Origin of the sequence: Sphaerisporangium dianthi, assembly GCF_042654065.1 — a bacterium.
GTDB lineage: Bacteria > Actinomycetota > Actinomycetes > Streptosporangiales > Streptosporangiaceae > Sphaerisporangium > Sphaerisporangium dianthi.
This window is the reverse complement of record NZ_JBHSFP010000023.1, coordinates 1-57,671: the sequence shown is the minus strand read 5'-3', so window position 1 is coordinate 57,671 and position 57,671 is coordinate 1. Positions and strand designations below refer to the sequence as shown.

The window sequence follows — 57,671 nt, the reverse complement described above, 5'->3', positions numbered from 1 at the left end:
CCGTTCAGCATGCGCGAGCTGGTGGCCAGGATCCACGCCCTGTTGCGCAGGGTGGAGCGGGCCGCCCAGCTCGCCCACGAGGACACGGTGATCCGCGCCGGCGACGTGGAGATCAACACCGCCGAGCGCAGGGTCTTCGTGCGCGGTGTGGAGGCGCAGCTGACGCGTACGGAGTTCGACCTGCTGAGGCGGCTCGCCGAGCGTCCCGGCCACGTCTTCGAGCGGGAACGGCTGCTGTCGGACATCTGGGGCTTCTCCGAGGCCGCGGCCACCCGCACGGTGGACAGCCATGTGCGCGCGCTGCGCCGCAAGCTCGGCGCCGGCATCGTCCGCACCGTCCACGGCGTCGGCTACGCGCTGGTCAAGCCATGAGGCCGCTCGATTTCCTCGGCCGGATCAAGGTCAAGCTCGGCCTGGTCATCCTGCTCGCGGTCGCCACGGCCTTCGCGCTCAACGAGTACGGCCGCTTCCTCGGGGTCGTCCCGTGGGTTCGCATGGGGCTCGCGGCCGTCCTCAGCCTCGGCACGGTGCAGCTCGTCGGCAGGGGGATGACCCGGCCGCTGCGCGAGATGGCCGCCGCCGCCCAGACGATCGCCAAGGGGCGGTACGGCATGCGCGTCCGGGCCACCTCCCGCGACGAGGTGGGCGAGCTGGCGCGGGCCTTCAACGCCATGGCGGCCGATCTGGCCGAGGTGGACCGTCAGCGCCGCCGGCTGGTGGCCAACGTCAGCCACGAGCTGCGCACGCCCATCGCCGGCCTGCAGGCCGTGCTGGAGAACCTCGTCGACGGCGTCTCCTCGCCCGACCGCGCCACTTTGAGCACGGCGCTCACCCAGACCGAGCGCCTGGGGCGGCTGGTGGCCCAGCTGCTGGACCTGTCGCGGCTGGACTCCGGGGCGCGGCACATCGAGCCCGAACCCGTCGAGCTGGGTCCGCTGTGCGCCCAGGCCGTGCGGGAGGCCGGGCTCGCGCGCGAGGAGGTGTCGCTGTCCAGCCGGGTGCCCGCCGGGCTGGGCGTCCACGCCGACCCGGCGCTGCTCGGCCAGGTGCTGGCCAACCTGCTGGACAACGCCGTCCGGCACAGCCCCGTCGCTGGCCTGGTCCGCCTCGAAGCCCGCGCGGAGGGAGCCGGGGTGCGGTTCAGCGTCACCGACGAGGGGCCGGGGATCCCCGCGCCGGAGCGACCCCGGGTGTTCGAGCGGTTCTCCCGCCTGGACACCGCCCGGGCGGCCGACGCGGGCGGCACGGGCCTCGGCCTGGCCATCGTCAAGGAGATCGTCGAACTGCACGGCGGCTCGGTGCGGGTCGCCGACACCCCCTTCGGCTGCCGCATGGTGGTCGACCTCCCCGGAAGGACCACGGTCATGAACGAGGACCCGCCCGACCTCCCCGAAAGCACCGCCGTGACGAGCGGTGACACGCGCGACGGCCCCGCGAAGACCGCGGGAGCCGTCCCTGGGAAGGCAGGCACTCCCGCAGCCGCGGGAGCCGGCCTGGAGGAGGCCGGCGCCTTGACGGCCGCGGGCGCCGGATCCGCGGGGCCCGCCGCCCCTGAGATCGCGGAAGCCGCGGCGGCGCCCATAGACGGACGGGAGGTCGCCGGTGCGGCCGACCGATCCGATGTGTCCGGCATTCCCGACGCTCCAGCCGTGCTCGTCGTGCCGCGCAGGCCGAAGCCGCCCGGCGAGCCGTGGCCGGCGCCGGTGGCGATCCAGGAAGGATCCGCGGCCATCGCTCCGGACGCCCGCGCCACAGGGCCCGGCGCCGCCGAGGAATTCTCCGCCACCGTGGGCTCGCGCGCCTTCGCGGAGCAGGATGCCGCCAAGGAGCCCCTTGCCGCCAGGGAGCCCAGCTCCGCCAGGGAGATGGGGGCCGTGGACGAGCCCGATGCCGAGGAGGCGGGTGCCGTCGTGGGGGCCGGCACCCTCGCGGGGGGACAAGGGACGCCGATGGACGCGGCGCTTGTGGACGCGGCGCCCGTGGCGGACGCGCGGGCGCCCGGACACGTCCCGCCCGGGACGTACCAGCAGCCGTCAGGGGGGCACCCGCAGGCGCCGGGAGCGTACCGGCAGCCGCCCGGGGCGCACCAGTGGCCGCCCGGCGGCGTACCGCCGGACTATGTGCCGCCGCCTCTGCTGCCCCGGCCGGACCTGCCTCCGACACCCCGGTGGCTGCTGCCGGTGGCGGCGGCGGTCGGGCTGCTCGCGGCGGGCGCGCTGCCGTTCGCCCGGGCCGGGTTCGGCATCGTGCTCGTGGCCGTCGTCGCCGGTGCCGCCGTGCTCCCGGTGGCGCGGCACCGCGTCACCCCTTGGACGGGCGCTTTCTGCCTGCTGGCGTACGCGCTGGTGTCGGTCGCCCTGTTCCGGGACGCGGAGTGGCTGGTCGGCCCCCTGCTGCTCGCGGCCTTCGGCCTGGCCGCCCTGGCGGTGTCGGGCGCGGGCCGGAGCTGGGCGGGCGTGATCCGGGGAGGGATGTCGATGGTCCTCGCCGTCTTCCCGCTGCCGTGGTTCCTCATCGCGCCGCTCAAGGCCGTCGACCGGCGGCGCACCATGGCGCCGCTGCTCGCGGGCCTGGGCATCGCCGCGGTGCTGCTCATGGTGTTCGGCGTGCTGTTCGCCTCGGCCGACGCCGTTTTCGCCTCCTTCGTCTCGCATGTGTTCACCGCTCCGGCGTGGGCCTCCTCCGTGCCGGTTCGCCTGGTGCTCTTCGCGGTGTTCTCCGCGATGGTCGGGGCCGCGACCCTCGTGGCGCTGCGCCCGGCGGTCGAGCCGGCCGGCCGGCGGACCCACCGGCGGGTGAGCCGCACCCTGTGGACCATCCCGCTGGCGGCGGTGGACCTGTTGTTCGCCGCCTTCGTGGCCGTGCAGATCAGCACGCTGTTCGGGGGCAACCGCAGGGTGATGGAGACCGCCGGGCTGACCTACGCGGAGTACGCCAGGTCGGGGTTCTTCGAGCTGGTGACGGTCAGCGTCTTCGTGCTCGGCCTGGTGGCGGCGGCGACGGCCGTGGTGGCCGCGCAGGGCCGCGAGCGCCTTGTGCTGGCCGGTCTGCTCGGCCTCCTGTGCGGCCTGACGCTGGTGATCCTCGCCTCGGCGCTGCACCGGCTCGGGCTCTACATCGACGCCTACGGCCTGTCCACGCTGCGCGCGTCGGTCGGCGCGACGATCTGGTGGCTGGCGGCGGTGTTCGCGCTGGTGCTGGTGGCGGGGGCCCTACGGCTGGCCCGCCGCGACGCGAGCTGGCTGCCGCGCACGACGGTGCTGGTGACGGGCCTGTCGCTGCTGGTTTTCTCGATCTGGAACCCCGACCTGAGGGTCGCCGAGTCGCAGCTCCGCGTCCGCGACTTCTCGGAGCTCGACTTCCGCTACATCACCGACCTCAGCGCGGACGCGGTGCCCGCCATCGACGGGCTGCCCTCGCCGGCCCGTGACTGCCTGCTGGCGCAGATGTCGTCGGTGTCGCGGCTGAGCATTCCCGACGACTGGGCCGGATGGAACCTGGCGCGCGAGCACGCGCGTGATCTGCTCGGTGACCGGCCGCCGAGGGAGCCGTCCCCGTCCTGCGGCAAGGATATAAAGTCGCGTGGGACATAGGTCATTCACGGCGGGCTCGTCGAAAGGCACGGCGCGGTGCACGGTTCGGTTTACGTCTACGTCGAGGACGTGCGCGACGAGGGCGCCGAGCAGGTCCTCGACCGCATCGCCGGGTACGGCGTGCGCGAGGTGACGGTCGCCGCGGCCTACCACGGGGCCCGCGACGTCACCCCGCACGGCGCCTCACGGGTGACCGTCCGCTCCGACGGCGTGCACTTCCCGCCGCACGCCGACCTGTTCACCGGCCTGCGGCTCGCGCCGCCCGTGCAGCCGGGGGCCGAGAGCGAGCCGGTAGCGGCGCTGCGCGCGGCCACGGCCGAGCGGGGCATGGCCCTGCACGGCTGGGCCGTGTTCCTGCACGACCTCACCCTCGGCCTGGCCAACCCCGACGTCACCGTGCACGACTGCTTCGGCGGGCGGGGCTTCCCCGCGGCGCTGTGCCCGGCCCACCCGGACGTGCGGCTGTACGCCGTCGCGCTGGCCCGGTCGGTGGCGCGGCAGGGCGTGGACAGCGTGGTCGCCGAGTCGCTGCACTTCGGGGGGTTCGCGCAGGGGCATCAGCAAGAGAGGTGTTTCGTCCCGCTCGGTCCGATGGACGAGTTCCTGTTCTCCTTGTGCTTCTGCCCGTGGTGCATGCGCCGGGCGACCGACCTCGGCGTCAAGGCGGAGGTCGCGCGCGAAGAGTGCGCCCGCATCGTCGGCGGGGTGCTCGACGGCGACCCGCCCGCGCAGGGCGAGGTGACGCGGGCCGCGCTCACGGCGTACGCGGGCCCGGACGTGGTCGCGTACGCTCGCGCCCGGTCAGAGACGGTGACCTCGCTGGTCAGCGAGGTGTCCTCGGCGGTGGCCGCCGAAGGGTCCAGGCTGACCTTCCTGGACGGCACCGGCCATCGCAAGGGGTACGCCGACGGGCTGCCGCCCGCCGGGCTCGCGGCGCACGACGCCTGGCAGCTCGGGGTCGACCTGGTGGCCCTCGGAGACCTGGTCCCCTCCTTCGGGGTCCTCGCCTACGCGCGGGACGCCGCGCGGGTGGCCGACGACGTCGGGGCCTACCGCCGCTCGGTCGGCAACGACAGGGAGCTGCGCGTCGTGCTGCGCCCGGGCAGGCCGGACACCGACTCGGAGGAGCGGCTGGCCGCGAAGGTCCGCGCGGTGCGCGCCGCGGGCGGCGACGCGGTCGACTTCTACGCTTACGGGCTCGTGCCGTACAGCGTCCTCGACCGCATCCCCGGATCCCTCGGCCGAGAGAGCTGACCGTACGCCTTGCCGGCCCGGCCCTGTATTCGGGCGACGTTTCAAATGATCGTAATTGATCGTAATGAGAGCGCTCTCTGACGATATCGCTCGGGAGGCGCGTCCACGGCGCGACACTTTCAGAACGGCCGGTCGTCTCCATCGTCCTTCGTCCGCCCATGGAGAGGGCTGTGCGTTCGCCGCCGGTGGCCCGTCGTTCCTGGTCATGGGGTCTCCGGCGCCGCGCATTCGCGAAGATGGGCAGAGGGTCCGACAGAGAGCGCTCTCACAATCTTCGAGAAACATTTTCTCGCTGTTGACACCCATTGTGAGGGCGATCTAGCGTCAGCGGCGCGTCACCCCCCAACGACGAAAGTCTCTCCGCATGATCTGCGACCTGCCCTCGAAGCACGCGAATCATCCGACCCCCCGGAACCGCCGCTCGAGGCGGTGGTCCGCCGGAACGGCCGCCGCCGTCCTCCTCGCCGGACTGCTCGTCACCCTGCCCGCCACCCCCGCCGGCGCCGCCACCGTCTCCGTGGGAGCCGGTGGCTACACGACCGATCTCCCCGCCGGGGCCTCCGGGCCGGCCGACAGCACCGGCGCGCCGGTGAGTCCCAAGATCACCTCCGCGGTCACCGCGAAGGTCCCCACCAACGACTGGTGGTCATCCCTGGCGTTCCAGCGCTACGCCGGCAACCCGTACTCCGAGAACATGTACGCCCACCCGCTGGCCTTCCACGCCGTCGCCGGCGGGCTGGAGGTCAGCCATCCCACCTCGCCAGGCGTCGGAGCTACGCAGTACGACTACTCGCACGCCCGCGATCTCACCGTCGGCGTGACCGGGCTCAACGCGCCGAAGACCCAGGTCGACGGCTGGTCCGACTGGACGGTCACCCCCTACTGGTCCGACGGAGCCCGCACGCTGCGCGCCACCATCGGCCACGGGCTGCCGTTCGTCTACGCCACCCCGAGCGGCGGCGATGGGCGGGTCGACTTCGTCGCCGCTCCGGCCATCTGGGCCGATCGCGGCAACGTGCTGGGCGCCACGGTGAACGGCCACGACTACGCCCTGTTCGCGCCCACCGGCACCGACTGGACCATCTCCGGGACGGCCGCCACCGTCGCCCTCGGCGGCAGGAACTACCTCAGCGTCGCCGCCCTGCCCGCCCGGGGAGCCCTCGACCTGTTCGCCAAGTACGCCTACTCGTTCGTCACCGGAACCACGGTGAGCTGGTCGTACGACGAGGCCGCCGCCCGGCTCACGACCACCTACACCGCCGCCACCAGCGCCAAGGAGGGCACGCAGACCGGCACGCTCATGGCGCTCTACCGGCACCAGTGGCAGGCCACCTCCGACTCGCTCACCGCCTACACCTACGTCTCGTCGCGCGGCACGATGAAACTGCGCGAAGGAGCGTCCTTCACCACCCGGCAGACCTTCCACGGCGTCCTGCCGTCACTGCCCGACCTCGGCGCCTACGACCGGGCCCGGCTCGGCGCCTACGTCCGGCAGGAGGCCGACGCCGCCGACCCGTACAAGGGCGCCGGGGACACCTACTGGACCGGCAAGGCCCTCGGACGGCTCGCGCAGATCGTGCCCATCGCCGACCAGCTCGGCGACACCGCCTCGCGAGACAAGCTGCTGGGGCTGCTCAAGACGAAGCTGCAGAGCTGGTTCACCGTGGGCGGCGAGCAGTTCCGCTACGACGCGGCCTGGGGCATCCTCACCGGATACCCGGCCTCCTACGGCAGCGACACCGAGGTCAACGACCACCACTTCCACTACGGCTACTACCTGATGGCCGCCGCCACCGTGGCGCGCTACGACCGGGCGTGGGCCGCCGACGGGCAGTGGGGCGGCATGGCCAAGCTGCTGGCCAAGGACGCCGACAACTGGGACCGCGCCGACACGCGCTTCCCGTTCCTGCGCAACTTCGACCCCTACGCGGGCAACGGCTGGGCCTCCGGCCACCAGGGCTTCGCGGCCGGGAACAACGAGGAGTCCTCCTCGGAGGCCATGAACTTCGCCGCGGGGGCGTTGCTGCTGGGCGCCGCCACCGGTGACACCGCCCTTCGTGACCTCGGCGTCTACCTGTACACCACGCAGGCCGCCACCATCGCGCAGTACTGGTTCGATGTGGACGACGCGGTGTTCCCCTCCGGATTCGCCCCGGGCACGGCCGGGATGATCTGGGGCGACGGCGCCGCCCACGCCACCTGGTGGACGGGCAACCCCGAGGAGATCCACGGGATCAACTACCTGCCGATCACCGGAGGCTCCCTCTACCACGGGCTCTACCCGGCCGAAGTGAAGGCCGGACTGGCCGAGATGCAGGCCGAGAACGGCGGGCCCGCCGTCGAGTGGCGCGACATCATCTGGCAGTACCGCGCGCTCGGCGACCCCGCCGCGGCCAAGGCCGACTGGGACGCGGGCGGCAACTCCTACGAGCCGGAGTCCGGCGACTCCAAGGCGCACGCCTACCACTGGATCTACAACCTGGCCAGGCTCGGCACGGTCGACGCGGCGGTCACCGCCGACACCCCGACGGCCGCCGTCTTCAGCCTCAACGGCACGCGCACCTACGTCGCCCACAACTTCGGAACCTCCGTGCGGACGGTGGTCTTCTCCGACGGCAGGCGGCTGGACGTGCCGGCCGGTTCCACCGCCACCAGCGCGGGCGGCGGCCCCACTCCCACCCCGACCCCCACGCCCAGCGCCACCCCCACGCGCACGCCCAGCCCCACGCCGACGCCGACGCCGGGGACCCCGACGCGGTACCTGCTCGCCGGAGGCGGCCTCGGCGCGACCGCCGGGACGGCCGGGTCCGACGTCGTCGCCTCCGCGGGCGGCGCCAACCACGACGGCACCCCGCACAACCCGCTCGTCTACACCGCCGGCGGCCTCACCATGGCCCACACCGGCGCGGCCACCGCGTTCGACCTGTTCCTCGACGCCGCGGCGGTTGGCAACGGCGTCCAGGCAAGGGTCTCGTACGACCTCACCGGCGACGGCGCCTACGACCGCGTCGAGACCTACCGCTACTTCGCCACCGACCCCGTCTCCGGCTGGGAGCACTACACCCAGGCGGCCGGGCTCGCCTCCTCCACCGGCACGCTCGGCAACCTCGTCAACGGACGGGTGAAGGTCGAGGTGTGGAGCGCCATCGGCGCCTACCCCAGCTCACTCGGGGTCGGCGACCGCTCCGTCCTCACCCTCCCGTTCCGCTGACTCCAACAGTCGCACGTGCGGTCCGCTGACTCCAACGGTCGCACGTGCGGTCCGCCGACTCCAACGGTCGCACGTGCGGTCCGCCGACTCCAACGGTCGCACGTGCGGTCCGCCGACTCCAGCGGTCGCACGTGCGGTCCGCCCGCTCACCCGGCCGGTCAGCGTGGACGGCCGCCGCTTCCCGCGAGCGCGGTCGCGACGCCGAGACCGAGGTAGACCAGGCCGCTGACGTACCTCAAGGCCCGGTGCCTGCGGCGCAGCAACCCGCTCAGCGTGCCGGCGCCGACGGCGTACACCATGTCGGCGGTGATGCCGAACAGCAGCAAGGTCAGCCCGAGCACCACGATCTGCAGAGCGGGAGACCCGGCCGCGGGATCGACGAACTGGGGGAGGAAGGCCAGGAAGAACAGGATGACCTTCGGGTTCAGCACGTTCACGATCATGCCCTCGAGGAACACCTTGCGCAGCGGCTGGGCGCTCGCCGCGCGCGCCGTGGCGCCGTCCCGGCCGGCCAGTGTGCGGATGCCGAGGTAGACCAGATACAGGGCGCCCGCCCACTTGACGGCCGTGAACGCCGCCGCGGACCGCGCGATGAGGTACGAGAGCCCGGCCGCCGCCGCGGCGATGTGCACCAGCGTCCCGGTCTCCACGCCCATGGCCGACGCCACGGCCGCCGCACGACCTTGGGCGATGCCGCGCGCGGTGATGTACAGGTTGTTCGGACCGGGAACGATCACCAGCACCATCGCGGCCAGCGAGAAGACCAGCAAGGTCGAGGGAGGAACCATGCCTGCGACCCTAAGCCCCACCGGACCGGTGAAAGAGGGCCATAGCGCCCCCCTCTCACCGGTCCAAACCCGCATGACCTGAGCTCTGCTGGACATGTCCGACGCGCATGCGATACTCCCGAACGTGGTGTGGCGGGAGAGGGGCAGCGCTCTGGTCGGGCGATCGAGTGAGCTCGGCAGCCTGATCGAAGTGCTCGACGCCGCCGCCGAGGGACAGGCGGGGGTGGCGGTCGTCAGCGGCGACGCCGGCATCGGCAAGACGCGCCTGGTGACCGAGCTCGTCGGCCTGGCACGCGCCCGCGGCTTCGCCGTGCTGGCCGGCCAGTGCGCCGAGCTGGGTGACGCCCTGCCTTACCTGCCGCTCGCCGACGCCCTTCGCGGCGCGGCCGCCGAGCCCGATCTGGCGCAGGCGATCGAGGCCCGCCCGACGCTCCGCAGGCTGGTCCCCGGCGCCTCGTTCGACTCTCCGCCAGAGGCGGGTTCGGGGCTCACCCAGCAGCAGTTGTTCGGTTCGATGCTCGGCTTCCTCGCCGAGGCGTCGGCGGCCAGGCCGATCGCCTTCGTGCTCGAAGACCTCCACTGGGCCGACCGGTCCACCCGTGACCTGCTGGTCTTCCTCAGCCGCATGCTGCAGGGCGAGAGGGTGTGCCTCGTCGGCACCTACCGCACCGACGACCTGCACCGGCGTCACCCGCTCCGGCCCCTGCTCGCCGAGCTCCAGCGGCTCCCGACGGTGACCGCCGTGCGACTGGGCCCGCTCGACGCCGGCGACCTGTCCGACCACCTCGTGACCCTCGGCGGCGCCGATGCCAAGGCGATGCGCGACATCATCGCCCGCGCCGAGGGCAACCCCTTCTACGCCGAAGAGCTGCTGGCCGCCGAAGGCCTGCCGTACAACGTGGCCAACCTGCTGCTCGCCCGCGTCGAACGGCTGTCGGAACCCGCGCAGCGCGTGTTGCGCGCCGCCGCGGTCGCCGGCCGGCGCGTCGACCACGACCTGCTCCAGAAGGTCTCCGCCCTCGCGGACATCGAGCTGGAGGAGGCCATGCGCGAGATCGTCTCGCGCGGGCTGCTACTGCCCGACGGCGACTACGGCTACGCGTTCCGGCACGCCTTGCTGCAGGAGGCCGTCTACACCGACCTGCTGCCCGGCGAACGGGCGCGGCTGCACGGCCGCTTCACCCACCTGCTCGAATCGCCCGCCGAACTCGCCTACCACTACCTCGCCGGTCACGACCTGCCCGGCGCTCTGGCGGCGTCCGTGGAGGCCGGTCGGCGGGCAGACCGTCTGGGCGCGCCCGTCGAGGCCCACAGTCACTACGACCGGGCCTTGTCCCTGTGGCACCGCGTCCCCGACGCGGAGCGGGTGGCGGGCATCGACCGCGTCCGGCTGGCACTGCTGTCCGCCGCGGCGGCCGAAGAGAGCGGGGACACCCACCGGGCGGTCGCCCAGATGCGCGAGCTTCTCACGACCGAGCGTCCGACGGCGGAGATCTGGGAGCGGCTCGCGTACTACCTGATCGACGCCGGGGACGACCCCGGGGCCATCGAGGCCGCAAAGACGGCCGTGCGCCTGGCCACCGACGCCCTCGCCCACCCGCAGGCTCCCGCCGACGATCCGGCTATAACGCGGGCTCCGGCCGACTATCCTGCCCTCACGCAGACGCTCGCCGCCGATCCGGCCATCACGCGGGCTCCCGCTGATCCGGCGCTCCCGCAGGCTTCCGACGACGATCCGGCACTCACGCGAGCCCCCGCCGACGTCGGCGCGCTCGCCGTCATGGCCAGAGCGCTGGCCACCTACGCGCGAGCCCTGGTCTGGTCTCCCCAGCACGGCGAGGTCGAGCATTTCGCCGGCCGGGCGCTCGACGCCGCGCGCGCGTCGGGTGTGCGCGACGCCGAGTCCAGCGCGTTGATCACCCTCGCCGTGGTCGCCGACATCGGCGGCGACCGGCACCGGGCCGAAGACCTGCTGACCGTCGCCGCGGGCATCCGCTCCGGAGATCTCTCCATCGACCTCCGTGCCGTCTTCAGCCTGGCACGGGTGCAGTTCGACCGCGGTCACCTCGCCGACGCCGCCGCCACCGCCGACCGCGGTGTCGGCCTGGCGCGCGAGACGGGCCTGTCATGGAGCGTGTACGGCACCGACCTGCGCTTCCTGCGGCTGCTCATCCATTACACGACCGGCGATTGGCAGCAGGCCGGCGAGCTGGCCGCCGGGTTCGCGGTGCGGGTCGGCAGGCTTCCCGAGGCGCGGCTGTCGGGGTACGCGCTGTTCGTCGAGGTCGGGCGGGGCGACGCGGTCGTCGATGAACGCCTGGTCTGGTTGAGACCCTTCTGGGACGACTATCTCATCACCTACATCGTGCGCGGGCTCGCCGCCGAGCACGCGCTGTGGAACGGCGATCCGCGGTCCGCCATGCGGCACATCGACGCGGTGGTCGCGATCCTCGAACCCTTCGACCCAGGCATGATCCGCATTTGCGCCACCGGCCTGTGGGCGCTCGCCGAGCTCGCCCAGGACGATTCGCACGCCGACGACCTCGCGAAAGCCGATCGCCTGGCGAAAGCCGACGACCTGCTCGCACGGGCCCATGCCGCGGCCACCCTCGGGCCGGGCTCGGGCACCCGGGGCGTGATGGGCATCGAAGGGCGAGCATGGCTGGCCAGGACGGAGGCCGAACGCCGGCGTGCCGGCGGCATCGCCGATCCCGCCGCGTGGCGGGCGGCCGTGGACGCCTTCGACTTCGGCTCGGTCTACGAGGTCGCGCGGTCGCGTTGGCGCCTCGCCGAGGCCCTGCTCGCCTCAGGCGACCGCGACCAGGCCTTCGACGAGTGGCGGCAGGCCATCGACACGGCCGAGGCCCTCGGCGCCATGCCTCTTCACCGCGCCCTCACCGACCTCGGCCGCAGAGCCCGCTTCGCCGTCCAGTCCAAGCAGGGCCCGGCCCCGGACGACGCGCTCTCGTCGTCCGGCCTGGCTCCGGCCATGTCGTCTTCGCCGCCGGGCGGCCATGACACCCCTGCGATCACGCTGACGGTTCGCGAGCAGGAGGTCCTCGCCCTGGTCGCCACGGGCCTGTCCAACCGCGAGATCGCCGAACGGCTCTTCATCGCCAACAAGACCGTGAGCGTGCACGTCTCGAACATCCTCGCCAAGCTGGGCGTCTCGTCCCGCACCCAGGCCGCCGCCTACGCGCACCAGCAAGGCCTCCTGACCTAGCCGCACACCCGCCGGCGCTCGCCATCTGCCGCCAACACGCGGCCACTGTTCACCCGCCCGTCGCTTGTGTCCAAGGCAGGGGGCGCGTTCGGATCTCGGTCGCTCAGCGATCGACTGCGGCGCTTCCCGGACCCTTGCCCGGCGTGGAGGCGGTGCCGTCGGCGGGAGCGAGTACGAGGTCGCGCACCATTTGAATCAGCTCGGCCGGATCGAACGGCTTGGTGAGATAGGCGTCGACCCCGATGCCGAGCCCGCGCTTCTTGTCCTCTTCCTGGGCCCTGGCCGTGATCATCATGATCTTGATGTGGTTCAGGCTCTCGTCGGCACGGAGCTTCGTGGCGGTCATCCAGCCGTCCAGGCGCGGCATCATCACGTCCAATGTGATCACGTTAGGTCGCACCGACGCCACTCGGTCAAGGCAGTCTTGCCCGTCCGTCGCCGTCTCCACCTGGAAACCCTCCAGGCTGAGATTCACGGCGATGAGCTGCCGGATAACCTCGTCGTCGTCCACGACCAGCACGCGTCCCAGAACCTCGTCCACGGCCGCGAGGCTAACTCTTAAAAGCGCTTTCTGCGAGGTTTTCCCCGAACTCCGCCGCTACCGAGCACACTCCCTCGCCCATGCCCCATCGTGTCCTACCGTGCCTGGGCCTTCATGGCGCTGTGGACCGCGGCAAGGAGGGCGGCGGCTCTCGGATCCGGCACCCCTTCCTGGATGTGATTCATGACGTAGCCGAACGCCAGGCCGGTCGCCGGGTCGGCGAAGCCGAGCGATCCGCCGTAGCCGGGAAACCCGAAGGCGGTCGGGCTGTACCAGAACGAGCCGGGTGTCGGCAGGCCGAAGCCGGTGCCGATCCGGACGGGTACGCGCAGGATGCGGTCGATGCCATTGGCCTGTTCGGCGGTCGCGGCGGCCAAGGTGCCGGCTGAGAGGATGCGATGCCCGTCGACCTCGCCGATGAGCGCGGCGTAGAAGCGCGCCAGGGAGCGGGCGGTGCAGATGCCGTTGGTCGAGGGCATCTCGGCGGACCGCTCGTCCGGATCGTTGTGGTCAAGCGGCGGCGTGACGACGGTCACCGACCGCCTGGTCAGCGACGTGGGGTCGGCATAGGCCTTCATGACCTCGCGCGCGGGTTCGGGAAGGGCGTCCAGGTCGATGCGGGCCAGCGCGTCAAGGTCCACCGGGGCGGCGACGATCCGGCTGACCCGGTGCTGCTCGGTATCCGGCAGCCCTATCCACAGGTCCAGGCCGAGCGGTGCGGCGATCTCCTCGGCGAGGAACGCGCCGAGGCTGCGGCCGGTCACCCGGCGGACGACCTCGCCGACCAGCCAGCCGTAGGTGAGCCCGTGGTAGCCATGCTCGCTGCCCGGTTCCCAATAGGGCCGCTGGGCGGCCAGGGCGGTCACCATCGGGTCCCAGGCGATCGCCTCCGCCGGGGTGATGGGACGGTCGATCGTGGGCAGTCCGGCCTGGTGGGTGAGCAGCCAGCGGACCGGGATGCGGTCCTTTCCGTTCGCCGCGAACTCCGGCCAGTACTCGGCGACGGGGGCGTCCAGGTCCAGTTCGCCCCGCTGGGCCAGCAGGTGCGCGCAGGCGGCGGTGACGCCCTTGGTGGTGGAGAACACGACCTGCAGGGTGTCGCGCTCCCAAGGGCGGCCGGTCTCAGGATCGGCTGTTCCACCCCACAGGTCGACGACCTTGCGACCGTGCAGGTAGACGCCGACCGCGGCGCCCACTTCCCGGTTGCCGGCCAGATTGGCCGCGAACGCCTCCCGCACTCCTTCGAATCCGGGTGCGGTACTCCCGCCGATCTCGGGCATGCGTCATCGCCTTCCGTGTGGGGTTCGTGCTGCCGGGCGGCGCTAACCGCGCCAGTGCCCGAGGAGCCAGGCACAGACTTCCGGCTCGGTCATCTCGGGGAACTCTTCTGAGAACGTGGCGAGCGCGCGCAGCGCTTCGTCCCGGTCCAGACCGCGCACCGCCGCTTCCCTCAAATACTCCTGACGTGCGGCGGTAGGACGACCGCCGCCTACGCCACGGCCCGGGAGGCCGGTGCGCCACCGGATGATCTCCTCCAGCCGATCAGCCCGCCACCCGGGAGCCCCGTCGACCTCGACGTCGGGTTCGGGGAACGGATGACTGGAATCGCGGGGATAACGGGAGCGCCACTTGTGCACCGCGTGCCGGCTCACCCCCAGCGCCTCGCCGATGCCGAGAACGCCGATGTAGTGCTCGGTCATGGTGCACCAACTTGTCTGGACGGCCTCCTCCGCGGTTCTCATTACTACCACGCCCGAGGTGGAGTCCCGTATCGACCGCCATCGCCGAACTTCGCCTCGGACGGAGACGACGCTAATGCAGGCGCCGAACATCGTCAACAAGAGAGACGAGGTTTTGCGAGGGCGCCGCAGTCGCATGAGATCCGCGAGTCGGGTGCGCCGCTTGTCCACAGGCCCGGAGCCGCGAGCTGCCCCCATCTCGCTTCGCCGCAGGTCAGGCTCTACGCCCCCGCTAGCCGTCGGTCGTCCACAGCCGAGAGCCGTCCACAGAACGCCGTTCGATCAAACGGTGGACGGCCCTCAGAAATGATCCTGGGCCTCGATTCGCCATCGAGCCCAAGGAGGGCACCGTGTTCTCGATGCTCGTCACCACCGTCCTCGTCACGGGGGCGGCCCTTTCTCCAGGCGGCGCCGAGGTCGCTCCCCGCCCGTCATCGAGTCGATGCACCCACATCCGCTGGCTCCAGGCCATCCCCGGTCACCCCGTCTGGCATGTCGCTCCGGCGTTCGGCGTCACGGCCTGCACAGGCACGATCCGCGATGACTCTCGTCCGGCCTCGCCGGCGGCGCCCGAGTCCTCGTGGCCGCCTCACCGGCAGATCGACCCCTACGGCTCCCCGGGCGCCCGCCTGTGGATCTGGCCGGCACGCGATCTCGCGCCCGGCGAGGCCGGGCCACACCACGACGACCAGGGTCCGGCGCGCGTTCACCAGCCGGCGCCCACCGGCCGTCGTGAGCGGCGTCTCGCGTCCACCGAAGCAGCAGACAGGCCCGACTCCCATCCACCGGACGGCCAGATCCTCGTCCGCCCGAGTTCGCAGGGGCACATCGTCAGCGACCGCTCCTCCTCACGTTCGAGGGGGCCGGTGCTCAACGACCGATCGGCCCCGCGTTCGAAGGGGCGGGAGGTCAATAACCGACCGGCCCGGCCGTCGAACAGGCCGGTGGTCGGGGACCGATCGGCCTCGCGGTCGAAGAGGCAGGTGGTCGGCGACCGATCGGCCTCGCCTTCGATGGGCCGGGAGGCCGGCGGCCGGTCTGCCACGCGTTCGAGGGGGCAGGTGGTCAGTGATCGGTCGGGTTTGCGGTCACGGCGGGCGGCCGGAGCCATCGCGGCGCGGGCGGCCGTCCAGCAGATCGGCACGCCGTATGTCTGGGGCGGAGGGTCGCGGGCCGGGGCGACAGGTGGCGGGTTCGACTGCTCAGGGCTGGCGCTCTACGCATGGTCCCGGGCAGGGGTCTCCCTTCCGCACTACACCGGCAGCCAGTTCGCCAAAGGCGCCAAGATCCCCTTCTCCAGGCTCAAAGAGGGCGACCTGCTCTTCTTCGGCGGCGGGACGGGAGATCCCACCCACGTCGGCATCTACCTCAAGAACGGCATGATGGTCCACGCCCCGAAGTCCGGTGACATCGTCCGAACCGTCGACTTCGCCCACTCCAGCTACTACCGAGCGCGCTACCGGGGAGCCATCCGTCCAGGCGAGTGAGCCCGCGGCAGACCCCCAGCCGCCAAGGGCCGGACATTCGGCCGATCGCCGATCGCCGATCGCCGATCGCCGATCGCGGGTCGCGGGTGGCCGGTGGCCGATCGCGGGTCGCCGGTGGCCGGTCGTGGGTCGCGGGTCGCCGTTCGCTGGTCGCGGATGGCAGGTGGCGGGTGGCGATGCGCTGGTCGCCGGTCGCGGGCCGGCCCCGTCACCGTGACGGCGACCATCCCACGTCCACGACCAGGCAGGTGCCATCCTGCGTCACTGAAGGCGGCCATGGAACAGCAAGCGCAGTCTCCGATCCGTCGGCGTGGAGAACCCCGATCACGACTCCGGGCGACTCTCCCCCGAGATGCCCCCAATCCGCCGGCGCGTAGAACTCCGCGACGGTGACACACCGCACGCGGGTCGCGTCCGCCGTGGCAAGGCTGGTGACCTACGTGGCAAGGCTGGTGACCTAGATGAGCCAGGTGGGCGGTCCACTGAGATGCCCTGTCCGGTGGTGGGGAGCCTGATCATGGCGTGGGATACGTGTCATCGCGAGCTTCTTCGGTCGGCGCCGGGTTTCTGAGTAACGGAGGACCTCCAGATGCTGGTAGCCTTACCACTCGATGAGCCCCCTTAGCTCAGGGGATAGAGCACCGGCCTCCGGAGCCGGGAGCGCAAGTTCGAATCTTGCAGGGGGCACACGATCTTGACCAGCGGTTTCGGCCGCTGACCAGGACGAACGACACACGAACGGGCGGGCCTCCAGTCTCACGGAGTCCCGCCCGTTCTCGTTGACGCGTGCTGGTCCTGGACCAGATGCGACCCAAAAGGGATCTTGGTTCATCGTTATGCGGCAGCGCCCGCATGCTTCTGCGGCACCGGGCGCCGGGCGCCTGTCCGCCTCGTGCCGGCCGATAGCACTGATCGGTCTCCTTGCGAGGCGCGTCACTATCTGGCGGATGCCGTGTCGTGGAGGCTGTTGAGCCTTTCGCCACGCCGCAAGACCTGCAGATCGGATCCGCCCCTGAGGCGGGGGACGGTTCCACGGAGAAGAGAGCACGGATGCCGGGTACGAGACGATCTTCATTGGGGTTCTTGTCCGACAGGGCGGATTTCGGCTTGATCTGCCAGGGGCCGAGGAGATCACGTTCACGTGGGCCTGGCCGGCGTGTTCGCAGGAGTCCGTGCATCCTCCAGTCGGATCTTCGCAGGAGTCGGCGCACCCTCCAGCGGGATCTTTGCGGGAGTCCGCGCACCCTCCAGCGGAACCGGTCTGAGAGAGGGCATGCCGCTTGTCGTGAGTGGGGGTCAATGGGGGGAGCGGGTCCAGCCGTCGGGGGCGAACAGGGCCGCGTCGTGCGGGTTCTGATCGTCGAAGTGAACCCCGGGCCCGCTGATGCGCACCTTGTCCACGTACACGCCGCGGCCCTGGTAGAGCGCGTCGCTCACATAGCGCCACCGCAGCCCGGTGGTCCCGGCCGGGAGGAGGGCATCCGCGCGCAGCCACTGGCGTCCCTGGAAACCCGAGAACGTGCCGTCCGACGACCACCGGTGCGGGCCCGCGCTCAGCTCCATCGGCACCGGGCTCCAGGTGGTCCCGCCGTCGGTGCCGGCCTCCAGGGAGCCGATGTCGGATCCGGCCTCCGTGTCGTACCAGAGGGCGAAGGACAGCCGTCCGCCGCGCGGTGTGCCGACCGGCAGCGTGAGCGTCGCCGTCCGGGCGTCCCCGGCTCCGGAGAACCACGCGTCCCGCCCCTCGGCCGGCCGCACGGGAACGGCCAGCGCCAGGTCACGGGCGACCGCCCGGCGGGCCGGGTTGTTGGAGCCCCAGTCCCTGCTCGGGTGCACCCGGTTGGTCAGCAGGATCACGAACGAGCCGGACAGCGGGTCGATGACGAACGACGTCCCGGTGTAGCCGGTGTGCCCGCCGGTCACCGGTGAGGAGAGCCCGTCCATGTACCACCGCTGGTCGAGCTCGAAGCCGAGGCCGTGCGAGTCGCCGGGGAAGGCGGTGGTGAAGTTCGTCAGCAGCAGCCGCACGGAGTCCTCCGACAGGACGCGCGCCCGGCCGTGGTGACCGCCGTTCAGCAGCGTCTGGGCCAGGATCGCCATGTCGTACGCCGTCGAGAAGACCCCGGCGTGGCCCGCGACCCCGCCGAGCGACCAGGCGTTCTCGTCGTGCACCTGGCCCCACACCATGCCGCGGTCGGGCTCCGTCGTGGTCTGGTACTCGGTGGCGGCGATCCGCGGTTTCAGCGCCGGGCGGGGGTTGTATCCGGTGTCGCGCATCCCGAGCGGCCCGGTCAGGTTCTCCTCGACGACCGCGTCGAGCCGCTTGCCGGTCACCCGCTCCACGATCACCCCGAGGGTGATCAGGTTGAGGTCGGAGTAGCGGTAGACCGTGTCCGGCGGGTTCGTCGGCGCGACGTTCCAGGCCGCGGCGTACCGTTCCCCGATGGTCGGCTGGTTGTACAGCGGTATCCACGCCGGCAGCCCCGAGGTGTGGGTGAGCAGGTTCCGGACCGTGATTCCGCCCTTGCCGTTCGCCGCGAACTCCGGGATGTACGCGGTCACCGGGGTGTCGAGCCCGATGCGGCCCTGTTCGATCTGCCCGACGGCCACGATCGAGGTGAACAGCTTGGACACCGACGCCATGTCGAAGATCGTGTCCCTGCGCATCGGGATCTGCTGGTCGGGCGGCAGTTCGGTGGGCACCGAGTCGGCGTAGCGCACCGCCTTGCCCATCGCCTCGTGGGTCGCGATCACGCCGCCCCGGCCCGCGATCACGACCGCGCCCGCGTAGAGCGGCCGCGCCGGCGACGGCTCCATGAACCCGGCGGCGTCGGCCGCGATCCGGTCCACGTACTCGGAGGTCAGCCCCGCCATGCCGGCGTCGCCGTACCGCAGCTTGTCGTGGGCGAAGCGCACGTCGCCGGCGGTGACGGTCGGAGGCCCCGCGGCGGCCGCCGCCGCGGACAGGGGAGTCGCCGCGGTGAGCGCCACCGCGACCAGGAGGACGGGCAAGGGCCGGGCCACTAGTGCCCTTCGCGGTAGATCAGGTGTTTCTCGCGCGTCTCGGTGAACGCCTTGAGCGCGCCGGCCCAGCCGGCCTCGACCTCGTCCGGGTCCTTCCCCGCGTCGATGTCGGTCCGTACCTGGGGCGAGCCGGTCAGTTTGTCGATCCAGTACGGCCGGGCGGGGTCGGAGGTGTCGTACCGCCAGGCGAAGTCGCCCGGGTGGAGCCGCCTCACCGTGACGAGCATCGCGATGCCCGTCTTGACCGGGTCGAATGCCTTCCGGTCCGTGACGTACAGTTGCACCCCGCCGCACAGTGTGTTCGCGTGCTTGGAGAACGTGGGCGTGAAGTACGCCGGCCGGAATCCGGTGCCGGGCAGGCGCAGCGCGTTGAGCGCGTCCGCCCATCGGTGGTCGGCGTACGGGGCGCCGATGAGCTCGAAGGGCCGGGTCGTGCCGCGCCCTTCCGACAGGTTGGTGCCCTCGAACATGCAGGTGCCCGGGTAGGCGAACGCGGTGTCCACGGTCGGCATGTTCGGCGACGGCATGACCCAGGGCAGGCCGGTGTCCTCGTAGGCCATGTCCCGCTTCCAGCCGCGCATCTCCACGACCGTGAGATCGGCGGGCCGGTCCAGGAACTCGGCGTTGAACAGCTTCGCCAGCTCGCCGACGGTCATGCCGTGCGCCTGGGAGATCGCCTCCCGGCCGACGAACGTGGCGAACTCCGGCGTCATGACCGGCCCGCGGGCCCGGCGGCCGGTGATCGGGTTGGGCCGGTCGAGGACGACGAACCGCTTGCCGGCCAGCGCGGCGGCCTCCATGGAGTCGAACAGCGTCCAGATGTAGGTGTAGAAGCGGGCGCCCGCGTCCTGGATGTCGAACATGACCGTGTCCACGCCCGACCTGGTGAAGATGTCGGCCAGCGCCTGGCCGCTCTTGAGGTAGGTGTCGTAGACCGGAAGCCCGGTCTGCTCGTCCACGTGGAAACCTTCGGAGCCTCCGGCCTGGGCCGTGCCCCGGAACCCGTGCTCGGGGCCGAACACCGCGACGAGGTCGATCTTGTCGTCGGCGGCCATGACGTCGACCTCGTGGACGAGGCCGGGCAGGATGCCGGTGGGGTTGGTCACGATGCCGGCCTTCTGGCCTTCCACGAGCCGGTAGTCGCCGTCCATCAGGATCTGGACGCCGGTCCGGAGTCCGCCGGGCCGTGGACGGCGGCCGGGCGGCGGGACGCCCATGCCCGTCCCGGCCATGGTCACGGCCGCGGTGGACAGCAGCGCCCGCCTGGAGAAGAGGTGGCCCATCGCGTGGTGCTCCGTTCTGGGAGGGTCAGTACCTCAGGCCGTGTCCATAGGGATACAGGACGGAGCCGTCGGCGGCCGGGATCGTCACCGGGAGCCTGCCGGTGGGGTCGGCCCGGCCGAACAGCACCCGTGCCGCGGCCTCCATCGCCGGCCTCTCCCACGAGTACGTCGCGAGGTACGCCGGGGCGCCGGGGAAGTCCGCGATGTCGTACGGGTTCCGGGCGGCGACGACGACGACGGGTTTGCCGGTGGCGAGCAGCGCGTTGACCAGGTTGCGCTGGGCGGCCGAGCTCTTGGAGTTCACCGTGGTCACCACGATCTGGTCACTGGCGCGGGCCTTGGCCACCGCGGCGTCGATGGTGGCCTGGGCCGGGGCGGTCCCCGTCTCGAACAGCTCGGTGGTGACCCCGAGGTCGCCGATCGCCTTGGCGAGCCGTTCGGCCGGCGGGATCTTGACGGACGGCGGCGTGACGTTGCGGTAGCCGGTCACCAGCACCCGCTGCCCGGTGTTCGTCAGCGGCAGCGCGCCGGCGTCGTTGCGCACGAGCGTCACGCTGTGGCCGGCGACCACGCGAGCGAGCGCCTTGTGCGCCGGGGCGCCGAGGCGGCGGAGCACCTTGCCCTCGTCGACCTGCCGATCACTTGTGAAGAAACCGCGCTGCTTCTTCAAGCGTAGGACCCGGTAGACGGACTCGTCGATGCGCTCCTCGGTCAGCTCGCCCGAGCGGACGGCGTTCAGCACCGCGTTGTAGGCGACGTCCAGCGAGATCGTGCTCGCCGTGTCGTCGACGATCATGAGCAGGTCGACCCCGGCCTTGAGCGCGAGCACCGGGACGCGGTCGTCGCCGTACTTGTCGCGCACGCCCTGCATGGACAGCGAGTCGGTGACCACGACGCCGTCGTAGCCGAGTTCGCCGCGCAGCAGCCCGGTCATGATCTCGGGGTCGAGCGTCGCGGGGTCGCACCCCTGCTGGGTCTCCACGTCGCAGTCGCTCTGCAGGTACGGCACGACGACGTGCGCCGTCATGACCATGTCGGCGCCGGCGGCGATGCCCGCCCGGAAGGGCGGCGCGTCGATCTTCCGCCACTGCTCCTTCGTGTGGAAGATCCACGGCACGCCGGTGTGGCTGTCGGTGACCGTGTCGCCGTGGCCGGGGAAGTGCTTCAGGCTCGCCGAGACGCCGCCCTGCTCCAGGCCGAGGACGGAGGCGCGCGTCAGCTTGGACACCAGCTCGGTGTTCTCCCCGAACGAGCGGACGCCGATCACCGGGTTGCCCGGGTTGATGTTGACGTCGGCGACCGGCGCGTAGTCCTGGTTGACGCCGAGCGCGGTCAGCTCCCGGCCGGTGACCACGCCCGCGGCGAGCGCCTCGCCCGCGCTGCGGGTCGCCCCGAGCGCCATCTGCCCGGGGAACGCGGTGAACGGCTCGTCCAGCCGGTAGACGGCGCCGTGCTCCTGGTCGGTGGCGATCAGCAGCGGGATCCTCGCCGGCTGGGCCAGCGCCGCCCGCTGCAGGTCGTTGGAGAGCCCCGCCGTCTTGACGGGGTCGTTCAGGTTGTTCGCCCACCGGAAGTAGAGAATCGCGCCGAGCTTGTACTTGGCGACGAGATCGTCGCCGTTCCTGACGTCCGGCCCGTACATCGCCTGGTTCGACGCCACATCGGCCGGGGCGGTCGTGTCCCCGCTCTCGCCGTAGACGTCCGCCACGAACAGCTGCCCGACCTTCTCCTCGAGACTCATGCTCGTGATCTTGCGGAGGATCCAGGAGTCCTTTCCGTCGGCGTGAACGGCCGGAGCCGTTCCCGCCCCGAGAACCACCGCCGCCGCCAGAGCCAGTGACCGCCGGTACCGCATCCGTCCTCCAACCCCTCGCATGTAGGTAAATTTCATGCAAGGTCGTGATGTCTGGAAGTTACTTACGTCTGACTGGATGGTCAACGCTTTCCGGTACGGGGTCTGTCCGGCGATGGGCCGGGTGGGTGACCTGTCCGTCGCCGGACCTTCACCTGGACGGCATCGAGGAGAGGGCGCCGGATGCGAGGGGTCCCGATGCTGGTGAAATTTTCATCAGGATGTTTCGTCCGGGCATAACGCGGCCGCCGCGACATTCGAGCAGGCCGGGACAGGAGTAGAAGCATAGAAATAGGCATTTATGCAAGGTGAATGCTTCCGAAAGTTTCATGACGGTCTTGACACATTTCGGGCAGGTTTCCACACTGAATCCCCGAGGCGCTCTCCCGCTGCCTGATCGGCGGTCCGACGGCGGGGATCTCCTTCTGTGGCGTCCTCGTGGTGCGCGTTCCCGGTCATGGGTGGGGCGTCGAGCACGCTGGGCGTCGCCGCGTTTCCGCTATTCCGTGACTCAGTTGTGGAGGCTCAGGCATGAGTACGAACGCCACCCCCCTGGATCGATCCCGGCGATCACGCAACACACGCCGGATGCTGCTCGCCTGTGCCCTCGGTGTACTCGGCACGATCACGGCGCTGACGTCGACGCTCCCCGCCGGCGCCGCCGCGAGCACGCTCGGCGCGGCCGCCGCGCAGAGCGGCCGGTACTTCGGCACCGCCATCGCCTCGGGCAAGCTCGGTGACTCGGCCTACACCAGCCTCGCGAACCGCGAGTTCAACATGGTGACGGCCGAGAACGAGATGAAGATCGACGCCACCGAGCCCAACCAGAACCAGTTCAACTTCTCCAGCGGTGACCGGGTCTACAACTGGGCCGTGCAGAACGGCAAGCGGGTGCGCGGGCACACGCTGGCCTGGCACAACCAGCAGCCCAACTGGATGAAGGGGATGGAAGGCAGCTCGCTGCGCCAGGCGATGATCAACCACATCAACGGTGTGGTGGGCCACTACAAGGGCAAGATCTACGCCTGGGACGTCGTCAACGAGGCCTTCGACGACAGCAACGGCGGCCGGCGCAACTCCAACCTCCAGCGCACCGGCAACGACTGGATCGAGGTCGCCTTCCGCACCGCCCGCGCCGCCGACCCCGCCGCCAAGCTCTGCTACAACGACTACAACATCGACAACTGGAGCTGGGCCAAGACCCAGGGCGTCTACAACATGGTCCGCGACTTCAAGTCCCGCGGCGTGCCCATCGACTGCGTCGGCCTGCAGTCCCACTTCAACGGCCAAAGCGCCTACAACTCCAACTACCGCACCACCATCTCCAGCTTCGCCGCCCTCGGCGTCGACGTCCAGATCACCGAACTGGACATCCAGGGCGGCTCGGCCAGCACCTACCAGGCCGTCACCAACGACTGCCTGGCCGTGCCCCGCTGCGCCGGCATCACCGTCTGGGGCGTCCGCGACACCGACTCCTGGCTCGGCTCCGGCGCCACCGCGCTGCTGTTCGACGGCAGCGGCAACAAGAAGGCCGCCTACAACTCCGTCCTCAACGCCCTCAACGCCGCCACCCCCAACCCCACACCCACCCCGACTCCGACTCCGACTCCCACGGTGACGCCCACCCCGAACCCCACGCCCACGCCGACTCCGACTCCGACGCCGACTCCGGTTCCTGGGACGTGTTCGGCGACGATCGAGACGACCAACACCTGGCCGGGCGGATTCCAGTCGACGGTGACGGTCCGCGCGGGCAACTCCCCGGTCAGCGGCTGGACCGTGCAGTGGACCTGGCCGGGCGGGCAGAGCATCAGCAGCCTGTGGAACGGCACGCAGACCGTGTCCGGCTCCAGCGTGACCGTCCGCAACGCCGCCTACAACGGCTCCATCGCGGCGAACGGCTCCACCACCTTCGGCTTCACCGCCAACGGCTCCGCGGCCACCCCCACCGCCACCTGCTCCTGACCCATCGTCAGATGAGCCGGGAGTTCTCCCTGGTCGGCGGCTCTCGTCGCTGACCAGCGAACGGCGAAGGAACGGGCGGGTCTCCGGTCTTACGGAGACCCGCCCTTTCTCATCTGCTCGTCGTCACCCGCGGCTCGCGTACCGGCCGCTCACCTTCCCGCGCGATCGGCGTCGGCCGCCACGACGATGATCGCGCGGATCTGATCGATGATGTCCAGCCGGTTCCGCACGAAGTCCGGATCGGTGACCGCGCCCGTCGCCGGATCGGTGTTGTCCGCGCCGAACTGCAGGACCGGGGTGTGCACATGGCCGCCCGGAATGTCGAGGCGGAGCCGGTCGCGCAGCAGTGTCGCCCGGTACGCGATCTCGTTGGACAGATAGTCGCCGCCGCCGCCGCTCCGCGCGGTGGAGCCCTCGGTAGGACCGTCCGGCCGCACCACGGGATCGGTCGCGCCCGCCGGGATCTCGGCCACCTGGGTGTTGTCGTACACCGGGAAGCGGCCTGTCGAGGCGGCCACGATGTCCTTGTACGGGAGCGTGGTGACCGTCCACTGGGGTTGCCGGGCGGGATCGGACACGGGAATCGTCCCGGTCGACGACGCGTTCTCGTTGTCCGGGAAACCGCCCCGCCAGGCCCCGTTGAAGCGTTCGACGTCGATCCGGCCGACCCGCCCCTGGCTGACCGTCGCGAACAGGTCGGCCCGCGGCAGATGCGGGCGCAGCGCCCGTTCCACCATGCCATCGGCGAAGTCGCCCCAGCGGACCGGGAACACGGCGGTCTCGATCCTGATCAGGCCCGCGCCCGTCCGTACGGTCGTGCCGTCGAGCGCCAGCGCGGTGGCGCCGGACGGATTGCTGATCCGGATGTCCCGGTCAAGGGTGAAGGGGTCGAAGCCGGTGACCAGCACCCGCTTCACGCCCTTCCCGCCGGTGAAGCGGATGGCGTCCTGACCGCGCGAGCCGCGCTCCAGGCGATGGAGCAGCTTCTCGCGTCCGGGCCCGGAGAGCTCGAACGCGGGACGCCACCGCCGCAGCACGCCGGTCATCCCGAGCCGCGCCCAGTACAGCGGCCGGTCGTCATCCCGGCTCAGGTCTCCGCCCGGAAGGCCGCGTCCCTGCGCCCGATCCACCGCGCGCCGCCACAACCGCTGCCCATGCGCCGTGACGACCCGCTGCGCCTCCCGGTACGAACTCGCCGCACACAGTGCCTGGGCGAACTCGGAGGCCACCGGGTCGAAGCCCGCACGCCGGAGGATCTCCTGCGGCACGGCCCTGGTGAGGCGCTGCTCTTCGACGGTGAGCGTCGCCGAGGTGTCCACGCAAGGCGCGGTCTCCGCGGCGAGCGCGGGCGCCGCGGCCGGCGCGGCGGTCACGATGATCGAGACGATGGATACGGCCAGCCTTGCACTCAGCCCTCGCACGCAGATCCCCTCTTTCCAGCGGCAATGGTCAAGGCACAAGTCTCCATTTCACCTCGGATCATGACAATAGAGACTGACAGGTCGCGACGGAAATTGTGGATGTCCCATCGACGACTCCCGCATTCGCATCCGGTCTTCCGCCGTACGGCCGAGACCTCTGGGCGTGTGTGCGGGAGCTCCCCGGCAGGTCGGCGGGAGTGACAATTGTCCGGCAGGGGAGGGGCGGTGACGATGGGGGAATGTCTGATATTTCGGTGGTATTCCCGTTGCAAGTGCGCCACCCCGAGACGGTCGTGCCCTTCGCCGAGTTCGTGCTCCGGGAAGGGCTCGAGCGGTTGTGGCTCGGTCAGTCCCTGAATGTCGACAGCCATCTCGCGGCGGCCTACCTGGCGGGGCGGGGGCTGCGGGTGCCGCTCGGCACCAGCGTCACGTTGATGCCGCTGCGCCATCCCTACCAGGCCGCCCTGGAGGCGCGGTCGCTGGCGGTGCTGACCGGAAAGGGGTATGTCGCGGGGTTCGGCGCAGGTGATCCCATCTTCGTGGAGAACCTCGCCGGCCGGCCGTACAGCAGCCCGCGCCGTGCCGTCGGAGAGTACCTGTCCGCGATGCGGGCCCTGCTCGACGGGCGGGCCGTCGCCCGCGACGGGGAGCACTTCACGGTGCGCGGCATGCTGGTGCCCGCCGAACATCCCCCGGTCGAGGTGGGGGCGGGCGTCCTGCGGCCCGCGATGGCACGTACCGCCGGCGCGGTCGCGGACGTGGCGATCACCTGGCTGGTCCCGCCGGACTACCTGGGAAAGGTGCTCGCGCCCGCGCTACGGGAGGGGGCGCACGGGCGTCCCCGGCCTCCGCGTGTGGTGTCCGCGGTCCACGTGGCCGTCGACCGTCCGGGGCGGGACGTCCATCGACTCGTCCGCGTGGCGACGGCCGCGCATGTGGAGGCCGACCACTATGCCGACATGCTGCGCCGCGCCGGAGTGAGCGACCCCACGGCCCCCCGGGAGTTGCTGGAGGCCGGGGTGTTCGTCACCGGCGCGCCCGAGGAGATCGCCGACCGGCTGCGCGGCTTCTTCGCAGCGGGCGCGTCGGAGGTGGTGCTGAACCCCGGTGGAGTGCTGGCGACCGAGGGCGTGCGGGCCGCAACGGACGACCTCACCGAGGTGTTGGAGGCCCTCCGAAAAATGGGCGTAATCGACAATAGATAGCGGTGCGGCCGCCCGGCGAGGATGAAGACGTGTGACAGAGGTCGACGTCGAAGACGGGAAGTCACGCGGGGGTGATTACCGCGCGCGCTGAATGGCCGCCGCTGCTTTCCGTACGTCACATGTGCCAGCCCCAATCGGAATCCGGAAAGGTGGAAGACACATGTCTGCCATTGCCAAGGACCAGTTCGACCTGGACGTCCGCGTCGCCACGCCCGGCGCCGTCGCCGAGCCCGACTCCATCAGCCTGGTGACGCGGCTGGTCTGCACCCGCGTGACCTGCCGGAGCTGCACCTGCGTGAGCTGCATCTCGCAGTGCCCGATCTCCTGCTGAACGCCTAGTTAGACGGGCCCGTCGCGTCGGTATCACGGCGGGCCCATCACGAGAGGTCGCCGTCCTCGCAGCGCCCCAACGCCCGGGGGCGGCGGCCTCCTCATTATGGCCTCGCTCCGTCACAAGCGATAGGAGATCCGTGAGCGCATCACTTGCGTCCGAGCCGGTCACCGACCGGGCGCTCGCCGCCGAGGCCGGGAAGACGGCCGAGCTGATCGCGAACAGGCTCGCCGACCCCGAGGTCGTGCGGGCGGCGGTGGCCCAGGCGGAGGAGACCGCCCGCTACCCCTACGGATGGGGCGGCGCCTCCCTGTACGCGGGACACGCGGGGAGCGCCGTGCTGTTCCGGCAGGCCGCCCGGGTGCTGACCGACGAGGCGGAGCGGTGGCGCGAGCTCGCCCACGAGCACCTGCTCGTCGCCGTGCGCGGCACGCACGAGGTCCCGCTGATGGACATCGGGCTGGCCGCGGGCTCGGCGGGCCTGGCGTTCGCGGTGGCCGACGCGGCGGGCGAGGACCCGCGCTACTCGAACGGACTGCGCAACCTGGACCGCAAACTGTGCGAGCAGGTGGCCGGGACGCCCTCCTGGCGGCGCGACGACGGCGTGGCCGACCGGGACTACGACGTGATCGTGGGCGCCGCGAGCGGCCTCGTGCGGGTGGCGGCCGCCGACCCCGCCGACCCGGCCGTGAAGGAGGCCGCCGACCGGCTGCTCGACGACCTCATGTGGCTGTGCGCGCCGCGGGACGGCAAGCGCCCGTGGTTCATCCAGCCCGAGTTCTACCCGGCCGAGGACTACCACGAGACCTTCCCCCACGGGTACGTCAACCTCGGCCTGGCCCACGGCGTGCCCGGGCCGCTCGCCGCGCTGTCCCTGGCCCGCGTCGCCGGCCACGGGGACGACAGGCTCCTCGCGACGATCAGGCAGGTGGCCGACTACGTGGTCGGCGCCGCGCTGATGGACGACCACGGCCCCACCTGGCCGATGGGCATCCCGCTGACGGAGTCCGGCGAGGAGCACCGGCACGGGCTGTCGCCCGCGCGCAACGCCTGGTGCTACGGGCCGCCCGGGGTGGCGTGCGCCCTCCTCCACGCGGCGACCGCGCTCGACGACCCGGAACTGCGCGAGTTCGCGGTGCTGGCCGTCGAGGGCGTGCTGCGCCGCCTCACCGACCATGTGCACTTCGGCTCGGCCACGCTGTGCCACGGCGCGGCCGGGATGCTGGCGATCTGCGCGCGGTTCGCCCGCGACACCGGCAGCGCCGTGGCACGGCGGATGCTGCCCGTGCTGACCCAGGCCGTGCTGGAGCACTGCGACCCCGGGCTGCCGCTCGGCGTGCAGGACCTGGAGCAGCCCGGAGTCCTGCTCGACAGTCCCGCGCTGCTCACCGGCGCCGCGGGCGTCGCGCTCGCCCTGTGGTCGGTTTCCACGCCCCTGCCCGCTGGATGGGAGCGGGCGCTGCTCATCGGCTGACGGACCGAGAGGGACAACGATGACCACCACCTCCGATCCGGGGCTCTACCGACCGGCGGGCTTCTTCCTGCTGCGCGCCCCCACCATGCCCGTCCAGCGGCTCACCGGCATCCTCGCGGCGGACACCGCGCAGGACGCCACGACGGGTGTCGCCGACGCCGCGGCGAGCGTCGCGGCGCAGGACGCGGTCGCGGGCGCCGCGCGCGAGCGCCTCAGGGAGCTCAGCGAGCACCCCCGCGTGGTGCAGGCCCTCCACGTGGCCAGCCCCAGCATGACCGCGGGCCTCGCCCACCTGTCCGGCGCGGACGCCAAACGGTCGGCCAGGTCGTACTCCACGCTGCTGCGGTACGTGACCCGGATGACCAGCAGGCCGACCCCGTACGGGCTGTTCTCGGCCGTCGGCGTGGGCCGCTTCGGCGACGCCACCTCGGCCCGCGTGGCCCCTGACCCGGTGGCGCGCACGCGCACCCGCGCGGACGCCGGCTGGCTGCTGTCCCTGATCAAGGAGCTGGAGGGGGACGAGAGCCTGCGGGACGGCCTGCACGTGAGCGTCAACCCGCTGCTCTACCGGGTGGGCGACCGGGCGGTGCTGTCCTTCGCCGACGTGCACGGCACCGCCGACAACCGGCACGTGGGCTTCCGGGCGACCGCGCCGGTGGAGGTCGCGCTCGAGACGGCGTGCGTCCCCGGCGCCACCTACGCCGACATCGTGGACGCCATCCGCGCGCGGGTGCCCGGCGCCACCGAGGACAAGGCACGCGGCCTGGTCGCCCAGTTGTGGGACCTGCACGTGCTCATCAGCGACCTGCGGCCGGCGATGACCGTGCCGATGCCCGAGCTGGACCTGCTCAAGCGGCTGGACGGCGTCGACGGCGCCGCCTCCGTGCGCGCGGAGCTCGCCCGGGCGCGCGAGCTCGCCGACGCGATCGACGACGCGCGCGGGATGGCGCCGGTGGCGGCGCTGGACGGGTTGTCGAAGCACCAGCGGGCCATGTCCCCGGGCCACACGAGGGAGACCTATCAGGTCGACACCGCGCTGGCGCTGGAGGAGGACGGCCTGTCGCGGGAGGTCGGCGCGGTGGCCGCCGAGGCCGCCGAGGTGCTGCTGCGCGTCGGCGTCAAGCACCAGCGGTACCACCACATCGTGGAGTACCACACCGCCTTCCTGGAGCGGTACGGCGTGGACGCGGAGGTCCCGCTGCTGGAGGTGCTCAGCCCGGAGACCGGGCTCGACGCGCCGCCGACGTACACCATGCCGCCTCGCGCGGTCCCGCTGGCGGCCGTGCCGATGGAGGAGAACCGCGGCCGGGACATGGTGGTCGCCTCGCTGGCCGCCGACGCCCTGCACCGGGGGCTCGCCGAGGTCGAGCTCACCGACGAGCTGCTCGAACGGCTGACGGTGTGGCGCTCGCGAGGAGCCCAGCCGGGCCTGCGGCCGTCGCTGGACCTGTACGCCCAGGTCGCGGCGGAGTCCAGGGAGGCCGTCGACGCCGGACGGTTCCGGCTGGTCGTCTCGCCCGGGGCGATGGGCGACGGCGGCCGCACGTTCGGGCGGTTCTTCGACCTGTTCGACGAGGACTCGATCGCCTCGCTGCAGGAGTTCGCCCGCGCGGAGGAGGAGCTCTGCCCGTCGGCGATCTTCGCCGAGCTGAGCTACATCCCGCCGCACGGCCGGGGAGGGAACGTCACCGTGCACCCCCCGCTGCGGCGCTACGAGATCTGCGTCAACACCTCGCCGTCGGTGCCTCCCGAGCGGCGGATCCCGCTGGGCGACATCCTGGTGGGCGCCACGGCCGACCGGTTCTACCTGCGCTCCGCCCGGCACGGCCGCGAGATCAGGGTCACCCAGAGCCACATGCTGAGCGCGCAGAACGCCCCGAACGTGTGCCGCGCGCTGATCGAGCTGTCCGAGGACGGCGCCCTGCCGCCGGCGGGGTTCGACTGGGGTCCGGTCGCCGCCGCGCCGTACCTGCCCAGGGTCGTCCGCGGCAAGATCGTCCTGCAACCGGCGCAGTGGACGGTCACGCGGAGCATGATCGGGGAGGGCGAGTTCGGCCCGGCGCTGCAGGCGTGGCGCCGCGCCATGAAGGTCCCCAGGTACGTGTACCTGGCCTGGATGGACAACCGGCTCCTGCTGGACCTCACGCACCCGTTGTGCGTGGCGGAGCTTGCGGACGAGCTGACCCGCGCCGCGCGCGCGGGGAACAGGGTGATGCTCCAGGAGATGCTGCCGGCGCTCGAGGAGGCGTGGCTGGACGACCCCGCGGGAGGCCGTTACCTCAGCGAGGTCGTGGTGCCGCTCCTGGCCAGGGAACCCGCGCTGGCGCGCAGGGCGGCGCCGCCGCCGGCGCCGCCCGCGCGCGACCTGCCCGCCGTGCCGCGCCGCCGGCTCGTCGGGGACGAGTGGGTCTACCTCAAGCTGTACTCGGCGGTCTCCCAGCACGACGACGTCATCGCCGGCCCGCTCGGCGAGCTGGTGGCCGGGCTGGCCGCCGACGGGCTGATCGACCGCTGGTTCTACATCCGCTACTGCGACCCGGGCCCGCACCTGCGCATCCGCGTCCGCGCGGCGGACCTGGCCGACGTGGCACAGGTGACCGGCCGCTGCGTCGCGTGGGCGCGCGGCTGCGTCGCGGCCGGGCTGGCGTCGGACCTGGCGCTGGTCGGCTACGACAGGGAGCTGGAGCGGTACGGCGGGCCGCACGCGATCGACGTGCTGGAGGAGGTCTTCGCCGCCGACAGCGAGGTGACGGCGGACCTGGTGACGCTGACGCGCACGGGCGCGGTCGGGCTGGACCCGGAGGTGCTGGGCGTCATGGCCGTCCACACCATGTACCGCGACTGGGGGCTGGACCCGATCGTGATCGCCGACGTCCACGGCACCGAGATCGACGACGCGCTGCGCAAGAGGTTCCGCGAGATCCAGCGCACGTTGTGCGATCTGCTCGTGCCCTGGGATCGGCATCCCGACCCCGTCGCCCGGGCACATCTGCATACGCTGGGCCAGGTGTTCGCGGGCCGGCGCGAGGTGTTCGCGGCCGCCGGCGCCCATGTGCGCGGGCTCGCCGAGCGGGGTCTCCTGCTCGGCGACGAGCGTCGCATCGTCGCGAGCCTCGCCCACATGCGGGTCAACCGGCTCCTCGGGATGGACCAGGACCGCGAGCGGGCCGTGCACCACCTGTGGCTGCTCGCCATCAGGGCCATCCGAGGGCGTCCAGAAAGATGAGGAGAGCGACGGTGTCCGACACGCAGGTCCGAAAGAGAGGGTGACGGTGTCCGACACGCAGGACCGGCAGCAGACCAGGCACATAACGCGCGCGCTCCGCTTGTTGTGGGAGGTCAATCCGCGCCACGTCCTCGGCGTCCTGGCGATGACCGCGGTGACCTCGGTCATCCCGGCGATCAACGTCCAGGTCACGGCCACGGCCGTGCAGGCGGTGGCCGACGCGGTGAGCAGCGGGAACGGGAGGGACGCGGCCTTCGCGGCCGGCGGCCTGCTCGTGGGGCTGATGGCGCTGGGGCACTTCTTCGCCGTCGGGCGCAACTACCTTGAGACGTTGCTGCAGTACCGCATGGCCAACCAGGTCCAAGAGCGCATCATGGACAAGGCCGTCAGGCTCCAGCTACGGCACTTCGAGGACCCCACCACCTACGACGGCCTTCAGCGGGCCTCGCGGGAGGCCGGGTTCCGTCCGTACCAGATCTTCGCGGACCTGATCTCCGTCACCTCCAACGCCGTCTCGCTGGTCTCGGTGACCGTGGTGCTGATCTCGTGGGACGTCCGCGTCGCGCTCGTGGTGCTGCTCGCCCCGGTTCCGACCATGGTGGCGAACCTGTTCTACGGCCGGATCGGCTGGAAGATCGAGCACGACCGCTCGGCCGACCGGCGCAGGACCACCTACCTGCAGTACCTGGTCACCACCGACCGCACGTTCAAGGAGACCCGGCTGTTCGACCTCGGCCCGCTCTTCCTGGACCGGTTCCGCGCGCTGGTCGGGCGCTTCTACACGGTGGACCGGTCGCTGGAGGGGCGCCAGGCCGTCGCCTCGGCGGTGCTCGGGCTGCTCAGCGTGGGCGCGGCGGGCGGGGCCGTGCTGTTCGCGGTGTCCACGACCGTCGGCTCGGGGCAGATCGGGCAGTTCGCCGGGTACATCGCCGCGATCACGCTGGTGCAGAACGCCCTGGGAGCGCTGTTCGGCGGCGTCGCGCAGCTCTACGAGCACAACCTGTTCCTGGGGAACCTCTTCTCCTTCCTCGACATCCCCGAGGACGCGCTGCCGAGCGGGCACCGGCCGTTCCCGGCGCAGCTCACCAAGGGCGTGGAGTTCAGGGACGTCAGCTTCGCCTACCCGGGGACCGACACGCCGGTGCTGCAGAACCTGAGCATGCTGCTGCCGGCCGGGCGCTGCGTGGCGCTGGTGGGGCAGAACGGCGCGGGCAAGACCACGCTGGTCAAGCTCCTGGCCAGGTTCTACGCGCCGGCCAGCGGGCAGATCCTGATCGACGACATCCCGGTCGAGGAGTACGACCTCGCCGACCTGCGCCGGAACATCGGCGTCATCTTCCAGGACTTCGTGCAGTACGAGGCCTCGGTGCGGGAGAACATCGGCTTCGGCCGCGTGACCGAGCTCGACGACATCGAGAGCATCCGCCGGGCGGCGGGCAAGGCGGGGGCGCTGCCGTTCATCGAGGAGCTGCCGGACGGCTTCGACTCCCAGCTCGGCCGGTGGTTCGAGGGCGGCAGGCAGCTGTCGGGAGGCCAGTGGCAGAAGGTCGCGCTCGCCCGCGCCTTCCTGCGCGACTCGCCGATCGTGGTGCTCGACGAGCCCACCGCCGCGATCGACGCCGAGGCGGAGGCCGAGGTCTTCGGCCAGCTGGCCCAGATCGTTGGCCGTTCCACGACGCTGCTGATCGCCCACCGTTTCTCCACCGTCAGGGTGGCCGACCACATCGTGGTCATCGACCACGGGAAGGTGCTGGAGGAAGGGACGCACTTCGAGCTCATGGAGCGGGACGGCGTCTACGCCAAGCTCTTCCGGCTCCAGGCGGCCGGCTACCTCGACCAGCCCGCCGAGTCGCGCTCCTGACGGCCCGTCGCGTCGCGCTCCCGGCGGTGCGCCGCGGCGTGGCGCGTCGAACCCCCGGGGCGAGGGTTCGCCTGGCCGGTGCGTCCATCCTGCGCGCCGGCCAGGCGGGCGTTCCCCCGTCGGTCTTCTCTGCGGCTCGTCAAGACGGCGGCCGGGGGACGGCGGGCGCCGCCGGAGCTCACCCGCGGTTCCAGGTGACGGCGGCGAACACGATCGAGCAGACCAGGAAGCCGGCGGAGACCGCGGCCATCCCGCCCCAGAACGAGCCGATCGACGAGCCGAGGTCGATGCCGAGGCCGACGGCCGTGAGCACGCCCGCCCCCGCGCCGAGGACCAGGCCGGGCACCCAGTGGCGGGGCCGGTGCGCCAAGGCTCCGACCAGCGGCATGATCAGCGGGACCAGCGCGATGCCCCAGCCGGCGGTCGGCTCGCCGAACAGGGCGATGCGCAACGCGGACACGGCGGCGGCCACGCCGATCGCGACCACGGTCCAGATCACCAGCTTGACGGGACCGTAAGCGCGGTCGGATTCTCCCGCCGAGTAGCTGCCCAGGCCGAATGTCCAATAGGAGAACATGTCGGCGACGAGGTCACCGATGCCGGACCTCCAGTCGTCCGGATCCGCCTGACCGTCGGTCTTGATCTGCATCCCGCTCCTTTCACCGGTGGATCGCGCGTCCTCGAACGGGAGCCACGATAGCCCGGCGACGGCGCGCGGCGCTGTCCCGCCGGCGGGACAGCATTATGGACCATAAAACATGGAATGCCTATTCTGCGATTCCCGGAACGCGGCAGGACAATATGAATTGGACGGCGATGGACGGCACGAAAATCGAGTACCGGAGTGTGGTCGCTCCAGTGGTTCGCCCGCTGGCCTGGAAAGGATTGTCAATCGTCTTTCTCGTCGTCGTGGCCGTCTCGCTGCCGACGCTGGGCCGCTACGGGTATTTCAGCGACGAGCTCTATCTCATCGCCTCGGGGCGGCATCTGAGCTGGGGATATGTGGACCAGCAACCGCTGGTCCCCGCGCTGGCGTGGCTGGCGGACACCTTGTTCCCCGGTTCACTCTTCGCGCTGCGGCTGGTCTCGCCGCTGGCGTTGGCGGCGGGCGCGGTGGTCACCGCGCAGATCACGCGGGAATTGGGCGGAGCCGCCGCCGCGCAGATCGTGAGCGCGGTCGCCTATTTCGCGGCGTTCGTCAGCACCGGCCAATTGCTGGACACCGGAACGCTGGACATGGTCTCGTGGACGGTCGTCACCTGGCTGGTGGTGCGCTGGGTCCGGCTGCGCGGGCGGGGGCCGTACGGCCCGGCCGGCGACGACCGGCCGCTGCTGTGGGCCGGTGTCGTGACGGCCGTCGCGTTGCAGGTCAAGCTGCTCATCCCGATGCTCTGGGCGTTCCTGCTCGTCAGCGCTCTCGCGGTCGGCCCCCGCGACCTGCCGCGCTCGCGCATGCTGTGGCTCGGAGGCGCGGTCGCGGTGGTGTCGGCCGTTCCCGGGCTGGCCTGGCAGGCGGCCCACGGATGGCCGGCGCTGGCCTTCGCCGAGGTCGTCGCGCAGGAGGAGGCGCTGTTCGGCCGCCGGGGCGTCGGCTTCGTCGTCTGGGTGCTGCTGCTCGGCGGCGTCGTGGCGGGCACCCTTCTGCTGTGCTACGGCCTCTGGCGCCTGCTCGCGGCGAAGGACCTGCGCGCCTACCGGTTCCTGGGGCTGGCCGCGCTGGGGGTGATCCTGTTCGTGGGGCTCACCGGCGGCCGCTTCTACCACGTCGTGGGCGTCTTCCCGATCGCCTGGGCGGCCGGCGCGGTGCGGCTGGAGGCACTCGCGGCCCGTCGCCGCTGGTGGTGGTGGGTCTCCTGGCCGCTGCTGGCCGCCTCGGCGGCCCTGGGCGTCATGGGCCTGCCGCTGACGCCCGCCTCCGACGTCAGGCAGCCGACGGAGGAGCAGATGTCCGATCTGGCCGTCGCGACGACGATCTCGCAGTTCGGCTGGCCCGAGCTGGCGGACTCGGTCGCGCGGGCCCACAGGGCGCTGCCCGAGCCCGTCCGCCGCGACACCGTGCTGCTCGCCGAGACCTACTGGCAGGCGGGGGCCCTGGAGGTCTACCGCGCCGGCCGCGGGCTCCCCGCCGTCTACAGCGGATCCCGCGGCTACTGGTACTTCGGCGCGCCGCCGGAGAGCGCGACGGCCGCGCTGTACGTCGGCGACGACCCCGGCCCGTTGCGAGGGCGCTTCGGGCAGGTGCGGAAGGTGGGCGCCGTCGAGGGCAGGGTGGGCCTGGAGATCGGCACGCCGATCTGGCTGTGCGAGGGGCGCACCGAGCCCTGGTCGAGCCTCTGGCCCCGGCTGCGCCGCCTGGAGGTGGCGGAGTAGCCGGGGCCGGAGGGCCTGTCAGGCGTGAACGCCGGCCTCAGGGGCGGTCCAGGTGACCCCGTGGTTCTCGATGAACCAGTCCACGGTGAGCGCCATGCCGTCCCTGAGCGGCACCAGCGAGTCGGGCGCCATCCCGACGTCGAGCAGCGTGGAGGAGTCGACCGTGACCGGGGTGTCAGGGGTCTCGCCGGGGCGCATGGGCAGCTCGTGGACGGGCACCCGCGGGTACCCCCTGTCGGCGCAGAGGTCGATGATCAGCTCGGCGACCTCGCGGATGCTGGTCGACTTCATCGGCCCGACCTCGACCACCTGGTCGAGCACCCGGCCGGCCGCCGCGGTCTCCAGGGCGGCGACCAGCCCGCGGGCCGCGTCGCCCACCCACACCATGTCGGAGATCTGTCTGCCGCCGCCGTACAGCTCGACCGGCATGCCCGACAGCGCGCGGCACACCACGGCGGGAGTGATCTTCCTGACCTTGCCGGCGGCGAACGGCGGCGCCGCCTTCTGCCCCGGGCCGTAGGCGTTCACCACGCGCACGCAGTTGACCCGGGTGCCCCGGTGGGAGTTGAACATCTGGACGAAGCGCTCCACCGCCGTCTTGGTGATGGAGTAGCTGTTGTTCATCCAGTGGTTCCCGACGCAGATGTAGACGCCGGGCAGGTCGTACTGGGCCACGGCCTCCAGGAAGTTGAGACCGCCCTGCAGGTTGGTCTCGGCGGCGGGCCGGGGGTTGGTGATGGTCTCCTGTGTGCCGAGCACCGCGGCCAGATGGATGATCCCGTCGCACTGCGCGGCCAGCTCGCTCATGGCGGTGGCGTCGCGGACGTCGCCGATCATCACCTCCCATGGCCCTCCGGGGCATCGCCCGCGATGGTCGAAGACCATCGGCTCGTGCCCGCGTTTCACGAGCTCCTCGCATACGTATTGCCCGATGAAACCGTTTCCGCCGGTGACTCCCACCTTCATGTTCCGCCCACCGATTCTTTTTCCCGGGAATGATATTTGCAGAGACGACCAGTGCTGGGATATTACTGTAATCGCCGGATGGATTCCACGGGCCATTGAACGTTCGCCGGTCTACCGGAGGGTCATAATGAATGGCGGCCTCACTGTCCTGGTGCCGTGTCTCAATGAGGGAAGGCAGGTCGAGGTCGCCTACCGAGAACTCACCGAGGCGCTGGCCGAAATCGACGACCTTGAAATACTGTTCGTCGACGACGGCAGCACCGATGATTCCCTCGCGCGTATCCGCGGCCTCGCGCGCATGGACCCGAGGGTGAACTATCTGTCCTTCACCCGGAACTTCGGGCTCGCCGCCGTCGAGGTGGCCGGGTTCCGCTACGCCGCCAAGGAATGGACCGTGCAGTGCGACGCGGACCTCCAGGTGGCGCCCACCGAGATCAGGCGGCTGCTCGACAAGGCCGCCGAGGGCTACGACGTCGTCTTCGGGATGCGGCAGGGCCGAAAGGATCCCCTCGTCAGGAAGCTCGGCTCGTTCATGCTGCACTGGCTGGCCGGGCGCGTCTTCGGCATCGACTTCCCGCCCGGCTCCTCCAACTTCCGCGTGGCCAGGAGCTCGGTCGCCCGGACCGTCGTCGACCTCGGGCTGTCGTGGTTCATCCCGGCGGTGCCGCTGGTGGGGGCCAGGTACGCCCTGACGCCGGTCTCCCACCGGGCGCGCACCGAGGGCAGGTCCAGGCTGGGCCTCGGCAAACTGACCGCCTACAGCCTGGAGCTGTTCTTCGGGTTCTCCTGGCGTCCGCTCAGCGCCGTCTACGCGATGGCCGCCGCGGGCGCCCTGCTCGCGGCCGTGCTGGCGATCGCCGGGGTGGCGGGGGCGGCAGGGCCGGCGCTCCTCGGGGCGGGCGGCGTGCTGCTGAGCGGCCTGACCCTGGGCTCCGTCGGCCTGGTGGCCCGCTATCTGCGGCGGCTCATGCGCGAGGCGGGAGGCCTTCGCCCGTACTACATCAGGGAGGCCAGCGTCCCCGTGCGCGCCGCCGACACCCTCGACGGCGGCCCGTCGTGGGCGCCGGACCAGCGGGAGCGGCAGGCCGAGCCGAGCGCCGTGACCGGCTGAACCGGGCCCGGCCGTCCCGCTGGCGAGACACGCGCCCGGGAATGAGGAATGACAATTGTCCCGCCGGGATGGACGCCATTCACGGCGCCGGTGAGAATGGACGGAAAATCGTGGACGGAGGAGCGCCGATGTCTTCTGCACCGGGAAATCCGGAACACCGGTGCCGCATCTGCGGCGGTCGGGTCACTGAATTCTTCGATTTCGGGCGGCAGCCGCTGTCCGACGCCTTCCTCGAAAAGCCGCCGGCCGACGAGTTCTTCTACCGGCTCGCCGTCGGAAGCTGCGCGTCGTGCACCATGGTCCAGCTCATGGAAGAGGTGCCGCGCGATCGCATGTTCCACGCCGGCTACCCCTATGTCTCCTCCGGGTCGTCGGTCATGCGGGACCATTTCGCGAAGGCCGCCGGGCGATTCCTTGAGACCGAGCTCACCGGCCCCGACCCGTTCATCGTCGAGCTCGGCTGCAACGACGGGGCCATGCTGCGCGTCGTCGCCGAGGCGGGCGTCAGGCACCTCGGGGTCGAGCCGTCGGGCGGGGTCGCCGACCTGGCCGCCGCCAAGGGCGTGCGCGTGCGCAAGAGCTTCTTCGAGGAGGCCGTGGCCAGGGAGATCCGCGCCCAGGACGGCCCGGCCGACGTGATCTACGCGGCCAACACCCTGTGCCACATCCCCTACCTGGACTCGATCCTGCGCGGCGTGGACGCCCTTCTCGGCCCGGACGGGGTGTTCGTGTTCGAGGACCCCTACTTCCTGGACATCGTGGAGCGGGCGTCGTTCGACCAGATCTACGACGAGCACTTCTACTTCTTCACCGTGGGCTCGGTGCGCGCGGCCGCGCGGCCCTACGGGCTGGAGCTGGTCGACGTGGAACGCCTGCCGGTTCACGGGGGAGAGGCGCGCTACACGCTGGCCCGCGCGGGGGCGCGCACGCCGGCGCCCGCGGTCGCCGAGCTGCTGGCCGAGGAACAGGCGCGCGAGCTGACCGCCGAGGCCACCCTCGCCGCGTTCGGCGCCAGGGTCGAGCGGGCGCGCGAGCGGCTCGTCACGCTGCTGACCGAGCTGAAGGGGCAGGGCAGGCGGGTCGCCGGCTACGGCGCCACCGCCAAGAGCGCCACCGTGCTCAACTACTGCGGCATCGGCCCCGGCCTGATCCCGTTCATCTGCGACAGCACCGAGGCCAAGCAGGGGACGGTGACGCCGGGGTCGCACATCCCGGTGCGCGGGCCGGAGGCGTTCGCCGACCCCTATCCCGACTACGCCGTCCTGTTCGCGTGGAACCACGCCGCCGAGATCATGGCCAAGGAGACCGCGTTCGAGCAGGCCGGCGGCAAGTGGATCACCTACGTCCCGGAGGTCAGGGTGGTGTGACCGGGGTGGTCATGGCCGCCACCGTCCGCCGCACTCCGGCCCGCCACGGCACCCGGGGCCGCCAGCCGGTGACCCGGCGGAAGGCGGAGGAGTCGGCGACCGAGCCGAGGAAGTCGGCGGTCGTCGCCTCGGGGGGCGGCGGCACCGTGACGACGGGCACCGGCGGCCGTCCGGTCAGGGCGGCCACCGCCCCGGAGACCTCGGCGCACAGCTCCGCGAGCCGGGTGGGCACGCCGGTGCCGATGACCCACGGCTGCTCGGAGGCCGCCGCGAGCTCGCGGGCGTGGTCCAGCGCGGCCAGCAGCGCCGCGGCGGCGTCGCCGACGTGCAGCAGGTCGCGTTCCACCGAACCGTCGTGCCACATCTCCAGCGGCTCGCCGGCGTAGGCGCGGCGTGCCATCGCCGCCACCACGCCCTTGCCTGGCCCGCAGGACGCCGGGCCGGCGCCGTACACCGTGGGCAGCCGGAGCGCGATGCCCCGCACCGAGCCGTCCGCGGTCGCGGCGCCGAGCACGCGCTCGGCGGCGATCTTCTGCCGGTCGTAGGCGGTGACCGGCCGGTCGGCCTCGCTGCCGTCCACCCACCCGTCGGCGCCCGCCTGGCTGGTGGAGCCGGTGAACACCACGACGGGGGGTTCCGCGCGGCCGCGCAACGCGTGCGTCACCCGGCCGAGCAGGCCCAGGTTGACCAGCTCGCCGAGCCTGTCGCCGTCGGAGACCCGCCAGGCGCCCGTGCCGGAGATGTGCGCCACGAGGTGCAGCACGGCGTCGGAGCCCGCCACCGCCTTCTCCACCGCGCCCTCGCCGGTCAGATCGGCGGCGAGGACCTCCACCGCCGCCGGGCCCGGCGGCGGCGCCGCCGGGCGGCGGGTCACCAGCCTGAGCCGGATCGGCCGCGCGGCCAGCGCGGCGGCGACCGCGGAGCCGATGAATCCGGACGCGCCGAGCACGGTGACCAGCGGCCCGTCAGGCACGGGCGGCCTCCATGCGCTGGCAGACGTCGTACTCGGGCAGGGTCCCCGCCTCCATCGCCGCGGCGAGCGTGGGCGCCTCGCGGTCGCGGGGCGAAAGGAGGGGATCGAGGCCGGCGGGGATGGGCAGGCCGAGCGCGGGGTCCAGGGGGGAGATCGCCAGCTCGACGGCGGGATCGTAGAACATGGACAGCAGGTACGACATGATCGTGTCGTCCTCGAGGATCACGAAGGCGTGCCCGACCCCGATGGGCAGGTAGACCGAGCGATAGCTCCCCGGGGTGAGCTCCACCGCGTCCCACGCGCCGAAGGTCGGCGAGCCCGTGCGCAGATCGACGATCAGGTCCAGCGCCCTGCCCTGCGGGCAGTAGACGTACTTGGCGTTGCCCGGCGGGGTGGCCGTGTAGTGGACGCCCCTGACCACCCCGCGCCGCGACCTGCTGTGGCTGGTCTGCGCCACGGGGAACAGCGGCCGGCCCACGGCCTCGACGAAGGCCGGTTCCTGGTAGGGCGAGGCGAACAGTCCCCGCTCGTCGGGGAAGACCTCGGGGGTGAACTCGACGGCCCCCTCGACGGAGAGCTTGCGTGCGCGCACGATCGGCCAGTCCTTTCAGGTCACCACAGGCTGTGCAGGCACGCGATCAGGCTGCGCGCCTCGACGTTGACGTAGTGGCCGTGCCTCAGCAGGTCCATGAGCTGGCGCACGGTCACCCAGCGGAAGTCCTCGGGGACCTCCGGCGGCAGGCCGGGGTCGGCCTCCACCACCAGATAGCGGGTCTGCGCGTGGTAGAACCGGCCGCCCTCCTCCGACATGACGGTGTCGAAGCGCACGCGCCCGCGGTCGGCCGCGAGCAGCTCCCTGGCGTAGGGCCGGTCGCCGGGATCGTCCCCGGCGGAGAGCTGGAGCGTGGGCGCGAGCTCCACCACGTCGCGCAGCCCGGGTTCGAGCCGCGTCTGCACCAGCAGGTGCAGCACGCCGTCGACGGCCCTGGTCAGGAAGGCCGCGAGGCCCTTGCCGCGCGGCGCGAGCAGCGGCTGCGACCAGCGGGTGACCTCCCGGTTGCCGGCCTCCACCTCGACGGCGAGGATGCGGAAGCTCTTGCCCTCGTCGTGGAGGATCTCGTCGTCGGTCCGCGACCAGCCCGACACCTCGCCGAGCGGGATCAGGCGGGTCCGCCAGTCGCACCGGGTCCTGGCCTCGGTCAGCCAGCTCAGCACCTCGGCCGTGGTGTGCAGCCCGGACCTGGCCCGGTACGAGCGCACCAGGGCGCCGGTGAACGGGTCGGCGGCGTCCTCGGGGGGAGTGAACCGCATGCACGCCAGCACGGTGCGGGCGTCCATGTTGACGAGGTTGGGCCGCCGCATGAGCCGCCGCAGCCGGTGCAGCGGCAGCCAGCGGAAGTCCTCGTGCTCGGGCACCTCCGCGGTCGCCTCGACGACCATGTTGCGGTTGTGCTTGTGCCAGAACCAGGCGCCCTGCTCGGACTGCAGGCTGTCGACCAGCACCTTCCCCCGGCCTGAGCCGGCGAAGTGCTCCAGGTGGCGGGTGGTCCCGCCGCGGTGCACCCGGGTGAAGTTGCTGCGTGTCGCCTGCACCGTGGGGGACAGCTGGAGGGTGTTGACGTTGCCCGGCTCCATCTTGGCCTGCATCAGGCAGTGCGGCTCCCCGTCGACGTCCTTGACCAGGACGCCCAGGATGCCGATCTCCGGCTGGTTGATGATGGGCTGCGACCACGAACGCCTGTCGTCGTTCCTGACGCGCAGCCCTTCGACGGTGAAGAAGGAACCGCTCTCGTGCGCCAGGTTGCCGCTGCCCGGCTCGAAGTCCCACCGGTCCAGCTTCGCGAACGGGATCCGCCGCACCTCGAACCTCGTCGCCCGGTGCCGGTCGGCCCACCACGCGGCGAATCCGTCGTTCACAGCGTGTCCAGCGTGTGGCGGAGGGCGTCGATGACCTTGGACTGGTCGCTGACCGACAGCGACGGGTACATCGGCAGGGAGAAGATCTCGCCGGCGCACCTCTCGGTGACCGGCAGGTCGCCGGCGGCGTAGCCCAGGTGGGAGAAGCCGCTCATCGTGTGGACCGGCCAGCGGTAGCTGACGTTGAGCATGATCCCGTAGGACCGCAGCGCCGTCAGGATCCGCTCGCGCTCGGGATGGCGCACCACGTACAGGTAGTAGACGTGCTCGTTGCCCGGCGCCACGGCGGGAAGCGTCAGGCCGGTGTCGCCGAGCCCTTCGGCGTACCGGGCCGCGACGGCCCGCCGCGCGCCGATGTACTCGTCCATCCGCGTCAGCTTCCTGCGCAGGATCTCGGCCTGGACCTCGTCGAGCCGGCTGTTGTGCCCCGGCGTCGCGACCACGTAGTAGCGGTCCTCCATGCCGTAGTAGCGCAGGCGCCGCAGGTTGGCGGCCACCTCGTCGTCGGAGGTGATGGTGGCCCCGCCGTCGCCGTACGCGCCGAGCACCTTGGTCGGGTAGAAGGAGAACGCCGCCGCCTTGCCCCACGATCCGGCCACCCGGCCGCTCCGGCGCGCGCCGTGGGCCTGGGCGCAGTCCTCCAGGATGGGGATGCCGCGGTCGGCGGCCAGCGCCGTCAGTGGCGTCATGTCCACACACTGCCCGTACAGGTGCACCGGGAGCAGGCAGCGCGTGCGGTCGGTGATGGCGGCCGCCACCTGGTCGACGTCCATCAGATAGGTGTCCTCGTGGACGTCCACGAAGACCGGTCTGGCGCCCACCGCGTCGATGGCGACCACCGTCGGGGCCGCCGTGTTCGACACGGTGATCACTTCGTCACCCTGGCCGACGCCGATCGCCTGCAACCCCAGGACGATGGCGTTGGTCCCGTTGTCCACGCCGACGCAGTGGGGCACGTCGTGGTAGGCGGCGAAGTCGCGCTCGAACTGTTCCACCTTCGGACCGAGGATGAGCTGGCCGGATCGGAACACCGTGTCGACGGCCGCCAGGATGTCATGGCGCTCGTTCTCGTACTCGCGCGTGTAGTCCCACACGAGAAGAGACATGGTCGCGAGTCACCTCCGCTCAAAGAAGTACGGTCAGGCCGGAACGCGTTCGATCGAGCCGTTCACGACCTCGACCCTGCGAGATTCATCGCCGCCCGGCAGTTCGGGCCGCGCGTCGGTGCTTTCCAGTACGGCCTGCGCGGCGTCGTCGAGAACGGAGAGCATCCAGTTGAGCAGGTCCTGGTCGGCCTGACGTGCGGCCAGGACCCAGCGCTCCCTGCGCTCTTCGATGACGTTGACGTGGATGGAGGACACCGCGGCGGCGCGGGCGCCGCCGTTCCTGTCCTCCCTGATCCTCTTGCGCAGTTCGTTGCGGGACCAGCCGTGCTTCTCGGCCTGGCTCAGCCACTCGTCCTGTTTGTCCTCGGGCAGGCTCGCGACCTCCGCGTGGTGCTGGAAGCTGAGCTTGTCCCTGCGCCGCGCGGCGGTGACGCGCCGTGCGACCCAGGCGTAGTTTCTGAGCGTCTGGTAGTCGAGCGAGGTCTCCGCGATCGCTCGTTTGTACCGGTTGGGGAAGGTGGCCTGACCGTAGATCAGCCAGTCGCCCAGCCACCAGGCGGACGAGTCGGAGATGACGAAGATCTGCCGGCCGAGTCTCTGCCATTCGTTCAGCGAAAGCCTGGGCGGCAGGGAAAGGCTCGTCCGGCGGGTCAGCGCCGAGCCGTCCAGCGGAAGCCGGCCGTTCCGCGTCTCATTGGAATTCCTGATCGGGGCCGCCGATACTGAAGTGCCGGGTCCTCGGAGAGACATCGAGAATTTGCCCCCTTGGCGTCGGTGGAACGCTTGGCTGCGATACAAGATCTAGACGCCCCTGGTGCGGGAACGCAAGAGGAAAGCGATAACACTGGATTGTAGGTGTCGCGGGTCAGGATATGCATTGTCCGATGTTCGTGACCAGCGGGCCCACCTGGGGAAACCGGGTCGTCGCATTTCGTGTGCGCAATTATGCGCGCCGTGTCGGCCCCCCGTCCGTGCCGTCCCGCCGGCGGGACACCCGATCAGTATGGCGGGAATTCGCATTGATTCAATCTAACTCACACCCATTGTGGCGAGACCAAGGGCGGTGATGAGAAATGCAATACGCACGGCTCGGCCGTACGGCACTCAAGGTGAGCAGGCTCTGCCTGGGAACTCTGAACCTGGGGGTGCGCACCACCGAGGCGGAGGGAATGCATCTCATGAACGAGGCTCTGGAACAGGGGGTCAACTTCTTCGACACGGCCAACCATTACGGCTGGCAGGTCCGCCGCGGCCTGACCGAGGAGATCATCGGCTCCTGGTTCGCGCAGGGAGGGCAGCGCAGGGAGAAGGTCGTGCTGGCCACGAAGGTGTTCAACCCGATGAGCGACTGGCCCAACGACGGAGGGCTGTCCGCGCGGCACATCATCGCCTCGTGCGAGGACTCGCTCCGCCGTCTGCGCACCGACTGGATCGACCTGTTCCAGATGCACCACGTCGACCGGGCGGCGCCGTGGGAGGAGGTCTGGCAGGCCATGGAGATCCTCGTCGGCCAGGGCAAGGTCCGGTACGTGGGTTCGTCCAACTTCGCCGGCTGGCATCTGGTCTCGGCCCAGGAGGCCGCCAACCGGCGCAACTTCCTCGGCCTGGCCTCCGAGCAGTGCGTCTACAACCTGGTGACCCGGCACGTCGAGGTGGAGCTCATCCCGGCGGCCGAGGCCTACGGCATAGGCGTGCTCGCCTGGTCCCCGCTGCACGGCGGGCTGCTCGGCGGGGCGCTGCGCAAGCTGGAGGAGGGCACGGCCGTGAAGACGGCCCAGGGCAGGGCGATGGCCGCGCTGGACAGGTGCAGGGACGCCGTGGCCGCCTACGAGAAGTTCTGCGCGGAGCTGGGCGCCGACCCGGCGGAGATCGCGCTGAGGTGGGTGCTGTCGCGTCCGGGCGTGACCGGGGCGGTCATCGGGCCGCGCACGCTCGACCATCTCGGCGGGGCGCTGCGCGCGCTGGAGCTCGACCTCGACGCCCACGTGCTGGCGAGGCTGGAGGAGCTGTTCCCTCCGGTCGGCAACGGCGGGCCCGGCCCGGAGGCATGGGCCTGGTAGCCGAGGGCAGTGTCGTGAGGCGAGCCTGTCCGCCGGACGGAAGCCTCGATGGACCCGATACCTTGTGACGCAAGGCATCGGGTCTTACGATGCGAACATGGAGGACGAGGCACCGCCCGGGACGGACACGCCGGACCTGAGCCGCCTTCGACGGGAGCTGACGCGGGGCACGGCCGAGATGGCGGTGCTGTCGGTCCTCCACTCCGGCCGCCGCTACGGTTACGAGCTGCTGAAGCTCATGCGAGGCTCGGGTCTCGCGGTGCTGGAGATCAAGGAGGGCACGCTCTACCCGTTGCTCCACCGGTTGGAGGACGCCGGTCACATCACCCCCACGTGGGAGACCGAGGGTCGCGTCAGACCGCGGAAGTACTACCAGATCACCGAGCAGGGCCGCCGCCACCTCGAGCTGCTGCGAGCCGAGTGGAACGGGCTGGTGGAGGCCATGACCGAGCTTCTCGCGATGCTGGATGAGGTGCGGAAATGAAGGATGACGGTCAGATCATCGAAGAGTACGCGCGCGCGTTCGAGGGCCATCTCGCCGGCTCGGCGCAGGACAAGGCGCGGCGCAGGCAGGAGCTCGTCGGCCACCTGTCCGACGCGGCGGAGGAGGGCGAGCTCGCCGAGGCCCTGGAGCGGCTCGGCACGCCCGCGTCCGCGGCGGCCACCTTCGCCAAGGGCGCCACGCTCCCTTACGCGCCGCTCGGACGGCGCATCGGGGCGATACTGATCGACCACCTGCCGCTCATCGGCATCTCGGCCGCCCTGGCCGTGCAGGCGATCAGGCGCGGGCACGACATCTCCTTGGCGTTCCCGCCGTGGGTCTACCAGGAGGACGGCGGGTTCCTCCACGGCATCGGAGTCCCGCTCGCCTTGCTATGGTCGATCATCATCCTCGGGGTCCTCGAGGGCACGTGGGGCACCACCCCCGGCAAGGCGCTCATGGGCCTGCGCGTGGTCACCGAGAACGGCCTGAAGATCCACGTCGGCGACGGCGTCTTCCGGCGCGTCTGCCTGCTACTCGGGCCCATCGCCTGGGTCGACTGGCTGCCCATCGTCTTCAACGAGCGCAGGCGCATCCTCGAGCACGTGACGCACACCGTCGTGATCGGGGCCGGCGGCGACCGCGCCAAGGCCATGAGCGAGCGGCAGGCCGCGGGCGGCGTCGAGTGAGGTGATCGGGGCGCCTCGCCCCCCGCCGAAGCCCGCCGCCATGCCGGGGCTCCCACCCACCTGGGCTCCCCACCCACCGGGGCCCCCGCCGGGGCTCCCCGCCGGAGGCCCGGCGCCACGCGGACCGGGCGCGCCGGCGCTCCCCGCGGGCGGCCCGCCCGCCGGCGGTCCACCGCGCCGGGCGAGCAGCCCCGCGCCGACACCTGAGAGGCGCCCATGTCCCCGACCTTCGGTCTCTACCTTCCCCAGGTGGGCCGCAGCCCTTCCCAGCTGATCGAGCTGTCCCAGGCGGCCGAGTCGTGCGGGTTCCAGGCGGTGTGGTTCATGGACCATCTGCGGCTTCCCGGCCTGCCCGGAGGCACGTTCGAGGGCTGGACCCTCGCCACCGCCGCCGCCGCCCGCACCTCGACGATCCGCGTCGGGCACCTGGTGCTGTGCGCGGCGTTCCGGCCGCCGGCGCTGCTGGCCCGGATGGCCGTGACGCTCGACCATGTCAGCGGCGGGCGGCTCGACCTCGGGCTCGGGTGGGGGTCCTCGCCGAGCGAGCTGACCGAGCTCGGCCTCAGCAGCGACCCGCCGGCCGTGCGCCTGGCCAAGCTCGCCGAGACGATCGACATCGTGGCCGCCATGGCGACGGGAGAGCCGGTCGACTTCCGCGGCGCGTACTTCACCGTCAAGGACGAGATGGCGGGCCCGGCGTCGCTCCAGCGGCCGATCCCCCTGTTCGTCGGAGGGACGGGCCCGCGCACCCTGGAACTGGTGAAGGCGAAGGCGAGCTGGTGGAACTGCTGGGCGCCCGACCGCCATCGGCTGGCCGAGCTGATCCCGCAGGTCGGCGACGCCCGCGTCTCGGCCAACTACTCGATCGGGTTCGCCCCGGCGCGCGGCGCCTCCGACTGGGTGCTGTACGGCACCCCCGACGCGATCGCGCGCGAGCTGCGCCGCGACCGCGAGCTGGGGGTGGAGCACTTCGTGATCCAGATGGTGGATCCCCGGGGAGGGGTGGCGGACCTCGAGCGCTTCATGGCCGAGGTCGCGCCCGCCCTGTCATGACCCCGCCTGTCCCTTACGGTTGTCCGCCCAGCGCGCCTGGGCGGAGCCCGGGACGATCCCGGCGAACGCCGGGCACTTGACGACGCCCGCCGGCAGTTCGGCCGTGTCCACTCCCGCGGACACCTGCGCGCGCAGCGGCCCGACGCGTTCGGCGATCGGCCGCAGCAGGTCCATGTCGAAGCCGAACAGCTCCGCCGCGGTCCCGCCGAGCATGCGCTCCACCTCGGCCTCCGGGACGCCCGCGTAGCTGAAGGAGATGGCCTCCTTGGAGTATGGGTAGCTGGCCTCCACATGGGGGTAGTCGCTGCCCCACATGATCTTGTCGACCCCGATGCGGTCCCGGATGGCCGTCTCGGACGGGTGCATGAAGCTCGCGCCCACGTAGCACTGCCTGTCCCAGTACTCGCTGGGCGTCAGCGAGAGCCTGCCGACGACCTGGGCGCCGTGGGACAGCTCCTCGCTGCCGTCGCGCCGCATGGACGCGCAGAACCCGTCCATGGCCTTCAACTGGCTCGGAATCCAGCCGAGCCCTTCCTCGGTGAAGACCACCTTCAGCTCCGGGTGCCGTTCGAGCACGCCGCCGAGGATCAGATGCCGCAGGGTGTGCTGGTCCCACCAGCGCAGGTCCAGCATGAAGAACACGTGGTCCTCGGGCCGGTCGCCGGTCCTCGGCGCCGCGCTGCCGCTGTGGCAGTTGATCGGCAGGCCCAGCTCGGCGCAGACCTGCCACAGCGGGTCGTAGTAGTCGTGGTAGTACAGCGGCGGCAGCCCCGACCCCGGAGGGGCGCCCGGCAGCAGCACGCCGCCGCGCAGCCCGGCCTCCGCCGCCCAGCGGATCTCCCGCACGGCCTGCTCGATGTCGTACAGCATGATCTGCATGACGCCCGAGCGACGGCCCCGCGCCTCGGCGCAGAACTCGGCGAGCCACCTGTTGTGCGCCTTCAGCCCGGCCCAGCGGCGCTCGAGGTCCGCGCGCGACTCGCCGGCGCGCTGGCTGCCGAGGGAGGAGGCCGAGAAGAACGGCGGGATGGTGTTGGGGAACAGCACCTCCGCGACCACGCCGTCCTCCTCCAGCTCGCGCAGGCGACGGCCGGAGTCCCAGTTCCTGGTGCCCTGCTCGCCCTTCAGATCCTCGTAGGGGATCTCGTAGCCGGCGGCCCACCGGTCGAACTCCTCGCGGTAGGAGGGGTCCAGGTAGTCGCGATATTCCAGCAGGCCCGCGCCGCCGTGGCAGTCCGACGAGATGACGACGTAGCGCTGATCAGTAGACATGATGACCCTTCTGCGTACGGCATGCCCGCACACGGGCCGAAGCCCGTGTGCGGGCATGGGTGACCCTGTTCAGATCCGCGCGTATCCGTACGGAATGATCGCCGCCTCGACGGGGTCGGCGGAGTCGACGTGGCCCGGCTCGCGCAGCACGTTGCCGAGCTCGTCCATGTCCCAGGACTGGTACTCCATGGTGATCATGCGCATGGTTTCCTCCTCACTTCGCGGGTTCGGCGGCCGGCGTCGGCCGCGGCTGGGGTGTGCGGGTGGATCGGGCGCGACGCCTCAGATGCGGGCGTAGCCGTAGGAGATGCCGGCGGCCTCGACCGGGTCGGCGGCCCCCACGCGGACGGGCTCGCGCTGCACGTCGCCGGTCTCGTCCATGTCCCAGGACTGGTGATCCATGGTGATCATGCGCATTGTGGTCTCCTTGTTCGCTTGGGTTCGGATGTGCGGGGATGGGACGCGACGCCTCAGATGCGGGCGTAGCCGTAGGAGATGCCGGCGGCCTCGACCGGGTCGGCGGCCCCCACGCGGACGGGCTCGCGCTGCACGTCGCCGGTCTCGTCCATGTCCCAGGACTGGTGATCCATGGTGATCATGCGCATTGTGTTCTCCTTCTACTCGAAGCGATGGCCGCCGTCGGCCACCACGAAATCCATGTGCGCGCCGGTGATGCCCTCGCCGAAGCCGAGGTGCACCGGGCCCGCACCCTCGTTGAGCTGCGAGTTGTGACGCCAGTCCACGTGCGGGAGCAGCGCCATGTTGGTGCCTATGCCGAGTTCGAGGACGTGCCCCTCGTACTTGGGGTTGGTCGTCTCCTTGACGGCGTCGGTGAAGTCCCTGCCATCGGCACCGGTGACGGAGACCAGCTGGCTGTTCTTCAGGTGGAGCGTGACGTCGCCCTGCGCCGCCATCTCGTCGCGCAGCCGCTTGGCGCGCTCGATGCGCTCGGCGCCCTCGTCGGTGACCCGCGCGTCGGTGGCGACGAGCACCCCCGAGGCCACGGCCGTGCCCTCGATGGTGAACGCCCCGTGCCAGTTGGACGACGACGGCGCCGTGATCGAGAACTCGGCGTAGCTGGCGATGCTGACCCACTGGCCGGGCTCGATCGGCGGCTGCAGCCAGGCGTTGGCCCGCAGCTCGGTCGCCAGTGAGCACTTGAGCCTCGTGGAGACCGGAGCGTCCGCGCCGCCCGCCGGATCACTGTGGAATACCAGCGAACCGGACTCCTCCGCGATGCTGCGCGCCCAATAGCGGTTCCATTCGCACGCCTTTTCATAGTCCGTTTCGAGGACCATTCTCAAGGTGTACCTGGCGATCTCCAGTGAGGAGTCGAAACTGGAGATCGGAATGAGGAGGGCGCGCATTCCGCGGAACGTTTTGCGAACCTCGCGGCTGACCAGGCCGTTGCGCAGGAAAACGGCCACGTTGGCGCCCGGGGGAAGCCCCTGCACATCCTCGATGAGCAGGGTCTTCAGGCCCAGTTCCGCACCGTACTGGGCGAGTTCCGCGTCGTCGGTCGCGACATGGACGTCCCCTTCGGGGAAGACCTGTCGCAGGCCACCTTCCGGGGTTTTGAGAAGGGTGTCCTTATGGGGGTTCATGGCGTCATGGTAACTGCGGGATAGCATGCCGACAATAGATTGGCCCGGCAGTGGGAAAGCGTTGGAGGGACATGTGGGAAGGCAATTGAAAATACTCGCCGGATATGCTTCGCCGCATCTCGTCGCGATTTCGGTGGCCGGCATTCTCACTCTGGCCGGCAGCGCGGCGGCGCTGGTCCAGCCGCTGGCCGCGGGGCGGCTGGTGGACACCCTCGGCAAGGGCGAGGCCATGACCGGCCTGCTGGCCGGCCTGGCCGTGCTGGTCGTGATCGGCGCGGGGGCGAACGCCCTGTCCGGCTACATCCTGGGCAGGGCCGCGGAGACCGTGGTGTTCTCCGCGCGGATGAGCCTGGTCTCCCGCATCGCCCGGCTGCGGCCGGCGGCCATGGACCGCGTCCAGCCGGGCGACCTCATGGCCCGGATGACCTCCGACACCGTGCTGCTGCGCGAGGTGGTGACCCGCTCGCTGGTGGACGGCTTCGTCGGCACGCTGTCGCTGCTGGCCATGCTGGCCGTCATGTGCGTGCTCGACCCGCTGCTGTTCGGCGCGACCGCCGCGGTGTTCGCCGTCAACCTCGCCGTCCTCGGGCTGATGGCGCCCAACATCCGCAAGGCCACCGAGCGCGCGCAGGAGGCGGTGGGCGCGGTCGGCGCGGCGACCGAGAAGATGCTCGGCGCGTTCCGGACGGTCAAGGCGTCCGGCGCCGAGAGCCGGCAGATCGAGGCGATCCGCGGCGCCGCCGAGCGCGCGCGGCGGCACGGCGTGACCGCTGTGGGGTGGAACGCGCTGATCAGCTCGGCCATGGGCTTCGCCGTGCCGGCGGCCATCTTGGCGGTGCTCGGGCTGGGTGGCGCAAGGGTGGCGGTCGGCACCATCGAGCTGTCCACGCTGATCTCGTTCCTGCTCTACCTGTTCTACCTGGTGGGCCCGTTCGAGCAGGTCATGAACGCTGTCTCCCAGCTCCAGGTGGGCACCGCGGCCGTCCACCGGCTCCAGGAGGTCGCGGCGCTGGACGTCGACCCCGAGCCGGCCGGCCTGCCCGGTCCGGAGACGGGCGGGCGCCCGGCCTCCGTCCGCTTCGACGAGGTGTACTTCCGCTACAGCGACGAGCGCGAGCAGGTGCACAACGGGGTGAGCTTCACCGTCCCGCCCGGCGGGATGACGGCCTTCGTCGGGCCTTCGGGGGCGGGCAAGTCCACGGTGTTCGCCCTCATCGAGCGGTTCTACGAGCCGTCCTCCGGCCGGGTGCTCCTGGACGGGGTGGACGTGCGTGACTGGCCGCTGGACGCGCTGCGCGCGGCCATGGGCTACGTCGAGCAGGACGCGCCCGTGCTGGACGGCACGCTCCGCGAGAACCTCGTGCTGGCCGCGCCGCACGCCACCGACCAGGAGATCCACGACGTGCTGGTGGCGACCAGGCTCGACGGGCTGGTGGCCGGCCTTCCCAGCGGGCTCGCGACCGTGGTGGGCCACCGGGGCAACCGGCTGTCGGGCGGGGAGCGGCAGCGGGTCGCCATCGCGCGGGCGCTGCTGCGCCGGCCGCGGCTGCTGCTGCTCGACGAGGCGACCTCGCAGCTGGACGCGGTGAACGAGCTGGCGCTGCGCGAGGCGGTCGCGGTGGCGGCCCGGATGACGACGGTGCTGGTGGTGGCGCACCGGCTCTCCACGGTGATGCAGGCCGACCAGATCGTCGTGATGGAGGCGGGCCGGGTGCGGGCGGTGGGCACCCACCAGCAGCTGGTCGCCGGCGACGCGCTGTACACCGAGCTGGCCGCCACCCAGTTCCTCACCGCGGAGCCCGACGGCGAGGGCGCCCGCAGATGACGGCGGCGCGGGATGTCCCGCCGGCGGGACATCCCGCGCCGAGCCGGCCCCGTGCCGGTGCGAGCGGGTGAAGGCGCGTCCCGGCCGGGGCCGTGCGGGGGAGGGGGCGGGTCAGGCGAAGGCGCCGGACCGGTAGTGCTCCTTGCACCGGCCGCGCTGGATCTTGCCGCTGCTGGTGCGCGGCAGGCTGCCCTGCCGCACCAGGACCAGATCGTGGACGCTGACGCCGTGCACTCCCGTCACGGTGCGGGCGACCTCGCGGGCGAACCCCAGCCGCGCGGCCTCGCCGGCCGCGAGCCGGGCCTGGTCGCACTCGACGACCACCACGAGCCGTTCGGCGCCGTCCGCCTCGACGGCGAAGGCCGCGGCGGTGGTGCGGACGTGGGCCCGCTCGATGGTCTCCTCGATGTCGGAGGGGTGGTGGTTGCGCCCGCGGATGATGATCACCTCGCCGGCGCGGCCGACGATGTAGAGCCGCTCGTCGTGGAAGAAGCCGAGGTCGCCGGTGCGCAGCCATCCGTCTCCCGCGCCGAAGGCGGCGGCGGTGCGCTCGGGCGCCTCCCAGTAGCCGTCGGCGACGTTCGGCCCGCTGACCAGGATCTCTCCCACGAGGCCGGGCGGCAGCACGGCGCCGTCCCCCGGGTCGGCGATGCGAACCGACACCCCGGCCTTGGGACGCCCGCAGGCGACCAGGCGCTGGGTGGCCGCCGAGGAGTCGCCGGCCACGACGACCTTGCCCTCGGCGAGCGCGGAGCGGTCGAAGTCGTGGGCGACCAGGCCCTCGCCGAGCGGCGGCGCGGTGACGGCCAGCGTGGCCTCGGCCAGGCCGTAGCTCGGGGCCAGGGCCGAGGGGGAGAGCCCGCAGCCGGAGAAGGCGTCCGCGAACGCCGCCACGGCGTCGGCGTGCACCGCCTCTCCCGCGATGTTCAGCGAGCGGAGGCTGCTGAGGTCGAGCGTGCCTCTGTGCTCCTCGCGCACCGCGCGCACGCAGTGGGTGAGGCCGAAGCGCGGGGTGACGCTCCAGTCGGCCCGGTAGTCGCCGATGGCGCTCAGCCAGCGCCGCGGGTCCTGGACGAAGGACATCGGGCTGAGGTGGATCGCGTGGGCGCCCGCGCTCAGCGGGTGCGCGATGCCGAAGACCAGGCCCATGTCATGGAAGAACGGCACCCAGGAGACCAGCGTGGCGGCGCCGGGGAAGTGGGCGCTCAGCTGCGCGGAGGTGGCGGCCAGGTTGCGCCCTGTGATGCGCACGCCCGCGGGCGCGGCGGTGGAGCCCGAGGTGTACTGCAGGTAGGCCGGGGCGTCCGGGCCGGCCTCCACCGGCCGCCAGGAGGCGGCGTCGTCGCACGCGTCGGTCTCGATGAGCGTGCGCGGCGCCGCGGGGCCCGCCGCCGCGAGGGCGCGGCGCACGGCCGCGGCGGAGGCGGAGGAGGTCAGGACGGCCTCCGGGCGGCAGTCGGCCAGCACGGACGCGAGCCGGGATCTGCCGTGCAGCGCGTCCGGGCCGTGCAGGGGCACCGCGACGACCCCCGCGTACAGGCACGCGAGGAAGGCGACGACGTAGCTCGGGTCGTGCGGGCACAGCACCGCCGCCCGGGCGCCGGGCGCGCAGGTGCGTTGCAGCTCGGCCGCGACGGCCCTGGCGCGCTCGTCGAGCTCGCCGTAGGTCAGCGTGGTCGCCGCGACCCGGCGGCCGCCGCCCTGGCGCACGGGGTAGTGCAGGTGGGTGACGGCCGCGGCCGCGCCGTCGGCCTCGGCGCGGCGCCGCACGGCCTGGACGAGGGTCTCCATCGTCACGACGCCGACGGCGCCAGGTGCCTGATGGTGCGCTCGGCGTCGAACTCCATCCACTTCTCGCGGTACATCGCGAAGATGTGCAGGTCCCAGAGCGTCCCCTGGAAGTACAGGTGGTCGCGCAGGACGCCCTCCTCGGCCAGCAGGTTGATCGACAGCCCCATGCTGGGGATGCTGGCGCGGGTCGTGCGGATGTAGACCTTGTGGATGTTCCAGGTCGCGAAGGCGTAGTTGATCGTCAGGATGCCCGCCTCGGCGCCGAGCCCGGGCAGGATCTTGGCCGGGTCGGTGTAGACGCCCAGATCGACGTGGCCGGCGGGGTCCAGCTCGTGCAGCGAGCTGAAGCCGACCACCTCGCCGGTGTCGCGGCGCTCGATGCGGAACTGCGCGGCGGCGTGCCCGGCGAACTCCGACAGGAACGCCTCCTGCGTGGGCAGGGTGCTCAGCCCGAGCCGCAGCAGGATGCGGTACAGGACGACTCCGTCGTCGGCGCCGGCCGGCCTGAGCCGGACGCGGCGCGATTCGAGGATCGGCAGCGGCATGACGGCGCTCCTATCGCGGCTCTGGCCCGGTGGCGTCGGTGGCGGTCTCGACGATGAAGTCGGCGAGCTCGTCGAACGTCTTGCCCTGGAACTCGGGGACCTTCTCCAGCACGACGATGCCGAGCTTGTCCTCGAGGTTCAGGATGAGCTGGACCATCGTGAAGGAGTCCAGGTCGGTCAGCTCGATCTCCTCGGGGAGGTCGGGCAGTTCCTCGCGGTAGGCCTCGGCGGTCTCCACGATGCGAAGAAGGACGAGGTCCTTGTCCAGGGTCCTGTCAGGCATGGTCATCGGCTTCCTTGTCGGGGGTCGGCACGAGGGCGTCCAAGATGTCCGGCGCGTGCTTCTCCCACGCGTCGCGGTAGACCGAGTAGACGCTCAGATTCCAGTGCCTTCCCCGGGCGAACACGTGGCGGGGGAGCAGGGCCTCGCGCCGCAGGAGCGGGCTGATCAGGGGATCGGCCAGGCCGGCGGCCTCGTGATCGGCCTCGGTCGCGTGCACGTAGACCTTCCTGAGGTTCCACATGGCGAACGCGTAGTTGAGGACCAGCGCGGTCGTCTCGGGGCCGTGCGCCGTGCTCACCCTGATATCGGCCTTGATATGGCCGGCCGGATTGAAATCGCGCAGCGTGGCCACGCCCACGGTTCTCTCCTCGGCTCTGCCGTGCACGAGAAACTGCGCCATGGCGCCCCCGGCGTTGTTCCGCCGGAATGCCTCCAGCGTCGGCAGGCCGCCGGCCCCGTACTGGATCAGCAGTTCGTAGACTTTCTCCCCGTCCGCCGCCGACACCGGCTGTAACTCGACTCCAGGTGATTGGATATGCGGAAACAACATGAACGGCACCTCGTTTCCCGTCCCGCCGGCGGGACGTCCCCGGCCGTCGTCTCCGGTGCGTCGGCCGACGTGAACGGCCCGCCCGGCTCGCCCGGCCAGTATTCGGCGGGGCGGCCCGCGTCGTCAAACACGCTCGCGTCGCGTGAATGCGAATGGGGCGCCGCGCCGTCATGCGCGAGGCCGTTTCCGTGCTCGCGCGCCGGTGCGCGGAGCAAATCGGATACGCCTCCTTCATATCCATGAATATCGCGGTCGCGCATTGATGGCAGGCGAATCCGTTCGCTGCTACGTTGATTCGCATGCGGGTGCTATTTGTGACTTATGGGGAGAAGACCCAGTTCTATGGCATGGTGCAACTCGCATGTGCCTTGTTCTCCGCGGGCCACGAGGTGCGGGTGGCGAGCGAGCCGGCCCTGTCCGAAGTGATCACCGATGCCGGCCTCACCGCCGTCCCGGTGGGCCGCGACAGCGAGCTCTATCGCATCGTCTACACCTTCGCCGGCAGGGAGAACGTCCGGTGGTCGACGACCGCGCCCCCCTTCCACCTGGTGGACGCCCCGGCCGAGAAGATCACCTACGCCGACCTGCAGGCCGGGTACCACGAGACCGTCCGGTGGTGGTGGCGGCTGGTCAACGACCCGATGGTGCCCGACCTGGTGGAGTTCTGCCGCGCCTGGCGCCCTGACCTGGTGCTCTGGGAGCCGGTGACCTACGCGGCGCCGATCGCCGCCACGCTCACCGGGGCCGCCCACGCGCGGATGCTGTGGGGCCTGGACGTCTTCGGCCACATGCGCGGCCACTACCTGCGCCTGCGCGACCAGGAACCCGCCGTCCCCGGCGGCGACACGCTGGCCGGCTGGCTCGACATGGTGGCGGGCAAGTACGGCGGCGCGTTCTCCGAGGAGATGACCTCCGGCCACTTCACGATCGACCAGCTGCCGCCGACCATGCGCCTGGACACCGGACTCCCCGCCGTCTCCATGCGCTACGTGCCCTACGGCGGCCGGTCGGTGGTGCCGCGCTGGCTGTGGGACCCGCCCGAGCGGCCGAGGATCGGCTTCACCCTCGGCACCAGCGCGGTGGAGCGGATGGGCGGCTACGTCGTGTCGGTCGACGAGCTGCTCGGCGCGCTGGACGGCCTGGACGTGGAGATCGTGGCCACCGTGCCCGCCGAGGAGCAGGACAAGCTCGGGACGCTGCCGCCCAACGTCCGGCTGGAGGAGTTCGTGCCGCTGCAGGCCCTCGCGAGCACCTGCACCGCGATGATCAGCCACGGCGGCTGGGGCACGATCCTCACGACCGGGCTCGCGGGCGTGCCCCAGCTCACGCTGACGCACCAGTTCGACGCGCCCATCCTCGGACGCAAGCTGGCCGAGCAGGGCGGCGCGCTGTCCATCGAGGCCAAGGACGTGACCGGCGACACGATGCGCGCGCTCCTGACGCGGCTCCTGACCGAGCCGTCGTTCACCGCGGGCGCCGCCTCCTTCCGCGAGCAGATGCTCGCCATGCCGACCCCCGCCGACCTCGTGCCGGAGCTGGAACGGCGCGTGGCCGAACACCGGAGCTGACCCATGCGCGTCCTGCTGACGTTCTACTCCGAACGGACGCACTTCTTCGGCATGGTCCCCCTGGCCCAGGCGCTGGTCGCGGCCGGGCACGAGGTGCGGGTGGCCAGCCAGCCCTCCCAGACTCAGGCGATCATGGACACCGGGCTGACCGCCGTCGCCATCGGCAAGGACCACGTGGTGTGGCGTCTCGTGCGCGCCCGCGAGGAGATCTTCTCGCGGCTCAGGAGCATGGGCCTGCCGCCCTTCGACCGCGCGGACGGGTCCGCCGACGCCATCACCTGGGAGGACGTTCTCAAGGGCTACGCCGACGTCGTGCCGTGGTGGTGGCGGCTGGTGAACGACCCGATGGTGCCCGAGCTGGTGGAGTTCTGCCGGGCCTGGCGGCCTGACGTGGTGATCTGGGAGCCCGGCACGTACGCGGGGACGATCGCCGCGCGGGTCGCCGGCGCCGTCAGCGTCCGGTCGCTGTGGGGGCTCGACCTCTACGGCCGGGTCCGCGAGCACTTCGTGCGGTTGCGGGACGAGCGTGCGGAGGGGGAGCGGCGTGACCTGCTGGCCGAGTGGCTGGGGCGGTGGGCGGGGCGGTACGGGGTGGCGTTCGACGAGGTGATGACGTGCGGGCATGTGACGATCGACCAGCTGCCCGCCGAGGTGCGGCTGCC

46 protein-coding genes and 1 tRNA gene (1 of these 47 running past the window's edge) are annotated in these 57,671 nt (G+C 71.5%); 23 read left to right on the top strand and 24 right to left on the bottom strand.

The features are described from left to right. The 4 genes from ACFO60_RS27460 to ACFO60_RS27445 all read left to right on the top strand — a co-directional run. Positions 1 to 372 carry the 3' portion of a response regulator transcription factor gene (locus ACFO60_RS27460; RefSeq protein WP_380845303.1) on the top strand. 312 nt of this gene lie to the left of the window's left edge, so the window shows 372 of its 684 coding nt (coding positions 313–684); its start codon lies off the left edge, out of view; its stop codon occupies positions 370 to 372. After that, positions 369 to 3,593, top strand: coding sequence for a DUF4153 domain-containing protein (locus ACFO60_RS27455; RefSeq protein ID WP_380845300.1), 3,225 nt, complete (start codon positions 369 to 371; stop codon positions 3,591 to 3,593). Before ACFO60_RS27460 ends, ACFO60_RS27455 begins: the two co-directional genes overlap by 4 nt. 36 nt (positions 3,594 to 3,629) lie before the next feature. Beyond that, positions 3,630 to 4,847 (top strand): hypothetical protein, encoded by a 1,218-nt coding sequence (locus tag ACFO60_RS27450; protein WP_380845297.1) that lies wholly within the window; start codon positions 3,630 to 3,632, stop codon positions 4,845 to 4,847. A 364-nt stretch (positions 4,848 to 5,211) separates the two neighbouring features. Then, the gene (locus ACFO60_RS27445) at positions 5,212 to 8,058 is read left to right on the top strand and encodes a glycosyl hydrolase (RefSeq protein WP_380845294.1); all 2,847 of its coding nucleotides are present in this window, start codon (positions 5,212 to 5,214) and stop codon (positions 8,056 to 8,058) included. A 158-nt stretch (positions 8,059 to 8,216) separates the two neighbouring features. Here the strand turns inward: ACFO60_RS27445 and ACFO60_RS27440 are convergent, their stop codons facing one another. Then, complete coding sequence (locus tag ACFO60_RS27440) at positions 8,217 to 8,846, bottom strand: LysE family translocator (protein WP_380845291.1); 630 nt, start codon at positions 8,844 to 8,846, stop codon at positions 8,217 to 8,219. 94 nt (positions 8,847 to 8,940) lie between these two features. On the opposite strand from ACFO60_RS27440, the gene ACFO60_RS27435 reads away from it, so the two are divergent. Continuing rightward, positions 8,941 to 12,069: a helix-turn-helix transcriptional regulator gene (locus tag ACFO60_RS27435; protein ID WP_380845288.1), complete on the top strand. Its 3,129-nt coding sequence runs from the start codon at positions 8,941 to 8,943 to the stop codon at positions 12,067 to 12,069. A gap of 103 nt (positions 12,070 to 12,172) precedes the next feature. Here ACFO60_RS27435 and ACFO60_RS27430 read toward each other — a convergent pair whose 3' ends face one another. From ACFO60_RS27430 to ACFO60_RS27420, 3 genes are all read right to left on the bottom strand, one after another. Then, positions 12,173 to 12,589: a response regulator transcription factor gene (locus ACFO60_RS27430; RefSeq protein WP_380845545.1), complete on the bottom strand. Its 417-nt coding sequence runs from the start codon at positions 12,587 to 12,589 to the stop codon at positions 12,173 to 12,175. Positions 12,590 to 12,705: 116 nt separating this feature from the next. Then, the gene (locus ACFO60_RS27425) at positions 12,706 to 13,890 is read right to left on the bottom strand and encodes a serine hydrolase domain-containing protein (RefSeq protein WP_380845285.1); all 1,185 of its coding nucleotides are present in this window, start codon (positions 13,888 to 13,890) and stop codon (positions 12,706 to 12,708) included. Positions 13,891 to 13,932: 42 nt separating this feature from the next. After that, entirely contained in the window at positions 13,933 to 14,310 is a 378-nt protein-coding gene (locus ACFO60_RS27420) for a hypothetical protein (protein ID WP_380845282.1), read from the bottom strand. Positions 14,311 to 15,431: 1,121 nt separating this feature from the next. Between ACFO60_RS27420 and ACFO60_RS27415 the strand changes: the two genes are divergently transcribed. Both ACFO60_RS27415 and ACFO60_RS27410 read left to right on the top strand, forming a co-directional pair. Continuing rightward, positions 15,432 to 15,836 (top strand): C40 family peptidase, encoded by a 405-nt coding sequence (locus ACFO60_RS27415; protein WP_380845279.1) that lies wholly within the window; start codon positions 15,432 to 15,434, stop codon positions 15,834 to 15,836. A gap of 615 nt (positions 15,837 to 16,451) precedes the next feature. Beyond that, positions 16,452 to 16,523: transfer RNA gene (locus tag ACFO60_RS27410), tRNA-Arg, on the top strand. 609 nt (positions 16,524 to 17,132) lie between these two features. Here the strand turns inward: ACFO60_RS27410 and ACFO60_RS27405 are convergent. From ACFO60_RS27405 to ACFO60_RS27395, 3 genes are read right to left on the bottom strand one after another with little or no spacing between them, the layout of a single operon-like run. Further along, complete coding sequence (locus ACFO60_RS27405; protein WP_380845276.1) at positions 17,133 to 18,860, bottom strand: serine hydrolase; 1,728 nt, start codon at positions 18,858 to 18,860, stop codon at positions 17,133 to 17,135. Next, the gene (locus tag ACFO60_RS27400) at positions 18,860 to 20,143 is read right to left on the bottom strand and encodes an exo-beta-N-acetylmuramidase NamZ family protein (protein ID WP_380845273.1); all 1,284 of its coding nucleotides are present in this window, start codon (positions 20,141 to 20,143) and stop codon (positions 18,860 to 18,862) included. Before ACFO60_RS27400 ends, ACFO60_RS27405 begins: the two co-directional genes overlap by 1 nt. Before the next feature lie 25 nt (positions 20,144 to 20,168). After that, positions 20,169 to 21,884, bottom strand: a complete 1,716-nt coding sequence (locus ACFO60_RS27395; RefSeq protein ID WP_380845270.1) for a glycoside hydrolase family 3 protein — start codon at positions 21,882 to 21,884, stop codon at positions 20,169 to 20,171. A gap of 699 nt (positions 21,885 to 22,583) precedes the next feature. Here ACFO60_RS27395 and ACFO60_RS27390 point away from each other — a divergent pair. Beyond that, positions 22,584 to 23,960: a glycoside hydrolase family 10 protein gene (locus tag ACFO60_RS27390; RefSeq protein WP_380845267.1), complete on the top strand. Its 1,377-nt coding sequence runs from the start codon at positions 22,584 to 22,586 to the stop codon at positions 23,958 to 23,960. Positions 23,961 to 24,109: 149 nt separating this feature from the next. On the opposite strand, the gene ACFO60_RS27385 is transcribed toward ACFO60_RS27390, so the two are convergent. After that, positions 24,110 to 25,387: a pyroglutamyl-peptidase I gene (locus ACFO60_RS27385; RefSeq protein ID WP_380845542.1), complete on the bottom strand. Its 1,278-nt coding sequence runs from the start codon at positions 25,385 to 25,387 to the stop codon at positions 24,110 to 24,112. A gap of 233 nt (positions 25,388 to 25,620) precedes the next feature. Here ACFO60_RS27385 and ACFO60_RS27380 point away from each other — a divergent pair, with 233 nt between their 5' ends. The 5 genes from ACFO60_RS27380 (at position 25,621) to ACFO60_RS27360 (ending at position 33,478) form a co-directional block, all read left to right on the top strand. After that, positions 25,621 to 26,586 (top strand): LLM class flavin-dependent oxidoreductase, encoded by a 966-nt coding sequence (locus ACFO60_RS27380; RefSeq protein ID WP_380845264.1) that lies wholly within the window; start codon positions 25,621 to 25,623, stop codon positions 26,584 to 26,586. Positions 26,587 to 26,746: 160 nt separating this feature from the next. Continuing rightward, positions 26,747 to 26,917 (top strand): FDLD family class I lanthipeptide, encoded by a 171-nt coding sequence (locus ACFO60_RS27375; RefSeq protein WP_380845261.1) that lies wholly within the window; start codon positions 26,747 to 26,749, stop codon positions 26,915 to 26,917. Positions 26,918 to 27,056: 139 nt separating this feature from the next. After that, positions 27,057 to 28,391: a lanthionine synthetase C family protein gene (locus ACFO60_RS27370; protein ID WP_380845258.1), complete on the top strand. Its 1,335-nt coding sequence runs from the start codon at positions 27,057 to 27,059 to the stop codon at positions 28,389 to 28,391. 19 nt (positions 28,392 to 28,410) lie between these two features. Continuing rightward, a complete protein-coding gene (locus ACFO60_RS27365; RefSeq protein ID WP_380845255.1) occupies positions 28,411 to 31,617 on the top strand; it encodes a lantibiotic dehydratase in 3,207 nt (1,068 codons plus the stop codon). 46 nt (positions 31,618 to 31,663) lie between these two features. Beyond that, complete coding sequence (locus ACFO60_RS27360) at positions 31,664 to 33,478, top strand: ABC transporter ATP-binding protein (RefSeq protein ID WP_380845252.1); 1,815 nt, start codon at positions 31,664 to 31,666, stop codon at positions 33,476 to 33,478. A gap of 178 nt (positions 33,479 to 33,656) precedes the next feature. Here the strand turns inward: ACFO60_RS27360 and ACFO60_RS27355 are convergent, their stop codons facing one another. Beyond that, complete coding sequence (locus tag ACFO60_RS27355) at positions 33,657 to 34,127, bottom strand: hypothetical protein (RefSeq protein ID WP_380845249.1); 471 nt, start codon at positions 34,125 to 34,127, stop codon at positions 33,657 to 33,659. Positions 34,128 to 34,363: 236 nt separating this feature from the next. On the opposite strand from ACFO60_RS27355, the gene ACFO60_RS27350 reads away from it, so the two are divergent. Further along, entirely contained in the window at positions 34,364 to 35,848 is a 1,485-nt protein-coding gene (locus ACFO60_RS27350) for an ArnT family glycosyltransferase (RefSeq protein ID WP_380845246.1), read from the top strand. Between the two features lie 18 nt (positions 35,849 to 35,866). Here the strand turns inward: ACFO60_RS27350 and ACFO60_RS27345 are convergent, their stop codons facing one another. After that, positions 35,867 to 36,814: an NAD-dependent epimerase/dehydratase family protein gene (locus tag ACFO60_RS27345; RefSeq protein WP_380845243.1), complete on the bottom strand. Its 948-nt coding sequence runs from the start codon at positions 36,812 to 36,814 to the stop codon at positions 35,867 to 35,869. A gap of 151 nt (positions 36,815 to 36,965) precedes the next feature. Between ACFO60_RS27345 and ACFO60_RS27340 the strand changes: the two genes are divergently transcribed. Continuing rightward, positions 36,966 to 37,925 carry a glycosyltransferase family 2 protein gene (locus tag ACFO60_RS27340; RefSeq protein WP_380845240.1) on the top strand — a complete coding sequence of 320 codons (960 nt, stop codon included), beginning with the start codon at positions 36,966 to 36,968 and terminating at the stop codon, positions 37,923 to 37,925. A gap of 128 nt (positions 37,926 to 38,053) precedes the next feature. Further along, complete coding sequence (locus ACFO60_RS27335) at positions 38,054 to 39,292, top strand: methyltransferase domain-containing protein (protein ID WP_380845237.1); 1,239 nt, start codon at positions 38,054 to 38,056, stop codon at positions 39,290 to 39,292. Here the strand turns inward: ACFO60_RS27335 and ACFO60_RS27330 are convergent. The 5 genes from ACFO60_RS27330 to ACFO60_RS27310 are packed head-to-tail and all read right to left on the bottom strand — an operon-like array spanning position 39,279 to position 44,038. Continuing rightward, positions 39,279 to 40,265, bottom strand: a complete 987-nt coding sequence (locus ACFO60_RS27330) for an NAD-dependent epimerase/dehydratase family protein (RefSeq protein ID WP_380845234.1) — start codon at positions 40,263 to 40,265, stop codon at positions 39,279 to 39,281. The genes ACFO60_RS27335 and ACFO60_RS27330 overlap by 14 nt on opposite strands. Next, positions 40,258 to 40,857: a dTDP-4-dehydrorhamnose 3,5-epimerase family protein gene (locus tag ACFO60_RS27325; RefSeq protein ID WP_380845231.1), complete on the bottom strand. Its 600-nt coding sequence runs from the start codon at positions 40,855 to 40,857 to the stop codon at positions 40,258 to 40,260. The genes ACFO60_RS27330 and ACFO60_RS27325 overlap by 8 nt, the downstream gene beginning before the upstream one ends. A 20-nt stretch (positions 40,858 to 40,877) precedes the next feature. Further along, the gene (locus tag ACFO60_RS27320) at positions 40,878 to 42,182 is read right to left on the bottom strand and encodes an NDP-hexose 2,3-dehydratase family protein (RefSeq protein ID WP_380845228.1); all 1,305 of its coding nucleotides are present in this window, start codon (positions 42,180 to 42,182) and stop codon (positions 40,878 to 40,880) included. Next, the gene (locus ACFO60_RS27315; RefSeq protein WP_380845225.1) at positions 42,179 to 43,288 is read right to left on the bottom strand and encodes a DegT/DnrJ/EryC1/StrS family aminotransferase; all 1,110 of its coding nucleotides are present in this window, start codon (positions 43,286 to 43,288) and stop codon (positions 42,179 to 42,181) included. Before ACFO60_RS27315 ends, ACFO60_RS27320 begins: the two co-directional genes overlap by 4 nt. Positions 43,289 to 43,321: 33 nt before the next feature. Next, on the bottom strand, positions 43,322 to 44,038 hold the full coding sequence (locus ACFO60_RS27310; protein ID WP_380845222.1) for an LmbU family transcriptional regulator: 717 nt from the start codon (positions 44,036 to 44,038) through the stop codon (positions 43,322 to 43,324). A 323-nt stretch (positions 44,039 to 44,361) separates the two neighbouring features. Here ACFO60_RS27310 and ACFO60_RS27305 point away from each other — a divergent pair, with 323 nt between their 5' ends. From ACFO60_RS27305 to ACFO60_RS27290, 4 genes are all read left to right on the top strand, one after another. Further along, positions 44,362 to 45,348 (top strand): aldo/keto reductase, encoded by a 987-nt coding sequence (locus ACFO60_RS27305; protein WP_380845219.1) that lies wholly within the window; start codon positions 44,362 to 44,364, stop codon positions 45,346 to 45,348. A 97-nt stretch (positions 45,349 to 45,445) separates the two neighbouring features. Continuing rightward, a complete protein-coding gene (locus tag ACFO60_RS27300) occupies positions 45,446 to 45,832 on the top strand; it encodes a PadR family transcriptional regulator (RefSeq protein WP_380845216.1) in 387 nt (128 codons plus the stop codon). Then, the gene (locus tag ACFO60_RS27295) at positions 45,829 to 46,518 is read left to right on the top strand and encodes an RDD family protein (protein ID WP_380845213.1); all 690 of its coding nucleotides are present in this window, start codon (positions 45,829 to 45,831) and stop codon (positions 46,516 to 46,518) included. Before ACFO60_RS27300 ends, ACFO60_RS27295 begins: the two co-directional genes overlap by 4 nt. Positions 46,519 to 46,734: 216 nt before the next feature. Continuing rightward, positions 46,735 to 47,571, top strand: coding sequence for an LLM class flavin-dependent oxidoreductase (locus tag ACFO60_RS27290; protein WP_380845210.1), 837 nt, complete (start codon positions 46,735 to 46,737; stop codon positions 47,569 to 47,571). Here ACFO60_RS27290 and ACFO60_RS27285 read toward each other — a convergent pair. The 5 genes from ACFO60_RS27285 to ACFO60_RS27265 all read right to left on the bottom strand — a co-directional run bounded on the left by ACFO60_RS27285 (position 47,566) and on the right by ACFO60_RS27265 (position 50,447). Beyond that, entirely contained in the window at positions 47,566 to 48,843 is a 1,278-nt protein-coding gene (locus ACFO60_RS27285; RefSeq protein ID WP_380845207.1) for an amidohydrolase family protein, read from the bottom strand. The genes ACFO60_RS27290 and ACFO60_RS27285 overlap by 6 nt on opposite strands. A 69-nt stretch (positions 48,844 to 48,912) precedes the next feature. Further along, on the bottom strand, positions 48,913 to 49,047 hold the full coding sequence (locus ACFO60_RS27280; RefSeq protein ID WP_380845205.1) for a hypothetical protein: 135 nt from the start codon (positions 49,045 to 49,047) through the stop codon (positions 48,913 to 48,915). A gap of 78 nt (positions 49,048 to 49,125) precedes the next feature. After that, complete coding sequence (locus ACFO60_RS27275) at positions 49,126 to 49,260, bottom strand: hypothetical protein (protein WP_380845202.1); 135 nt, start codon at positions 49,258 to 49,260, stop codon at positions 49,126 to 49,128. A gap of 53 nt (positions 49,261 to 49,313) precedes the next feature. Further along, positions 49,314 to 49,448 (bottom strand): hypothetical protein, encoded by a 135-nt coding sequence (locus ACFO60_RS27270; RefSeq protein ID WP_380845202.1) that lies wholly within the window; start codon positions 49,446 to 49,448, stop codon positions 49,314 to 49,316. A 12-nt stretch (positions 49,449 to 49,460) separates the two neighbouring features. Beyond that, positions 49,461 to 50,447, bottom strand: coding sequence for a CgnE/CgnB domain-containing protein (locus tag ACFO60_RS27265; RefSeq protein WP_380845199.1), 987 nt, complete (start codon positions 50,445 to 50,447; stop codon positions 49,461 to 49,463). 133 nt (positions 50,448 to 50,580) lie between these two features. Between ACFO60_RS27265 and ACFO60_RS27260 the strand changes: the two genes are divergently transcribed. Then, positions 50,581 to 52,272 carry an ABC transporter ATP-binding protein gene (locus ACFO60_RS27260; protein ID WP_380845196.1) on the top strand — a complete coding sequence of 564 codons (1,692 nt, stop codon included), beginning with the start codon at positions 50,581 to 50,583 and terminating at the stop codon, positions 52,270 to 52,272. A gap of 111 nt (positions 52,273 to 52,383) precedes the next feature. On the opposite strand, the gene ACFO60_RS27255 is transcribed toward ACFO60_RS27260, so the two are convergent. Genes ACFO60_RS27255 through ACFO60_RS27240 form a run of 4 tightly spaced genes read right to left on the bottom strand, consistent with a single transcriptional unit; the run spans position 52,384 to position 55,450 of the window. Continuing rightward, positions 52,384 to 54,063 (bottom strand): fatty acyl-AMP ligase, encoded by a 1,680-nt coding sequence (locus ACFO60_RS27255; RefSeq protein WP_380845539.1) that lies wholly within the window; start codon positions 54,061 to 54,063, stop codon positions 52,384 to 52,386. Positions 54,064 to 54,065: 2 nt separating this feature from the next. Next, positions 54,066 to 54,608: a GNAT family N-acetyltransferase gene (locus ACFO60_RS27250; RefSeq protein ID WP_380845193.1), complete on the bottom strand. Its 543-nt coding sequence runs from the start codon at positions 54,606 to 54,608 to the stop codon at positions 54,066 to 54,068. A 10-nt stretch (positions 54,609 to 54,618) separates the two neighbouring features. Beyond that, complete coding sequence (locus ACFO60_RS27245) at positions 54,619 to 54,891, bottom strand: hypothetical protein (protein WP_380845190.1); 273 nt, start codon at positions 54,889 to 54,891, stop codon at positions 54,619 to 54,621. Continuing rightward, positions 54,884 to 55,450 (bottom strand): hypothetical protein, encoded by a 567-nt coding sequence (locus tag ACFO60_RS27240; protein WP_380845187.1) that lies wholly within the window; start codon positions 55,448 to 55,450, stop codon positions 54,884 to 54,886. The genes ACFO60_RS27245 and ACFO60_RS27240 overlap by 8 nt, the downstream gene beginning before the upstream one ends. Positions 55,451 to 55,740: 290 nt before the next feature. On the opposite strand from ACFO60_RS27240, the gene ACFO60_RS27235 reads away from it, so the two are divergent. Next, complete coding sequence (locus ACFO60_RS27235) at positions 55,741 to 57,009, top strand: activator-dependent family glycosyltransferase (RefSeq protein ID WP_380845184.1); 1,269 nt, start codon at positions 55,741 to 55,743, stop codon at positions 57,007 to 57,009. A 3-nt stretch (positions 57,010 to 57,012) separates the two neighbouring features. Beyond that, positions 57,013 to 57,671, top strand: a 659-nt coding sequence (locus ACFO60_RS27230; protein ID WP_465269889.1) for a glycosyltransferase family protein, incomplete at its 3' end; no start/stop codon positions are given.

Bases quoted from the DNA above. Each gene is read 5' to 3' on its own strand.
- ACFO60_RS27455 (WP_380845300.1), top strand. From the start codon at position 369: ATGAGGCCGCTCGATTTCCTCGGCCGGATCAAGGTCAAGCTCGGCCTG.
- ACFO60_RS27445 (WP_380845294.1), top strand. From the start codon at position 5,212: ATGATCTGCGACCTGCCCTCGAAGCACGCGAATCATCCGACCCCCCGG.
- ACFO60_RS27440 (WP_380845291.1), bottom strand. From the start codon at position 8,846: ATGGTTCCTCCCTCGACCTTGCTGGTCTTCTCGCTGGCCGCGATGGTG.
- ACFO60_RS27435 (WP_380845288.1), top strand. From the start codon at position 8,941: ATGTCCGACGCGCATGCGATACTCCCGAACGTGGTGTGGCGGGAGAGG.
- ACFO60_RS27425 (WP_380845285.1), bottom strand. From the start codon at position 13,890: ATGCCCGAGATCGGCGGGAGTACCGCACCCGGATTCGAAGGAGTGCGG.
- ACFO60_RS27420 (WP_380845282.1), bottom strand. From the start codon at position 14,310: ATGACCGAGCACTACATCGGCGTTCTCGGCATCGGCGAGGCGCTGGGG.
- ACFO60_RS27400 (WP_380845273.1), bottom strand. From the start codon at position 20,143: ATGGGCCACCTCTTCTCCAGGCGGGCGCTGCTGTCCACCGCGGCCGTG.
- ACFO60_RS27395 (WP_380845270.1), bottom strand. From the start codon at position 21,884: ATGAGTCTCGAGGAGAAGGTCGGGCAGCTGTTCGTGGCGGACGTCTAC.
- ACFO60_RS27390 (WP_380845267.1), top strand. From the start codon at position 22,584: ATGCTGCTCGCCTGTGCCCTCGGTGTACTCGGCACGATCACGGCGCTG.
- ACFO60_RS27380 (WP_380845264.1), top strand. From the start codon at position 25,621: ATGTCTGATATTTCGGTGGTATTCCCGTTGCAAGTGCGCCACCCCGAG.
- ACFO60_RS27375 (WP_380845261.1), top strand. From the start codon at position 26,747: ATGTCTGCCATTGCCAAGGACCAGTTCGACCTGGACGTCCGCGTCGCC.
- ACFO60_RS27365 (WP_380845255.1), top strand. From the start codon at position 28,411: ATGACCACCACCTCCGATCCGGGGCTCTACCGACCGGCGGGCTTCTTC.
- ACFO60_RS27355 (WP_380845249.1), bottom strand. From the start codon at position 34,127: ATGCAGATCAAGACCGACGGTCAGGCGGATCCGGACGACTGGAGGTCC.
- ACFO60_RS27345 (WP_380845243.1), bottom strand. From the start codon at position 36,814: ATGAAGGTGGGAGTCACCGGCGGAAACGGTTTCATCGGGCAATACGTA.
- ACFO60_RS27335 (WP_380845237.1), top strand. From the start codon at position 38,054: ATGTCTTCTGCACCGGGAAATCCGGAACACCGGTGCCGCATCTGCGGC.
- ACFO60_RS27315 (WP_380845225.1), bottom strand. From the start codon at position 43,288: ATGTCTCTTCTCGTGTGGGACTACACGCGCGAGTACGAGAACGAGCGC.
- ACFO60_RS27310 (WP_380845222.1), bottom strand. From the start codon at position 44,038: ATGTCTCTCCGAGGACCCGGCACTTCAGTATCGGCGGCCCCGATCAGG.
- ACFO60_RS27305 (WP_380845219.1), top strand. From the start codon at position 44,362: ATGCAATACGCACGGCTCGGCCGTACGGCACTCAAGGTGAGCAGGCTC.
- ACFO60_RS27300 (WP_380845216.1), top strand. From the start codon at position 45,446: ATGGAGGACGAGGCACCGCCCGGGACGGACACGCCGGACCTGAGCCGC.
- ACFO60_RS27295 (WP_380845213.1), top strand. From the start codon at position 45,829: ATGAAGGATGACGGTCAGATCATCGAAGAGTACGCGCGCGCGTTCGAG.
- ACFO60_RS27290 (WP_380845210.1), top strand. From the start codon at position 46,735: ATGTCCCCGACCTTCGGTCTCTACCTTCCCCAGGTGGGCCGCAGCCCT.
- ACFO60_RS27285 (WP_380845207.1), bottom strand. From the start codon at position 48,843: ATGTCTACTGATCAGCGCTACGTCGTCATCTCGTCGGACTGCCACGGC.
- ACFO60_RS27280 (WP_380845205.1), bottom strand. From the start codon at position 49,047: ATGCGCATGATCACCATGGAGTACCAGTCCTGGGACATGGACGAGCTC.
- ACFO60_RS27275 (WP_380845202.1), bottom strand. From the start codon at position 49,260: ATGCGCATGATCACCATGGATCACCAGTCCTGGGACATGGACGAGACC.
- ACFO60_RS27270 (WP_380845202.1), bottom strand. From the start codon at position 49,448: ATGCGCATGATCACCATGGATCACCAGTCCTGGGACATGGACGAGACC.
- ACFO60_RS27265 (WP_380845199.1), bottom strand. From the start codon at position 50,447: ATGAACCCCCATAAGGACACCCTTCTCAAAACCCCGGAAGGTGGCCTG.
- ACFO60_RS27255 (WP_380845539.1), bottom strand. From the start codon at position 54,063: ATGGAGACCCTCGTCCAGGCCGTGCGGCGCCGCGCCGAGGCCGACGGC.
- ACFO60_RS27250 (WP_380845193.1), bottom strand. From the start codon at position 54,608: ATGCCGCTGCCGATCCTCGAATCGCGCCGCGTCCGGCTCAGGCCGGCC.
- ACFO60_RS27245 (WP_380845190.1), bottom strand. From the start codon at position 54,891: ATGCCTGACAGGACCCTGGACAAGGACCTCGTCCTTCTTCGCATCGTG.
- ACFO60_RS27235 (WP_380845184.1), top strand. From the start codon at position 55,741: ATGCGGGTGCTATTTGTGACTTATGGGGAGAAGACCCAGTTCTATGGC.